We start from the raw sequence: 57,348 nt of genomic DNA, 5'->3' as shown, positions 1-57,348 counted from the left end.
CTCGCGCTTGGCGCTCTCCTCGATGTCGACGAGCAGCCGGCCGAGCACGTCGTCGAACAGGGCGATCTGATCGTCGGAATAGTGGATGGCGCCGTCGAGATAGAGATCCGTCACCCGCTGGAGCAACCGTGTCCGATCCGTCGCCGTGCCGCTCGCGAGCGTCTCGTCGAGTTCGTCGATCACACGGGTCGGCTCGGCCATGACTCGACGCGCCTCGCAGGGAACGTCCGGCCCGGACGGGCGCGGAAATGTCCTGTCGCGGACGGTCCATCGTGCACGCGACGGAGTGTTCGAACGCCCCCGGCGGGGCGGGTACACGCAACGGTAAGCGAAGCGCTTTGACTAACCGTTAACGGGGGCGACCCGTGGTGCGACAAAACACGGCAGTCGGTTCAAAAATCGGGCTGCGCGGTGCGGGACGCGCGAGCGATGCGTGGGGATCTACCGCCGCTCGTACGTTCCCGACGCATGGGAGGCATTCGGGCAGCACCAGTAAGTTGTTCGTCGGATAGTTCGACGCAGCGTGCGCGTATAAGTCCAGCCCGACTGGCGAAGAACCGTGAACCCCCACACGTCGAAACGGAAATCATGTCCAACGCCGCGCGCATTCTAAATCCCACCCTTCGTTCGAAGATCATGTCGGCCGCCGAAGCAGCCGCGCTCATTCCGCCGGGAGCCAATGTGGGGATGAGCGGCTTCACCGGCGCCGGATATCCGAAGGCCGTGCCGCTCGCGCTCGCCCAGCGCATCGAGGCTGCGCATGCCCGCGGCGAGCCGTTCCGGGTCGGCGTGTGGACCGGCGCATCGACGGCACCCGAGCTCGACGGTGCGCTCGCGAAGGTCAACGGCTGCGCGATGCGGCTGCCCTATCAGTCCGATCCGATCTGCCGCAAGCAGATCAACTCCGGCGAGATGGAATACACCGACATTCATCTCTCGCACGTCGCGCAGTACGCCTGGTTCGGCTTTCTCGGCAAGCTCGACGTGGCCGTGGTGGAAGTCGCCGCCGTGCTCGAGGACGGGCGGCTGGTTCCGGCGAACTCGATCGGCAACAACAAGACCTGGCTCGACCAGGCCGACAAGATCATCCTCGAGGTGAACTCCTGGGTTAATCTCGGCCTCGACGGGATGCACGACATTTATTACGGCACTCGTCGCCCGCCGGATCGTCGTCCGGTCCCGATCAACAATCCGGGTGATCGCATCGGCGACCGCTATTACAACGTCGACCTCAGCAAGGTCGTCGGGGTGATCGAGACCAACAGCGCCGACCGCAACACGCCGTTCACGCCGGCCGACGTGAACTCCAAGCGGATCGCTGGCCACATCCTCGAGTTCCTCGAGCACGAGGTGAAGCGGGGCCGCCTGCCGCGCGGCATGCTGCCGCTGCAGTCGGGCGTGGGCAACGTCGCCAACGCGGTGCTCAGCGGCTTGATCGACGGTCCGTTCGAGGACCTGACCTCCTACACCGAGGTTCTGCAGGACGGCATGCTCGACCTCATCAAGGCCGGCAAGATGCGGTTCGCCTCGGCCACCGCCGTCTCGCTCAGCCCGGAGGCCGCGCTGGAGTTCAACCAGAACGCCGCCGAGTTCAAGAAGAGCGTGATCCTGCGCCCGCAGGAGATCAGCAACCATCCGGAGGTGATCCGTCGTCTCGGCATCATCGCGATGAACGGCCTGATCGAGGCGGACATCTACGGCAACGTGAATTCGACCCACATCGCCGGCACCTCGATCATGAACGGCATCGGCGGGTCGGGCGACTTCGCCCGCAACGCCTTCCTGTCGATCTTCATGACGCCGTCGACGGCGAAGAACGGCGCGATCTCCTGCATCGTCCCGATGGTCACCCACGTCGACCACACCGAGCACGACGTCCACGTGATCGTCACCGAGCAGGGCCTCGCCGACCTGCGTGGCCTGTCGCCGAAGCAGCGCGCCAAGGTCGTCATCGAGAACTGCGCGCATCCGGACTACAAGCCGGCCCTGCACGAGTACTTCAGCCGGGCGCTCGAGAGCTCGCCGGGCCGCCACACGCCCCATCTGCTGAACGAGGCGTTCAGCTTCCTTCCCGAGTGGCGGGCCAACCAGATGAAGAGCGCCGCGGAGTAACGCAGGCTCTTCGCTCCGACGGTCGTCCTCCGACCCGTGATGCCCGGCCTCGTGCCGGGCATTCGCGTTCTTGCCGGCGAGCCGGCCTCAGTCGTGCAGCGACGACAGGAACTGCTTGAGCTCCGGCGTCTGCGGGGCTCCGAAGATCGCCTCGGGTGTGCCTGATTCGTGCACCCGGCCCTGATGCATGAAGATGACGCGGTCGGCGACCTTCCGGGCGAAGCCCATCTCGTGCGTCACCATGAGGAGCGTCATGCCCTCCTCGGCGAGCGACTCCACCACCCTGAGAACCTCGCCGACCAGCTCGGGATCGAGCGCGCTGGTGATCTCGTCGCACAGCATCACGGCCGGATCCATGGCGAGTGCCCGGGCGATGGCGACGCGCTGCTGCTGGCCGCCGGAGAGCTGATCCGGCATCGCGTCGAACTTTTCCGCGAGCCCGACGCGCTCCAGGAGCTGGCGGGCGCGCGCCTCGTTCTCCTCCGCCTTGCGCTTCTTCACCAGGCGTGGCGCCAGCATCACGTTGCGGCCGACGGAGAGATGCGGGAACAGGTTGAAGCTCTGGAAGATCATGCCGACGCGCTGGCGCAGCTCGCGCATGGCCAGGGCGCTCTCGTGCAGCAGCGGCTTGCCGTCGACCACCAGCGAGCCCTGCTGGAACACCTCGAGCCCGTTGATGCAGCGGAGCAGGGTGCTCTTTCCCGAGCCGCTCTTGCCGATGACCGCGACCACTTCGCCCCGCATCACGTCGAGGTCGATGCCCTTGAGCACCTCGAGCTCGCCGAACGACTTCCGGAGCGCGGTGATGCGCACCACCGGCGCGCCGATCTCGGTATGAGGGGCGACCAGCACGGCATTCGTTGCGGACGGGTCAGCGCTGGCCGACATGGAGCTTCCTTTCCAAGACGCCGGCGTAGAGGCTGATCGGGAAGCAGATCGTGAAATAGATCAGCGCCACGCAGCCGTAGACGAGCAGCGGTTCGTAGGTGACGTTGGCGATCATGCCGCCGGCCTTGGTCAGCTCGACGAAGCCGATGACGGAGGCGAGTGCCGTGCCCTTGACGACCTGGACCAGGAAACCGACGGTCGGCGGCACGGCGATCTTCAGGGCCTGCGGCAGGACGACGTGGGAGAGCTGCTGGCCGAAGCTCAGCGCCAGGCTCGCCGAAGCCTCCCACTGGCCGCGCGGGACGGCATCGACGCAGCCGCGCCAGATCTCGGTGAGATAGGCCGAGGTGTAGAGGGTGAGCGCCAGGCAGGCCGCGACCCAGGGCGAGGTGTCGATGCCGAACAGCGCGATCCCGAAATAGAGGAGGAAGAGCTGCATCAGCAGCGGCGTGCCCTGGAACACCTGCACGTAGCCGGCGATCAGGCTTTCGGCGATGCGGTTCCGGCCGAGGCGGACGACCAGCAGGACGAGCCCGACGGCACCACCGCCGACGAAGGCGACGAGCGACAGGACGATGGTCCAACGCGCCGCGAGCAGCAGGTTGCGCAGGATGTCCCACAGGGTGAAGTCGACCATCGTGCGCCTCTCACCGGCCGAAGACGAAGCGGGGGCCGGCCCAGTAGAGCAGGCGGCGCACCAGCACGGCGAGCACCAGGTAGACCAGCGTCGCCAGGATATAGGCCTCGAAGGCGCGGAAGTTGCGGCTCTGGATGAGATTGGCCGCGTGGCTGAGCTCCTCCATCGAGATCTGCCCGCACACGGCCGAGCCGAGCATCACGATGATGATCTGGCTCACCAGGGCCGGCCAGACCCGCTTCAAGGCCGGCGGCAGCACGATGTGGGTGAACACCTGGAGCCGCGACAGAGCGAGGCTCTCCGCCGCCTCGATCTGGCCGCGCGGCGTGGAGATGATTCCGGCCCTGATGATCTCGGTCGCATAGGCGCCGAGATTGATCGTCATGGCCAGGATCGAGGCGGTGAGCGGGGTGAGCTTGATTCCGGCCGCCGGGAGGCCGAAGAACACGAAGAAGAGCTGCACGATGAACGGCGTGTTGCGGATCAGCTCGACATAGACGCCGGCCGCGGCGCGCAGCGGCCACGGCCCGTTGGCCCGGGTCCAGGCGCAAGCGATGCCGATCGCCGAGCCGAGCAGGGTGGCGACGGCGGTCAGCCCCAGGGTCCACGCCGCGCCTTCCAGCAGGAGCGGCCACTGGATCAGGACGGGCCAGAAATCGAGGGCGACGCGCATGAACCGGATCCGGATGGCGGAGAGTGCACGGGGTCAGGCCGGCCGCGCGACGCCCCGGCCGGGACGCCGGGGCGGGCGATACGAGACCGTCCGGCTCACAGCGGCAGGTCGCCCATTCCGCGCTTGAGCCACTTCTGCGACAGCTTTTCGATCGTGCCGTCCGCCTTGGCGGCCAGGATGATCTCGTTGACCTTGGCGCGGAGCGCGTCCTCGCCCTTGCCGATGCCGACGAAGCACGGACTGTCGCGCAGCAGGAGCTTGTATTCGACGCCGAGGCTCGGGTTCTTCTGGCTCAGGATGCCGATGTTGGAGACGCTGGTGGCGATCACCTGGGTCTGGCCGGCCGCGAAGGCGGCCGTGGTGGCGGCCTGGTCCTCGAACCGCTTCACGATCGTCGTGGGGGGCGCCATCGTGGCCAACATCTCGTCCTCCATGGCGCCGCGGGCGACCGCCACCGTCTTGCCGGCGAGATCGTCGAACGTTTTGATCTCGGTCGTCTTGAGGGCGAAGACGCCCTGGTAGAATGGCGCGTAGGCGTGGCTGAAGTCGATGATCTTGGCCCGCTCCTCGTTGCGCCCGAGGGTCGCGACGATCAGGTCGATCTTCTTGGTCTGCAGGTAGGGGATGCGGTTGGCGCTCACGACGGGCACGAACTCCGCCTTCACGCCGAGCTTGGTGGCGATCAGGTTCGCGATGTCGATGTCGAGGCCGATCGGCTTCAGGTCGGGCCCGACGAAGCCGTAGGGCGGATAGTCGGTCGGAACGCCGATCTTGACGGTCTTGGATTTCATGACGTCGTCGAGCGCGGTCTGCGCCTGAGCGGTTCCGAACGCGATGGACGACAGGGACAGGCCGAGGAGGGCGAGGACAAATCGTTTCGACAACATGGCGAGGAGGGTCCTTGGATGGAGAGAGGGGCGGGCCTGAAGGCGCGCCGGGGTCAGGCGAACAGGAAAGCAATACCTGGGCCACCTCGCGGGAAAGTAGCCGTTCCCCCGGACGTGCAGCGGCGCTGCATCGGCCCGGTCACTCGGGGGCGGGTCGCGGGTCGGTTCTGAACCGTCCCGCGGACTCCGGCGTGGGGCGCGGAAGCGGCACGGGCGCGGGCGCGCCAGCGCGGTGGTGCCGAACCTCCGTTTTGCGGCCGGTGGACCAGTACCGAGTGGAGGCCGGAAGATCATTTTGGGGGTCGGAAAAAATAATTTCATATCAAGCGGTTGGAGCGAAATTCAAAACTCCGGAGCCCGGCCGCGCTTAAGTCCAAATTATCTAAGAATCCACGGCGTTCTGTACTGTTAAGGCGGAAGCAATGGCAGGAGAAAAAGATGGACCCGTCGCGTTAAGAGACCCCAAACTAATCCGATGACGCTGCCGATCCTCCAATTGCCCAAGCTGATAGCCGAGCGGCGTAGCTCGGCCATCTTTGGTTTGGTCATTATCGCCATGCTGTGGATCGGCGTTGCCTGGAAGTATTACGAGGGTGTTCGCTCCGATGAACGTGAAGCGGAGCGCAACAATCAGAATTTCGCGATGGTGTTCGAGGAAAATGTGCTGCGCTCGATCGGCGAGATCGACAAGGCGCTGCTCTACCTCCGGCGCAGCATCGAGACGCGCAAGGACTCGACGGACTTACACACCATCGTCGCGACCACGGACGTCCTCAGCGAAATCATCGTCCAGGTGGCGATCATCGACGCGAACGGGATCATGCGCGCGTCGAACGCCGGTCCGCAGCCGGCGCCGCCGACCGATCTCAGCGATCGCGAGCACTACCGCGTCCACGTCGACAACCCCGACGACGTCCTGTTCATCTCGAAGCCGCTGGTCGGCCGCATCAGCGGCAAGTGGTCGGTGCAGTTCACCCGACGCTTCCTCAACACCGACGGCACCTTCGCGGGCGTCGTGGTCGCGTCCCTCGATCCGGCCCACCTGACCCAGTTCTACGACAAGATCGACCTCGGCCCGTCGGCCTCGATCTCGCTGATCGGCAGCGACGGGTTCGTGCGCTCCAGCGGCGGCCGGGCCGGGGGCCTCGGGCTCGGCACCGATCTGCGGTCGACGCCGCTCCACGACTACATCCGGGCCGGCACCAACGCGACCGTCGACCTCGACGAGTCGGGGGGCGACGAAAGCCGGCTCGTCACCATCCGGAAGGTGAGGGGGCATCCGCTCTGGGTCGGCGTCAGCGTCGACAAGGCGGGCATCTACAAGAACTCGATGTCGACCCTCGAGCTGCACGTCACGGTCGGCCTCGCGCTCACCATCCTGATCCTCGCCGCCGTCAATCGGATCCTGCGATCCGAAGCGCGGGCCGTGCAGAAGAGCGAGCAGCTCACGCTGACGCTCGAGCACATGAGCCAGGGCATCATGCTGGTCACCAAGGATCACGAGATCCCGGTGATCAATCGACGTTGTGCCGAGTTGCTGGATCTCCCGCCGGAGCTGGCGGAACATCCGCCGAAGCTGGACCAGCTCGCCGAGCGGACGACCCGGCACGGCAAGCTGCGCGACATCGTCATGCCGGGCCCACGCGGCGCGGTCGAGGCGGCGCAGGCCGGGGGACAGCGTCGGGTGACGGTGTGCGAGCGAATCCTGCCCGACGGCACCGTGCTGGAGGTGCGCACCGCCTATCTGCCGGACGGCAGCTTCGTGCACACGCTCACCGACATCACCCAGCGCTGGCAGGCCGAGGCGCGGGTCGCGAAGCTCGCGGCCGAGGATCCGCTCACCGGCTTGCCGAACCGGCGGGTGTTCCACTCCGCGCTGGAGCAGGTCGGCCGACGGGAAGCGGCCGACGACGCTGCGCAGGCGCGCCAATACGCCCTGCTGTTCCTCGACATCGACCGCTTCAAGGTGATCAACGACACGCTCGGCCACCGCATCGGCGACCGTCTGCTGCAGGAGTCGGCTCGCCGTCTGCGCGCCGCCATCCGCGACACCGACGTGCTCGCTCGTCTCGGTGGCGACGAGTTCGCCATCGTCGTGTCGCCGGTCGAATCCCGCGATGCCCTCGAGGCGATGGCCGACCGCCTGGTCGACACCATCGCGCAGCCCTGCGACATCGAAGGCCACCACATCTGCTCCAGTGTCAGCATCGGCATCGCGGTCGGGCCGCAGGACGGTCGCGATGCGGACGACCTGCTGATGGCGGCGGACCTGGCGCTCTACGCCGTGAAGGCGGAGTGCCGCGGCACCCACAAGTTCTTCCACCCCTCCATGAACAAGGAGGTCAACGACCGGCGGCATGTCGAGATGGATCTGCGCGAAGCCATCGCGCGCGATCGCCTCGAGCTGCACTATCAGCCGATCGTCGACCTGCGCACCCAGTCCATCACGGGCTTCGAGGCGCTGACCCGCTGGCGGCATCCCGAGAACGGGATGGTGCCGCCCAACGTCTTCATTCCGGTGGCCGAGGACTCCGGACTGATCCTGCCTCTCGGCGAGTGGGCGCTCGCCGAGGCGTGCCGCCAGGCGGCGCGCTGGCCCCAGGATCTCAAGATCGCCGTCAACCTGTCGCCCGTCCAGCTCTCGGCGCCGAATCTCGTCGACATGATCGAGCGGACCCTCGCCTCGACCGGCCTCACGCCCGCCCGGCTCGAGCTCGAGATCACCGAGCGGGTGTTCCTCGACGACAGCGAGAAGACCCTGCGCATCCTGCGTCGCCTGAAGCAGGTCGGCGTCTGCATCGCCATGGACGACTTCGGCACCGGCTATTCGTCGCTCAGCTACCTGCGCAGCTTCCCGTTCGACAAGATCAAGGTCGACCGCGCCTTCGTGCTGGATCTCGACGACGGTTCCGAGCATGTCGCGATCGTCCAGGCCGTGGTGCACATGGCCCGCGCGCTCGGCATGCGAACGACCGCCGAGGGGGTCGAGACCCCGCGCCAGCAGGAGCTGCTGGCGGCGCTCGGCTGCGACGAGGCGCAAGGTTATCTGTTCAGCCGCGCCGTTCCGATCGGCGAGGTCGTCGAGCTCATCGCGAGCTGGCCCAAGCGGCGTATCGTCGCCGCCTGACCCGTCTGCCCCGGCGCCGCGCCGGGTGCGGAGCCATGCCCTTCTCAGCCCGCCGTTCTGCCCATCACGGCCTTCGGGCGCGACGGCGCGACCGCAGGCGCTGCGACGGTCGGCAGCACGGCCGCGCAGGTCGGCTCTGGAGCCTTCGCGGGCGGAGCCGCTGCCGTCGGCGTGGCCTGCGTCTCCTTGGCCCGCCGCAGACGGCCCTCGTGCCAGAGCAGGAACAGGCCGGAGGCGATGACGATGGCCGAGCCGGCGAGCAGCGCGACGGTCGGCTGGTCGCCCCACACGAAGAAGCCGATCACGATCGCCCAGACCAGCGTCATGTAGTAGAACGGCGACACCGCGGTGGTGGGGGCGAGATGGAGCGCCTTGGTCCAGCAATACTGCTGCACGGCGTTGCACACGCCGGTGCCGACCAGCATCAGCGCGTCGATCCCGGTCGGCATGCGGAAGCCGAACAGCAGCAGGAACGAGTGGAAGAACGACATCGTCAGCATCTGCCACATCAGCAGCGTGTTGGCCGATTCGGTCTTGGTCATGCCGCGCACCGCGACCGTGACGCTGCCGTACATCACGGCGTTGCCGAGCGCGAACAATGCGCCGAGCTGAAGCGAATCCGCGCCCGGCTCGGTGACGATCAGGACACCGGCGAAGCCGAGCAGGAGGGCGCCCCAGCGCGCCCAGCCGGCCCGCTCGCCGAGCCACAGCACCGAGATCAGGGCCGCGAACAGCGGCGCCGAGAAGCCGATGGCGATGGCGCCGGCGATCGGCATCATGCTCACCGCGAGCACGGTCAGGGTCTGCGAGATCGCCTGCGAGAAGCCCCGGGCGATATGCTGGCCGGGCTTCTTGGTGGCGAACACCGAGACGCCCGTGAACGGCAGCACGAACAGCGAGCAGACCAGCAGCGAGGAGATCGAGCGGAACGCCATCACCTCGCCGACCGGATACAGTGAGACCTGCCATTTCGCGAACGCGCTCGACAGGGCGAACATGACGGTCGCGCCGATCATGAACAGGATGCCGAGCGGAATGTTCTCGATCCGGGTCGATGCGGACGAGGCGGCCGGGGCTGGCGCGATCTGCGACGGCGCGGTCGACGGAGCGGATCCGGTCATGGCGTTGTTCTCCGTGCGGGGCGAGGCCGCGGACACGCCCCGCGGTCGGCGCGTGCCGACGCGGGGCCGTCGTCGTACCCGCCCGCGATGACGCGTTCGCGTCAGTCCGGTAGCTCTTCTGTCGCGCGGCAGCGGCAGCTCGTCGGTTCGCACATCTCCTGATCGGAGGGCAGGAACCACGGCTTCACGCTGAACCCCCGCCGCAGCGAGTACATGTAGAAGACCGGCATCCGGGCCGGGAACAGGCAACGCAGCTTGCTGCCGTTGAACGTCACGAAGACGGCGCCCGGAAACGCGATCTCGACGGAGCGCTTTTCCACCATGTTCATCCGGAAATAGGCGCGCGCGCCGTCGGCGGCGGTGCCTTCGCCCCGGTACCACTTGCTGGCACTCGCCGCGAGGCTGTCCAGCACCTCGTTCGGGGGCGCCGCCGTGTCGGCCGTCGCGACCGCCGCTTCCCCTGCCTCGGCGACGAGTCCCGACAGACGGCAGGTGTCGAATCCGCGCCGTTCGGCCTCCTCGGCGATGAAGCCGAAATAGGAGTCGATGCTCTCCTCGGGATGGCCGTTGTGACGCGCATGCGTGTCGGTGAGGATCAGCGTCACGGCGGCGCCCGCCGCATGCGTCTCGCGCACGCGAGCGACCATGCTGCCGATGAAGTCGAGGCACTCGACGTCCTCGGGTCCGATCCGGCAGCGCGGGCCTTTGCCCCAGTACATGACGAAGCGGAGCGGCTCGGCGTGCGCCACCGCGGCGGCGACGATCTGCAGAAGCAGATGAGGATTTTCAGGCTGCTCGCGCTTGAACGCCCAGGTGTTGAAGGCGCGGAGAACCTTCTCGGCCGACTTCTCGGGTGACGGACGGCTCGGGCCGCGCTTCGGCCTCGCCGGTTCGCTCGTCATGGGAGGTCGGCCGGCCAGGGCAGGGCGCTCGTATGCGGCTGGCCCACCGCTCGTGCGGGCACGATCCGGCGGGCCGGCCACCGAGATGTCGGCGGCAGCGAAGACTGTGCAGCGGGACATATCCCTCTCCGTTTTCTTGTGATTGTTAATATTCGTTAAGACATGAATATCGTCAATTTGAATTAAACTTTCAGAAAAATGCACCGAATGTTAACCTTAACTCGCCTCGAAAGCGCCGCGTTCGACGGTATCTGAATAGGGCCAAGGCCAGATCTCGACTTTTTTCGGGCTCCGCTCCGCTCGGCTCGGCCGGCTCGACCGGCGTGCAGCCGTGTCCTCACTCACTTGGTGCGGCGGTTGCTTCGGACAGGTGGAGGCGCGCCGACGGCTCTCGGCAGCTTGGTTCGAGCGGCTCCGATCGCGGTGCTTGCAACACGGTCATCCGGCGGCACAGAGCCATGCCGGCACGCGTTTTCGGTCTGCGTTTCGGGAAAGGCTCTGCTCTTGACGATGGCCCCGCCACGGTGGTTTTGTAACCAGACAGTTACTTACCCGACCGGCCGCTCCCACTGCTCCAGCCCGACCGTATCGTCGTCCGGTTCATGATCACGACGCGTGCAAGTGGCCACCGCATTCTCGGCACGGTCCGCCTGGCGGACGCACGCCGGGCGGGGTGGCGCGACAGACAGGCCGCGTCCAGTGTCACCGGAGGCGGCTTCATCCCTCGGCGTCCGGTCGGTCCGTCGTCACCGCTTCTAGGAGACTGAAAGATGGCACACGATCGTATGACGGTCCTCGCGGCCATGATGGATCAGGGGGTGATCCCCGTGTTCTATCATCCGGACGTCGAGGTCTGTAAGAACGTCATCCAGGCCTGCGCCGACGGCGGCGCCAAGTGCATCGAGTTCACCAATCGCGGCGACTTCGCCTCGCAGGTCTTTCTCGACGTGGCGCGCCATTTCGCCCAGGTCGATAAGAGCGTGATCATGGGCGTCGGCTCGGTCGTCGACGCGCCGACGGCGGGCATCTACATCGCCAACGGCGCCAAGTTCGTGGTCGGGCCGCTGCTCAATCCCGATGTCGCCAAGGTCTGCAACCGGCGGAAGATCCCCTACAGCCCGGGCTGCGGGACGATGTCGGAGATCGGCTTCGCCGAGGAGCTCGGCTGCGAGATCGTCAAGATCTTCCCCGGCGGTCTCGTGGGTGGCCCGGAGTTCGTGAAGTCGGTGATGGCGCCGTGCCCGTGGACCCGCATCATGCCGACCGGCGGCGTCGACGCGAGCGAGGAGTCCCTGCGAAAGTGGTTCGGCGCCGGCGTCGTCTGCGTCGGCATCGGCTCCAACCTCGTCACCAAGACCCTGCTCGACGCCAAGGACTACAAGGGCATCGAGACCAAGGTGCGCGACACCATCGCGCTGATCCGATCCATCCGGGGCAAGTGAACAACCGGGACCGATGACATGACCGACATCCTGAAGATCCGCCCGGCGAGCGAGACGAAGTGGGACTGCGCCTCGTTCGGTGAGGTGATGCTGCGCTTCGATCCGGGCTTCGGCCGGGTGCGCAACGCGCGCAGCTTCCAGGTGTGGGAGGGCGGCGGCGAGTACAACGTCGCCCGCGCCATGCGCAAGTGCTGGGGCAAGCGCTCGACCGTGGTCACGGCGCTGCCGCAGAACGACCTCGGCTGGCTGGTCGAGGACTTCATCATGCAGGGCGGGGTCGACACCGGCCACATCGTCTGGCGCGACTTCGACGGGATCGGTCGCAACACCCGCGTCGGCCTCAACTTCACCGAGAAGGGATTCGGCGTCCGCGCCGCGCTCGGCTGCTCCGACCGCGGTCATTCCGCCGCCTCGCAGATCCGTCCCGGCGAGATCAATTGGGAGAAGCTCTTCGGCGAGGAGGGCGTGCGCTGGTTCCACACCGGCGGGATTTTCGCCGCGCTCGCGCCGAACACCTCGGAAGCCGTGATCGAGGCGGTCGAGATCGCGCGGAAATACGGCACGATCGTCTCCTACGACCTCAACTACCGCGCCTCGCTGTGGAAGAGCCAGGGCGGCAAGGAGGGGGCACAGAAGATCAACCGCGCGATCGCCAAGTATGTCGACGTGATGCTCGGCAACGAGGAGGACTTCACCGCCTGCCTCGGCTTCGAGGTGGAGGGGCTCGACGAGCACATCTCGGCGATCGATCCGGTCAACTTCAAGAAGATGATCGAGACGGCGGTCAAGCAGTTCCCCAACTTCAAGGTGGCGGCGACGACCCTGCGCAACGCCAAGACGGCGACCTTCAACGACTGGGGGGCGATCATCTGGGCCGGCGGCCGGTTCTACGAGGCGCCGATGCGCGAAAACCTGGAGATCTACGACCGGGTCGGCGGCGGCGACGGTTTCGCCTCCGGCCTCGCCTACGGCTTCCTCGAGGGCAAGGGCCCGCAGGCCGCGGTCGAGTACGGCGCCGCCCACGGCGCGCTCGCGATGACCACCCCGGGCGACACCTCGATGGTCAACGTCAAGGAGGTCGAGGCGATCATGAAGGGCAAGGGCGCCCGGGTGATCCGCTGACGCCGCGGCGGGGCGCGCTCGCGCGACCTCGCAGGGGCCTCCCCACGGTCATGGCCGGGCTTGTCCCGGCCATCCACGTCTGCTCGTGTTGCATGGGCCGAAGACGTGGATGGCCGGCACGAGGCCGACCATGACGAGTCACAAGTACAGGCCAAGAGGGCGAACGCACATGAAGATCGACCTTGCTCTGTCGCCGAACGACCTTCTGCCGGCGATCCGCCGCATGTGGGACCTGTCGGCCGTCAAGATCATGTCCATCGACCGCAGCATGGACCGCTCCGCCGGTGCGCCGGTGCACACCGTGGCGGGCGAGTACAAGCCGCGCGGCTGGACCGACTGGACGCAAGGCTTCGAGTTCGGCAGCGCCATCCTGCAGTTCGATGCGACCGGCGACGAGAGCTTCCTGGCGCTCGGCCTCGACCGCACCTGCTCGGACATGCCCGTCCACGTGACGCATTTCGGGGTGCACGATCACGGCTTCAACCAGGTCTCGACCTACGGCAACCTGCGCCGCCTGGTCGACGAGGGGCGCATCCCCGAGGACCCGTGGCAGCTCGAATATTTCGATCTGGCGCTCAAATGCTCCGGCGCCGTGCAGGCGAACCGCTGGACCGAGCTGGGCGACGGCTACGGCTACATCCAGTCGTTCAACGGGCCGCACTCGTTGTTCATCGACACCATGCGCACGCTGCGCGTGCTGGCGCTCGCCCATCAGCTCGGCCACGTGATGAAGGGCGAGGGCGACCAGGTCATCCCGCTGCTCGGCCGGCTGATCGCCCATGCCCGCACCACGGCGCAATACGGCGTGTTCTACGGCGAGGGCCGCGACATCTACGACGTGCGCGGCCGCACCGCCCACGAGGCGATCTTCAACACCGCGAGCCGCGCGTTCCGCTGCGTCGGCACCCAGCAGGGCTATTCGGGCTTCTCCACCTGGATGCGCGGCCTCTCCTGGGCGATCACGGGCTATGCCGAGCTGCTGGAATTCATGGAGACGGTCGAGGAGGAGGAGGTCGAGGCGTTCGGCGGCAAGTCCGAGGTGATCGCCATGATGGAGACGGCGGCGGCCGCGACCTGCGACTTCTACATCGCCTACACGGCGACCGACGGCATCCCCTACTGGGACACGGGCGCGCCCGGCCTCGGCCTGCTCGGCGACATCTACGACAAGGAGTCCGAGCCCGAGAACGACATCGAGCCGGTCGACTCCTCGGCCGCCGCCATCGCGGCGCAGGGGCTGCTGCGCTTCGGCGCCTGGCGCGAGGCCACCGGCCGCAACGATGCGGCGCGCTATCGCCAGGCCGGCCTCACGGTGCTGCGCACGCTGTTGTCCGACCGCTATCTCAGCGTCGATCCGAACCACCAGGGCCTGGTGCTGCACAGCCAGTATCACCGCCCCAACGGCTGGGACTACGTGCCGCCCGGCCGCAGCAATCCGTGCGGCGAGGCGACCATGTGGGGCGACTATCACATGCGCGAGCTCGCCCTCTACGTTCAGCGCCTCGCCGAGAACGGGCCGTATCTGACGTTCTTCGGGTGATGGTCGGATGAACTAACTCCCCCCTCACCCTGAGGAGCCCGCGCAGCGGGCGTCTCGAAGGGTGGGGGCGGCCCATGGTTCGAGACGCGCTCTGCGAGCGCTCCTCACCACGAGGCCGAGGGAGTCGGAGCAAGAACGCCGGTCGACGGCGAGGAGATACGTCATGAATCGAAAGAGCGGGCGGCGCGTCGCGCTGGTCACGGGCGGACGCCGCGGCATCGGGCTCGCCGTCGCCGAGGGATTGGCACGCGACGGCTACGACGTCGCCATCACGGGGACGCGGGACGACGAGGTGGCGCAGGCCGCCGTGAAGAGTCTCGAGGCGCACGGCGTCTCGGCCGCCTACGTCGCCGGCAACGTGCAGGACGTTCCCGACCACGCGCGCGTGCTCGACGCGGTCGAGGCTGTGCTCGGTCCGATCGACGTGTTCGTCTCCAACGCCGGCGTGGCCCCGCCGCAGCGGCTCGACGTGCTCGCCACCACGGTCGACAACTTCGACTACGTGATGGGCGTCAACCTGCGCGGCGCCTTCTTCCTCGCCCAGGCGGTGGCCAACCGCATGCTGGCGAAGCCCAGCGAGACGCCCCGTGCACTGATCGTCGTCTCGTCCTGCTCGGCCGAGATGGTGTCCAACAATCGGCTGGAATACTGCATCTCCAAGGCCGGTCTCGCCATGGTGGTCGAGGGGCTGTCCGCCCGCCTCGCGGGCGACGGCATCGCCGTGTTCGAGGTCCGGCCCGGCATCATCAAGACCGACATGACGGCTGGAGTGGTGTCTAAGTACGACGCACTGATCGACCAGGGTCTGGTGCCGGCGAAGCGTTGGGGAAAGCCCGAGGACATCGCGGCCGCCGTGACGGCGCTGGCGAACCCGGCCGTCGTCTTCTCGACCGGCACTGTCGTCAACGTCGACGGTGGCCTCACCATCACCCGACTTTAGCGTCCAGCAGGTTCAGGCGGCTCTGCCGGCGAGATCTACGCCCCCGGACGTGTTCTGTGAGGCGGAACTGCCACACCACCCGTCGATTTTGACAAATCAGCTACGTATCTTCATCGAACGTAAACGTCCGGACTGCCGCCCGCTGCCGACTCACATTATCAGACCCCGATCCACGACCGGGCCGGGGCCGCCTTCCCATGACGTTGACCGTGATCGAGACGCTGCAGAAGGCTCGCGACCGCATGCAGGCCGGCACCCATTCGGGCGTCTTCGACGCCGTCCGTTCGCTGGCCGGCGAGGCGAGCAGCCTCACCCGCGACTGCGCCTATTTCGCGCTTCTCGACACGGCGGCGGCCAAGCACGGGGCCGGCTCGTTGATCACGCTCAAGCGCGCGGACGGCGCCGCCCTGGCGCTGTTCGACGCCACCATCGCGCGCCTCCTCTCCGAGATGCACTGACGCCCCGAGCGCCGACGACGGCGCTGTCGGTCGTTCAGCTCAGCTCGCGTCTTCCACGAACACCTTTTCGCGGCCTGCCCGGATCGCCGGGAGCAGCAGGATCAGGATCACGACGGCGGTCAGCGCCAGGAACACGGCGCTGATCGGGCGGGTGACGAACACGCTCGGGCTGCCGTGCGAGATCAGCAGCGCACGGCGCAGGTTCTCCTCGATCAGCGGCCCCAGGATGAAGCCGAGCAGAAGCGGTGCCGGCTCGCATTCCAGACGCGTGAGAACGTAGCCGACGAGGCCGAAGACGCTCGCCACGATGACGTCCAGCGCGTCGTTCCGGATCGAGTAGACGCCGATGCAGCAGATCAGCAGGATCGATGGATAGAGCAGACGGTAGGGCACCGTCAGCAGCTTCGCCCAGAAGCCGACCAGCGGCAGGTTGAGAACGACGAGCAGCAGGTTGCCGATCCACATGCTGGCGACCAGGCCCCAGAACAGCTCCGGCTTCTCGGCGATCAGCTGCGGGCCGGCGTAGAGGCCGTGCATCATCAGCGCGCCGACCATCAGGGCCATCACGGGGCTCGCGGGCAGGCCCAGCGTGAGCAGCGGAATGAAGGCCGTCTGCGAGGCCGAATTGTTGGCCGCCTCGGGCGAGGCGACGCCCTCGATGGCGCCGCGGCCGAAGCGATCCGGATCTGCGGCGATGCGCTTCTCCAGCGCATAGGCCGAGAACGAGGCGAGCACCGGCCCGCCACCCGGCAGGATGCCGAGTGCGGCACCCAGGAAGGTGCCGCGCAGCGCCGGCTTCACGATGTCCTTGAGGTCGTGCGGTGACGGCCACAGGCCCTTGTAGTCCTTCACGTACTCGCGGGCCTCGGCGCCCCGGCCGAGATTCGAGATGGTCTCGCCGATGCCGAAGATGCCCATGGCGATGACGGCGAAGTCGATGCCGTCGCCGAACTGCGGCACCCCGAAGGTGAAGCGCGGCAGGCTGGAATTGACGTCGATGCCCATGGTGCCGAGCAGGATGCCGACCAGGATCATGCCGATCGCCTTGACGACCGAGCCGTGCGCCAGGATGACGGCCGCGACCAGGCCGAACACCATCAGCGAGAAGTAGTCGGCGGGGCCGAAGTCGAGCGCGAACTCGGCGAGCGCGGGCGCCGCGAAGGCGATGATGAAGGTGGCGATCGTGCCGGCCATGAAGGAGGACAAGGCGGCGGTGGCGAGCGCGAGGCCGGCCTTGCCTTGGCGCGCCATCTGATAGCCGTCGAGCGTCGTCACCACAGAAGACGATTCGCCCGGCAGGTTGACCAGGATCGCGGTGGTCGAGCCGCCATAGGCGGCGCCGTAATAGATGCCGGCCAGCATGATGATGGCGGACTGCGGCTGCAGCGTGAAGGTGACGGGCAGCAGGATCGAGATGGTCGCCACCGGGCCGAGGCCCGGCAGCACGCCGATCGCGGTGCCGAGCAGCACGCCCAGGAAGGCGTACATCAGGTTGATCGGCTCCAGCGCGACCGTGAAGCCGAGGCCGAGATTGCTCAGAACGTCCATCGGAGAGTCCTCACCACTGCGGGAAGGGGCGAAGCGGCAGGCTCAGGCCCAGCCAGAACAACGCTCCGATGAAGGTCACGAGAACGGCCGCCAACAAGCCGACCTCGACCGGCCGGAAGTCGTGGTCGGCGAGCCGGGCGAACACCACGACCAGCACGCCCGAGATCACGAAGCCCGCCTTCTCGACCAGCAGGCCGAACAGGAAGGTGCCGGCCAGCACGAACAGCAGCGGCCGGAGCGCCATCCCTTCGATGGGATTGCCGGGAACGAAGAGCGAGCGCCCGATCAGGATCGCGCCGAGCAGGACCAGGCCAGAGCTCACCAGCAGCGGATAGTAGCCGGGCCCGATCCGCGACGGCGTTCCCAGCGGATAGTTCCAGCCATACGCGATGGCGAAGAGGCCGAGCGACACGAAGATCAGACCGGTGACGAAATCAGTGGACAGGCGAATGCGCACGAGGGCCCCCTTCGCAGTCGAACAGCAAGTCACGCTCGCGCGGGATCAAGCGCGACGCGGACGCCATTGGAGCTGTGCGGCCGGACGGTGCCGCCCGGCCGCATCGGATCGGCGGCTCAGTCCGGCACGGCGCCGGACTCCTTCACGACCACGGCCCAGCGTGCCGTTTCCTTGTCGATATAGGCCTTGAACGCCTCGGGCGATTCACTGGCCACGGCGGTGACGCCGCCCTCCAGCATGCGCTGCTTGACCGACGGATCGGCCACCGCCTTGGCGATCGCCTGGAACAGCTTGTCGACGATCGGGCGCGGCGTGCCGGTCGGCACCAGGAAGCCCTGCCACGAGGTCGCGACGATGTCCGGATAGCCGAGCTCGACCACGGTCGGCACGTCGGGCAGGGCCGGGCTCCGCTCCTTGCTGGTGATCGCCAGCACCTTGACCCGGCCGGACTTGATGTGCGGCATCGCCGACGGCAGCGTGACCGACATCAGCTCCACATGCCCGCCCAGGATGTCGGCCACGGCGGGGCCGGCCCCGCCCTTGTAGGGGACGTGATTCATGTCGAGCCCGGCGGCCTTGCGGAACAGCTCCATCTCGAGCCGGTCGACGCTGCCGCTGCCCGGAGAGGCGAAGTTCACCTTGCCGGGGCGCGCCTTCACGTACTCGATCAGCTCCTTGACGGTGTTGGGCGGGAACTTCGGATTGGCGATGTACACGCTCGGCGTTTCCGAGGCGACCGACACCGGGATGAAAGCCTTGTCGGGCTTCACGGACATGTCCGGGAACAGGGTCGGATTGATCGACACGGTTCCGACGTTGCCGAAGAAGATCGTGTAGCCGTCCGGCGCGGCGCGCCCCGCCACGTCCATGCCGACATTGCCGGCCGCGCCGGCGCGGTTCTCGATGATCACCTGCTGGCCGAGCGCCTGCGACATCGTCGGCTGCAGCAGCCGCATCGCGAAGTCGGAGGCGCCGCCGGGCGCGAACGGTACGATCGAGCGCACCGGCTGGCTCGGGTACTTGGACGGGTCCTCGGCCGCGAAGGCGCCGGTCACCGGGCAGAACGCGACCGCGCAGGCGGTCCCGAGCAGCCCCAGGGCTTGTCGACGATTCATCCTGGTTGTTCCTCCAAATGCGTCTCTTGCGGAGCTTGGTAGGGCGTGGACGGGGCGTCGTCCCGTCGGACGGAGGTCAGGCCGCTGCGAGCGCGGCGGGGTCGAGCGGGAGCGCGACCGACTTCTTCAGCTTGGCCGAAAGATCGAGCGCCTTGGTCAGCATCAGGTTCCGGTGCGCCTCGGCCGCCGTGGCCGCGACGGTCGGAATGCCGAGCGCCATGCGGTTGAGCCACGACATGGTCTCTTCCGCCATCGGCCCGCGCAGCTCGCCCATCGCCATGTCGCCGGGCGGGTAGCTGCCCATGAAGTCGACGAGCCGGCTGGCATCCGGATTGTAGCCCTCGGCCTGCGGCTTGGAGACGGCCAGCACGATGTCGCGATGGGTGTCGTCGATCGTGAGAACGCCGGTGGTGCCGGCGATGCCGACCTCCAGGCTGTAGACGGCGGCCGGCCAGGTCACCGGCATGGCCCAGGAGATGCTCAGGTGATAGACGGTGCCGTCCGAGAACATGATCATTCCGGCGGTCGCGTCGATGCCCTGGTAGAGCGGGCCCAGGACCTTGTCGACCGAGCGGGCATAGACCTCGGTGGGGGTCTTGCCGTCGAGGCACCACATGCAGATGTCGAGCGCGTGGGTGCCGGAGATCACCAGCGGCGAGATCGTCGCCGGATCGTCGGTGCGCTTGTAGTTGTCGATCGCGACCAGCCGGTTCATGAACGCCCGGGAGGTGACGAGCTCGACCTCTCCCAGAGCCCCCGTCCGGCACTTCTCCCGCGCGGCGAGCCAGCGGCGGCGGAAGCGCTGGGTGTAGCCGACCACAGCGTCGAGTCCGGCCTTCTCGATCTCGGCCAGAAGCTTGGCCGAGCCGGCGAGGTCGGTGGCGAGCGGCTTCTCGATCAGCATCGGCAGGCCGCGCTCGATCGCCGCCATCACCGGATCGATGTGGAGATGCTCGTCGGTGGCGACGATGACGCAGTTCACCTCCGGACGCGCCAGCAGCTCCCGGTGACTGTTGGTGACGAAGTCGGCGCCGATCGCCTCGGCGACCGACGCGGCGCGGTTCGGGTTGAGCTCGGCGATGCCGATCCATTCGACCGACGGATGACGGGTCGCCACCTCGCCGCGGAACAGGCCCACGCGACCGGCTCCGACGATCGCGAGCCCGAGCTTCTTCGGCGTCCGACCCTTCATATCAACCCCCGATTTTCTTGAGACGTTGATCGAGGTCATCACGCCGCCTATGCGGCGTCAACGGGCCGGCTAGACCCGCTTTGCAGAGCTTCCATGTCGTGATGCAGCACTCGACGTCGACGCGCGCCGACGGCGTCGCGCGAGGCGAAGTGCCGGCGAAGCGTGGATCGCGCTTGCTGCAGTGCGGGATCGCGGATCGTCGCGGCCGATCTCAGCCGGCCATCGTCGCCCGGATCACCAGCGTGACGCCGGAGGCGATCAGGACGACGTAGAGGATCCGCAGGAACTGATCACGCGTCAGCCGCAGCGTGATGTGGTGGCCGACCCAGGTGCCGAGCAGCATGCCGGGCACCAGCAGCAGCGCCAGCACCAGGAGCTTCCCGTCCGTGTACAGGCCCGCCAGGGCGAAGATGGTGGCGCGGGTCAGCGTGCTCAGTCCGATCAGCGCGCTCTGCGTGGCCCGGATCGCGTCCTTGTCGTCGAGACGGCGGCCGAGATAGATCGCGTAGATGAAGCCGCCGCTGCCGAACATGGCGCTGACGATCCCGCCGATGCCGCCGAAGGGCAGCACCCAGATGCGGGGCAGCCGTTTCGTCGCGGGCCGGGCGGAGAGGGCGTAGATCGCGTAGGCGACCACGAACACGCCGAGCGCCAGCATCATCGGCCGCGGCGGCACGATCAGCAGCAAGGCGGCGCCGACCAGGCTGCCGGCCACCATCAGCGGCACCAGCGTGAACAGCTCGTCCCGCGCGACCTTGTCGCCGATGCGGATGCCGTTGACGATCGCGGCCGCACAGTCGAGCAGGGCCAGCATGGGGACGATGGCGGCCACCGGCATGGAGTGGGCCAGCACCGGGGCGGCGATCAGCGCGGTTCCGAAGCCTGCGATCCCGAAGATCACATAGGCGGCTGCCACGGTCGGCAGTGCGACCGCGATCTGATCCAGCGAGGGAAGCGCATCGAGACCCATCGCCTGTCGTCCGGTCTGGCTCTGCGGGATATCCGAGCTTTCGCACGGGCTGGCCGGTCGCGCAAACCGGCGGGGCCGGCCGCTCAGCCCCGCGCGTTTCTGGCCTAAACGTACATGTCACTGATTCTAAAGACGAAAGCAGTATGACTGCGGTGCCTCCGGCAAAACCCCGGATCTCTGTCCACCGCTGTTCCGGACTGCCCGAGCGGCTATTGACGCGGCCCGGAGCGGTCCCTATCGTCCGCGCGCCGTCGCCCCCTGGGTGAGCGCCGAGCATCGTTTCCCCGAGTCGGACCGTTCCATGCCGCTGAACGATCTCGTTGCGCCGCAAGCGGTCATTCCGGCGCTCAAGGTCAACAACAAGAAGCAGGCCCTGCAGGAGCTCGCCGAGCGTGCTGCCGAACTCACCGGCCGCACCGAGCGCGAGATCCTCGAGGTGCTGATGCAGCGCGAGCGGCTGGGCTCGACCGCGATCGGCAACGGCATCGCCATCCCGCACGGCAAGCTGCCGAGGCTGGAGAAGCTGTTCGGGCTGTTCGCTCGGCTCGACCGGCCGATCGACTTCGAGGCGCTCGACGGGCAGCCGGTCGATCTCGTCTTTCTGCTGCTCGCGCCGGAGAGCGCCGGGGCCGATCACCTCAAGGCGCTGGCCCGGGTCGCCCGCATGCTGCGCGAGCCGGAGATCACGCGCATGTTGCGTGATTCGCAGGACCGCGAGGCGCTCTACGCCGTGTTGGCGATGCCGCCGCCCGTCGCCTGACCGACGACCTCCGCCGGTCGCGTTCCAGAGCACGTCTTTCGGCGACACTGGCGCCACACCGACACACTGCCCTCACAACGACACTGCCCCCATAACGACAATGCCCGGCGCGAGGCCGGGCACGGTCCAAGGATTTGTCGTGACGTCCTTGCGGCCGAGGCCGGACGCCGGCGTCAGTGGACGCTCACGGCCTCGAGCTCGTGGCTCCAGGCATTGGCGACCGCGGCCTCGCGACTGTCCGTGATCATGATCGGCGTGCCGTCCGCGGCGTGCAGCGCGAACAGACGTACTCCCGGCGCCACCTGAGGCGCCTGCGGGAACAGCCCGGGCAGGTCCTCGGAGCGGATCGCCTTGACGTAGGCGATGCGACCGTCACCGAGATGCGCCAGCGCCTCTTCCGAGATGGCGGGGGTGCGGAGAGTGGTGTCGTTGTTCATGGCCCTCGACTCCTTATTGTCCTGTGTCTGCCGAGTCCTGTGCGTGACCGTCAGTCCTGTTGCCTGATGGCGATCGATCTCACCACGCGCGCCGGCTCGGGGCGCGCCAGATCGATCGACAGCAGGCCGTTGCTGAGGTCGGCCCCCAATACCTCCATCCCGTCGGCCAGCAGGAATGTCCGCTGGAACTGGCGTGCGGCGATGCCGCGATGCAGATACTGGCGTGTCTTGTCCTCCTGCTGCCGGCCCCGGATCAGGAGCTGGCTTTCCTCGACCGTGACGTCGAGCTGCTCTCGGGTGAAGCCGGCCACGGCCAGCGTGATCCGAAGCCGCTCGGGTTGTCCGTCGCCGCCGGCGATCCGCTCGATATTGTAGGGCGGATATCCGTCGGCGCCCTTGGTGACCCGGTCGAGGGCCCGCTCGATCTCGTCGAAACCGAGCAGGAAGGGGCTGGAGAGCGAAGACACACGCGACATGATCTCAAAGTCCTGTTCAGCGACTTTGCGTTGGAGGCCCTTTCGGCGCCCCCGTCCGGCTCCGGCAGCGCTAGGGCCTGCCGGCGTCGGACACCACAGAATATGGTCAGAACTTTTAAGGGTTCAAGAACGGGCCTGCTGCAACCGCGAAGGACCGGCCCGGGACCGGGCGCCTGGCACCGAGCGAGGTGGAAAAGCGCCGCGTCGCCCGCATTCCAGCCGTTCCCGCTCTCCCCTGCCGCCCAGGCGGCCGAAGGAGTAGACCGGACCCCACAATTCAAGGGAGAGCGGCATGCGGATCGCGGTGATGGGTTCGGGTGGGCTCGGCGGCTTTTTCGGCGCGCGGCTGGCCAAGGGCGGGGCGGATGTCGTGTTCGTGGCGCGGGGCGCGCATCTCGCCGCCCTCCGGTCGACCGGCCTGTCCATCGAGAGCCCGGAAGAGTCCTTCACGCTCCCCGCCGTCCGGGCGACCGACGACCCGGCGACGATCGGGCCGGTCGACCTCGTCCTGTTCACCGTCAAGTTGTGGGACACCGAGGCGGCCGCCCGGGCGATCGCCCCGATCGTCGGGCCCGGCACCGCCGTTGTGTCGCTCCAGAACGGTGTCCAGAAGGACGACATGCTCCGCCCGATCCTCGGCGGAGCGGCCTTGATGGGCGGGATCGCCCAGGTCTCGACGACCATCGCGCGGCCCGGGGTGATCGCCCAGACCGGGACCATGCAGCGTCTCGTCGTCGGCGAGTTCGACGGCTCCCTGTCCGAGCGGGCCGAGCGCGTGTTGGCCGCCTGCCTGGCCGGCGGCATCAAGGCCGAGGTCTCGACCGACATCACGCGGGAAATCTGGGAGAAATTCGTCTTCCTGGTCGGCCTGTCGGCGCTCACCTGCGCGACCCGCGCCACCATCGGGCCGGTGCGCGAGAACCCGCACACCCGCGCCATGCTGCGCGGTGTGATGGACGAGGTGGTGGCGGTCGGCCGGGCGCACGGCGTGGCGGTGCCGCATGATTTCGCGGCGGGCCGGCTCGCCTTCATCGACACGCTGCCGGGCGGTCTGGTCGCCTCCATGTTCAACGACCTCGCCGCCGGCCGCCGGCTGGAACTGCCCTGGCTGTCGGGGGGTGTCGTCGACCTGGGCGCAGCGGTCGGGGTCCCGACGCCTCTCAATCGGGCGATCCGCGACGTTCTGGTCCTCCATGCGGAGGGTCGCCCGGCCTGAAGCCTGCCCACGGCACGCCACTTCTGCGTGTGGTAGTTTGTTGCCGTCCGATTTCTGCTTCAATCCTGTGGTCCGGGTCGGTCATCGGCTCGTTCTTTTCGGGGAGGTGGACATCTTGCGTGCTCGCTTTGCGACCTTTGCCGCGCTGCTCGCCCTCGGGGCGATGGCCGGGACGCCGGCTCCGGCCCAGACCGGGCGGTTCGCCCCGGTCGAGACCCTCAAGATCGACGACCAGCCGGGCTACGTGCCCGGGACTGACGAGGAGCAGCTGCCGCCCGGGCTGCAGCGCCAGATGGTGTTCTTCCGCACCACCGAGGCGCCCGGCACCATCATCGTCCACACCTCCGAGCGCTTCCTCTACGTGGTGCAGGGGAACAATCGGGCGATCCGCTACGGCATCGGGGTCGGCCGCGACGGCTTCCAGTGGCAGGGCCTCAAGACCATCGTCCGCAAGGCCGAGTGGCCGGACTGGACGCCGCCCCCCGAGATGATCGAGCGCCAGCCCTATCTGCCGCGCTTCATGGCCGGCGGCCCCGGCAATCCGATGGGTGCGCGGGCGCTCTATATCGGCGGGACCGTCTATCGCATCCACGGCACCAACCAGCCGCAGACCATCGGGCACGCCGTGTCGTCCGGCTGCTTCCGGCTGGTCAATTCGGACATCGAGGACCTTTACGCGCGCATCCCGGTCGGGACGCGCGTCGTCGTGCGCCAGGCGCCGGAGCTCTGAGGATCATGACCGTGCTGACCAAGACCGCCGCCGCGGCGGCCACCCTCGCGCTCGCGCTCTCGACCGCCGCCGGCGCCGACGCCCAGACCCTCAAGACCGTGAAGGATCGCGGGACGCTCGTGTGCGGCGTCAGCGAGGGACTGCCGGGCTTCTCGGCCAAGGACGACAAGGGCGCCTGGAAGGGCTTCGACGTCGACTTCTGCCGGGCGCTCGCCGCGGCGATCTTCGACGATGCGGGCAAGGTGAGCTTCGTGCCGCTGGACGCGGACAAGCGCTTCGCGGCTCTGCAGGCGGGCGAGGTCGACGTGCTGTCGCGCAACTCGACCTGGACGCTGGCCCGCGAGGCGGCGCTCAAGATCGTGTTCCCGGCCGTGACCTATTACGACGGCCAGGGCTTCATGATGCGCAAGAGCCCGACCGTGCAGTCGCCGCTCGACTTCAAGAACGTCAAGGTCTGCGTGCGAGAGGGCACCACCAACCTTCGCAATGCCGCCGACTACTTCCGGGCCAACGACATCCAGGCGACGCTGGTGCCGATCGGCAGCGCGCGCGATGCCGTGCAGGCCTATGCCGAGGGACGCTGCGAGGTCCTGACCAGCGACGTGTCGCAGCTCCACGCCGAGCGGGCCGGCCTTCAGAAGCCCGGCGATCACGTGATCCTGCCCGACGTCATCTCCAAGGAGCCGCTCGGTCCGGCGGTACGTCAGGGCGACGATCAGTGGGCGCTGCTGGTCAAGTGGGTGCACTTCGCCATGCTGAGCGCCGAGGAGCTCGGGGTGACCGCTGAGACGCTCGATCGGGCGCAGAAATCCGAGAAGCCGGACATTCGTCGGCTGGTCGGGACCGACGGCGACCTCGGGGCGCAGCTCGGCGTCGGCAAGGACTGGGTGGTGCGGATCGTGCGGAATGTCGGCACCTATGGCGACGTGTTCGAGCGCAATGTCGGCGTCGCGACCCCGCTCGGCATTCCGCGTGGCCTCAACCATCTGTGGACCACCGGCGGCATCCAGTACGCGCCGCCGCTGCAGTAGGCGGACCCGCCGCGGGCCGGCACGCGCCGGCTCGCCCTGCTATCGCCGCGATCGGGGGCCAGGGAGGGGGCGGGGATGGGCCCCGGCTCCTTCGGGGGCCGCGGCTGCACGCGGGATGACGGGTCGATGGTTCCAAACGACACGGCGCTGTCGCGCCGAGCACTCTTGCGCGGACTGGGAGCGGGCGGCACGGCCCTCGCGCTCGGCGGCTGCGCCGGCCTGGGCACGGAGGCCCCGGCCTTCGACGCCTCGGCGCTGTCGACCCAGCGGAGCCTGATGGTGGCGACCAACCGGCGTGCCGTCCAGGGCGCCCAGGCCGAGCCGTGGTTCGGCACCGAGCGGGGGCAGACCACCATCGCCCGCGCGCGCCTGCTTCCGCCGGACAGCGGCCGCTTCTCGCTCGCGTCGGTCGGCTTGTCCGACTGGAAGCTCGCCGGCATCGACCGGGTCGCGCAGGTCGACGATCTGTTCCGCGGCATGCCGACCGGCCGGGATCTCCTCCTCTACGTCCACGGCTACAACACGACCTTCGAGACCGCCGCGCTGGACGCCGTTCGGCTGTCCGACGGCGTCCGGTTCCGTGGCGAGACCATGCTGTTCTCCTGGCCGTCGCGGGCCAAGCTCCTCGACTACGGCTACGACCGGGAAAGTGCGATGTGGTCGCGCGACTCGCTCGACCGCGTGCTCGACCAGCTCATCGTCAGTCCGACGGTCGGCCGCATCAACATCGTCGCCCACAGCATCGGCACGATGCTGACGCTCGAGGCCCTGCGGCAGGTCTATGCGCGACGCGGCGACGATCTCGTCAGCCGGATCGGCGCCATCGTGTTCGCCTCGCCGGACATCGACATGGACGTGTTCATCTCCTCGGTCGGCCGCATCGGTGGGCTCGGATCGAAGATCACCGTCGTGACTGCGACCAACGACCGCGCGCTCGCGGTGTCGCGGCTGATCGCCGGCGGCGTCACCAGGGTCGGCGCCGCCGAGAAGGCACAGCTCGAAGCTCTCGGCATCCGGGTGATCGACGCGTCCGACAGCGGCTTCGGCGTCATCAATCACGACCTCTTCCTCTCCAACGAGGGGATCCGCGGCGTCATCCGGCGGGCGATCGAGACCGGCACCTATGCGGGCGCGCCGATCCACTCAGGTCCGACCGGCGGCTACGCCGACCCGCCCCGTCCGGCCGCCGCGGCGTCATTGCAGCCGTTCTGATCACGACGAAACTCGAAGCAATTCTAAACAACGATCTGATCACGTCGGTGCTCCACCCGCGGAGCACCGTCCACCGGTACGACGCTGACGAGACCGGCCGAATTCTACCCGAGACTCGTCTGTCGACCGTCCTCGTGCCGCTCCGAGAGGTGCACTCTCGCACCATTGTGCGCCGACGTGCATCGCGGCTCGTCCGGCCGGTCGGAACGGCGTCCGCCATATCGGATTGACCCCTCGGCGAGACCATCCGCCACATCCCCGAGACACGAGCGGACGAGGAGAACGATCTTGTTCCTGCACCAACGCAAGCTGCAATACAACGCCCGTCCGGATGCGCCCGATCCCATCTTCGCCAAGATGCTGCAGGAGCCCTTGGGCGGCCAGTGGGGCGAGATCAGCGTCATGATGACGTATCTGTTCCAGGGCTGGAACTGCCGCGGCCCGGCGAAATACCGCGATATGATCATCGACATCGCGACCGAGGAGATCGGCCATGTCGAGATGCTCGCGACGATGATCGCGCGTCTGCTGGAGACCTCGCCGGTCGAGGCGCAGGAGGACATGGCGAAGAACTCGCTGGTCGGTGCCGTGATGGGCGGCGCCCGGATCGAGGACGCCATCGTGGCCGGCATGAACCCGCAGCACGTCATCGTCTCGGGCTCGGGCTCGCGGCCGACCGACTCGATCGGCAATCCCTGGACCTCCGCCTACACGATCGCCAGCGGCAACCTGCTCGCCGACTTCCGCTTCAACGTCACGGCGGAGAGCCAGGGGCGCCTGCAGGTCTGTCGGCTCTACAACATGACCGAGGACAAGGGCGTGCGCGACATGCTCTCGTTCCTGATCGCCCGTGACACGATGCACCAGAACCAGTGGCTCGCCGCCATCGCGGATCTCGAGGCGGAAGGGTTCGACGAGACGCCAGTCCCGGCGAAGTTCCCCCAGGAGCTCGAGAAGGGCGACGTCGCCTACCAGTTCATCAACGCGTCGGACTCGGGCGAGAGCAGCAAGGGCCGCTGGGCCAAGGGCGCGTCGGTGGACGGCAAGGGCCAGTTCTCTGTCACCAAGATCAAGCCGTTGACCGACGACGAAGGCATGCTCGGTCAGGTCGATCCGCGCACCTATGGGACGCCTGCCGCGCCGGTGCCGGCTGCCGCGGCGGAATGACGGCCGGAGGCCGACAGACCGACTGGGGCGATCCCGGTTCTCGACACCCCCGCGGTTTCCGCGGGGGTTGCCCGACGCGCAACCGGGGGGCGCGTTGTCGAGCTTGTGGCGGCTCGTTATGGTTCCGGTTCCGGCCGTGATCCGCGATCCCGCGGCGGGCCGTCCGCACGGGACTGCGCATGCCACGACCGACACGGGCCGCGAACCCTCGCACGCTGCTCGCGCTGCTGCTCGCCGCTACGGCGGCGTTCTGGTTGTTCGCCACTGGTGCGCAGGCGCGCGACGTGGAGCCGCGGACCGCGCTTGTGGTCGGCAACTCCACCTATGGATTCGCGCCGCTCTCCAATCCGGTGAACGATGCGACCGACGTCGCCGCGGCGCTGCGGGGCGGCGGTTTCGAGGTCACGCTGGTCACTAATGCGGACCAGGCCGCCCTCAAGGCGGCGGTCCAGCGCTTCGGCGAGGCGCTCAAGGCCCGTGGCGGCGTGGGGCTGTTCTTCTTCGCCGGACACGGCGTGCAGGTCGGCGGAGAGAACTACATGGTTCCGGTCAGCCGGCGCGCGCCGTCGGCGGAGGAGCTGCGGTCGGCCTCGGTCTCGGCCTCCGACGTGGTCGACGTGATGGCGGCGGCCGGCAATGCTCTCAACATCGTGGTGCTGGATGCCTGCCGCGACAACCCGGTGCCCGGCACCGGAACCAAGGGCCTCTCCCGCGTCGACAGCGGGGCGCGGCTGTTCGTCTCCTTCTCCACCTCGCCGGGCATGGTGGCGCTCGACGGCCAGGGCCGGAACAGCCCTTACAGCAAGTATCTCGTCCAGGCCCTGCAGGCGTCGGGCCTGAGCCTGGAAGACACCTTCAAGCGGACCCTCAAGGGCGTCTATCAGGAGACCGGCGGGCAGCAGATCCCGTGGCTGTCGTCCTCGTTCTTCGGTGACTTCGTCTTCCGGGAGACGGTGCTCGCAGCCGATGCGCCGGCCCTCCGGCCGGCGCCGCCCTCTGCGCCGCCACTGCCTTCCGCATCGCCACTGCCGTCCGATCCCCGCGTCGGTCCGCGCGAACCACGGCCGGTCCAGGCCGTGGCCGCCCCGCGGCTCGCCGGCGTCTACCGGGCCGAGGGGCGCAATCCCGACGGCACCCGCTATCAGGGCATGGTGGCGATGCAGCCGGCCGGCGACCGCATGCGGTTCACCTGGTGGATCGGCAAGGACATCTATCGCGGGACCGGCGAGTTCGCCGGCCGCATGCTGGTGGTCAACTGGGGCGACAAGCACCCGGTCATCTATCCGTTCGGCAGCGGGCCCGTGCTGAACGGGGAATGGGCCGACGGGACCGCCACCGAGCGGCTCTCGCCCTACAGCCTCGCGGCACCCGGCCGGGTCGCGCCGCCGCAGGGGCGCTATCGCGTCGCCGGCCGCAACGCCGACGGCAGCCGCTATGCCGGCACGCTCACCATGCGGCGGGAGGGCGAGCGCTTCGCCCTGAGCTGGCGGGTGGGGTCGAGCAGCTACCAGGGCACAGGAACGCTCGACGGCAACGTGCTGACGGTCGATTGGGGCGCCGGAACCCCGGTCGTCTACGCCCTCGGGGCCGATGGCACCCTGAAAGGCCTGTGGGATGCCGGCCGCGGCGAGGAGACCCTGACGCCGGAGTGAGCGGGTCCGGGCGGCAGCATCCCGGCCTTGCGGGACGGGACGCCCGCTCGTCCGGCGATTGTGCTATCGACCGCCGGAAGGCGTGTGTGGAGACCCCCGTGTTCGCGAACCCCGACGTCAATCGGCTGGCCGTCCATTCCGGCCTGCGCCAGCTCGCCTGGGGGCTCGCCGGCGTGTTCTTCTTCGCCGTTCTGCTGCGCGCCGGCCTCTCGCCAGCGGCGGCGTTCCTGGCCGTCGCCGCGACGCTGGCGCTTCGCCTCGCCACCCGGCCGATCGCCTTCGCGCTGATCCGCTCGGTCGGAGTGCGCCCCACCATGCTGGTCGGCAGCGTCCTCTATGCGGCGCAGTTTCCGGTGCTGGCCATGGTCGACGCCGGCCACCTGTGGACGATCGGCGCCTATGTGCTCGCGGTGGCGCTCGCCGACGTGACCTACTGGACCTGCTATCACGCCGTGTTCGCGGCGGCCGGCGATGTCGGCGAGCGCGGCGCCCAGGTCGGTGTGCGGACCGTGGTGATGGTCGCGGCCGACGCGGTGGCGCCGGTCGCCGGCGGTCTGCTGCTCACCTGGCACCCGGCCATCGCCTTCGCGGCGGCCTCGGTTCTCGCCCTCGTCGCCATCGTGCCGTTCTGGTCGGTGCCGGTTCCGGCCGTGGACCTCGCCGGCGACCACGGCTACGCGCCGTTCCGCGAGGGCGTCCGCCTGTTCGCGACCGACGCCTTCGTGATGTGCGGCTTCGTCCTGACCTGGGGCCTGATCATGTTCGAGGCGCTCGATCGCCGCTTCGACGCGTTCGGCTGGCTGTTGGGCGCGGCGGCGCTCGCCGGGGCTTTCGGCGGGCTCGTGCTCGGCCGGCTGATCGACGCCGGGCACGCCGCGCGGGCGGTCCGGCTGAACCTCGTCGCCATGTCGGCCGTCGTGCTGCTGCGCGTCACCCTGTCGGGGACCCCGACCGGCGTCGTCGTCGCGGCGCTCCTGTCGACGGCGCTGATGGGCCTCTATGTCCCGACGCTGATGACCGCCGTCTACAATGCGGCGAAGACCTCGCCCTGCGCCGTGCGCTTTCACTATCTGGCGGAAGCCGGGTGGGACGCCGGGGGCATCCTGGTCTGTGTGCTCACGGCCGGAGCGCTGGCCCTCGGGATCTCGGCCCGGCTGATCATGCTGGCGGCGCTGCCGGTGCTGGCACTGCAGGCCTGGTGGCTGCACCAGCGTTACGATGCTCAGCAGCGCGACGCAGCCGAGGCTGCCGTCGCCCCGCCGGATGCCGCACTGGCCGGACAGACGGACTGAGTTGCCGTGGTGGTCAGGTCGCGCGGCCCGAATAGTGCCGCAGCGGCTCGTGGTGCTGCGAGCGATGCCACCCGACGATCAGCAGCCGGGCCGCTGCGATGATCCCGGCGGCCAGCACGAGCCCGGCCGCGATCATTCCGGCCTGCGACCAACCGGCCGCCGACACGTGGTCCGGGTGCTTGGCGACGGCGAAAGCGACGTGGGTGAGTCTGGCGATCAGGAACAGGCCGCCGATGCTGCCGAGGAAGACGGCGAGGCCGGCCAGTGTTCCGGGTGTCCGATCCGCGCTCATGGCGTCCTCCGGGATCGACGGGCCGCACGCGACGGGCGGTCCCTTGTGACAACCGGGATCGTAGGCTCCGGGTTCGGCCCCGACCATCCGGAGTTTCATGGAGGTGGCGCCGCGAAACAGAGGGGTATGCGCGAACCGGTCGCCTGGGCCATGATAGGGCGTGGCCCGTGTCCATCACGGCGCCGGGAGGACACACGATGCATGCGCCGGGATTTCTGGACGGGCACGACCGGCTGGTCGCCTTCGACGCGGAGACCACCGGCAAGCGCACCCCGGAGGTCGCCTTCATCCGCAAGCAGCCGCTCGGCTGGCGGGCGCCCGGCATCATGATCGAGGTCGGCTTCGTCGAGCTGCTGCGCGACGGTGCGGGCTGGCGCAAGGGCGAGACGTGGCGGACCCTGGTCAATCCCGATGCGCCGATCGACCCGGCCGCCATCAAGGTGCACGGCATCAAGCCGGCCGTCCTGAAGAACGCTCCGCGGTTTCCGGCGATCCTGCCGCAGCTGCGTGACTTCATCGGCGAGGCGCCGATCGTCGCCCACGCCTCCGAGAACGAGAAGAGCTTTCTCGATTACGAGTTCGCCCGGGCGAAGGCGATCGCCTGGGGCGAGAGCGCCTACGCGGCGGGGCGCTACGTGTGCACCCAGCGGCTCTACGCGCAGATCTTCCCCGGCGCCTCGACCTCGCTGACCGCCATGTGCGACCGCCTGGCGCTCGACGCCAGTGCCCGCGACGACCGCCACGGGGCGCTCCTGGACGCCGACATGACGGCCGACGCCCTGATCCTGCTCGAGCAGATCCTCAAGGGGGGCGGCAGCGCCGCGCCGCGGAGCTGGACCTTCGGTGGATAGGGGAGGCGCCGCCGCCCTGTGACGACGTCACAGACGGCCTCGCGCCGTCGGCCTATCGTGCCCGCCATCGAGTCGCCGGACCTCGTTGGCGGCGGACCGGCCCGAGGAACGAGATGACCGACGCCACGACCGCGATTGCGCCTGCGACAGCCGCCACCTCCACGGCGAGCCGGCTCGCCAACTTCCCGATCAGCTTCTTCGCCACCGTGATGGGCACGGCCGGCCTCTCGCTGGCGACGCACCGGCTGGAGCTGCTGCTCGGAGCCGGCCACCTCGCGAGCCTGACATTGGGTGCAGCCGCCGCGCTGTTGTTCGTCGCGGTCGCGGCCGTCTATCTGGCCAAGATCGCGCGTCACTGGGATGCGGTGGTCGCGGAATGGCACCAGCCGGTCCGGCTGAGCTTCTTTCCGACGGTCAGCATCTCGTTGCTGCTGCTCGCGCTGGTGGCGCTGCCGGTGGACCGCACGGCGGCCGGCATTCTCTGGACGCTCGGGGCGGTTCTGCATTTCGGCTTCAGTCTGTCGATCCTGTCGGTGTGGATCGGACATCGCCCGTTCGAGCCGCCACACCTCAATCCGGCATGGTTCATCCCGGCGGTCGGGAACATCATCGTTCCGCTCGCCGGCGTGCCGCTCGGCCATGTCGAGGTCTGCTGGTTCTTCTTCTCGTTCGGCGTGCTGTTCTGGATCGTGCTGATGGCGCTGGTGTTCAACCGGCTGATCTTTCACGATCCGATGACCGAGCGACTGCTGCCGACCCTGATGATCCTGGTGGCTCCGCCCTCGATCGGATTCCTGGCCTACTTCAAGCTCGACGGCGGGATCATCGACGCCCTCGCACGCTTCTTCTTCTATGCCGCGCTCGGGTTGTTCCTGCTGGTCGCCACCCAGGTCGGTCGCATGATGAAGATCAGCTTCGCGCTGTCCTGGTGGGCCTACTCGTTTCCGCTCGCGGCGCTCACGACGGCGTCCGCCGTCTTCGCCGAGGCGGTCGGCGGGTCGGTTCTGGTCGGCATCTTCGTCACCCTCTATGCCCTGCTGGCCACCGTGATCGCGATGCTGGTCGTGGCGACGGTCCGGGCGGTCGCCGGCGGCGAGATCTGCCGGCCGGAGCATTGACCGGCGTCGCTCCGCGTCCCGCTGCATGTCGCCGCCGGCTCGACCACCAGCGCCGCTGCGTGACCGGACCGTCGCGCCTCGACTTCGGACGCGGACCTAGTCGTCGTCCCGCGCCGGAGCGAGCCACGCGTCCGGCGGCGCCGTGCCCCCGGCGCCGAGCGAGCGCTGCACCATCACGACGTCGGTCCAGTGGCCGAACTTGTAGCCGACCGAGGGCAGGTAGCCGACCTGGCGAAACCCGCATTGCTCGTGCAGCCGGAGCGACGGCGCGTTGGCGGAATCGACATAGGCGATGATCTGACGATAACCCGCCGCCGCGCAGGCGTCGATCAGGGCCGGCAGCAGGACCTTGCCGACGCCCGAATGCAGATGGTCCGGGTGCACGTAGATCGAGTGCTTGACGGTGTAGCGATAGGCCGGCCGCTTGCGGAACAGCACCGCATAGGCGTAGCCCACCACGACCCCGCCGCGCTCCGCCACCAGATGCGGGAGCCGGTGCCGGCGCATGTTGCGCCGCCGGCGCTTCAGATCGTCCGGCAGCAGCACGCCGTCCTCGCCCAGATAGGACGGATCGAGGCCGCGCCGCACGTGGTGCCGGTAGATCGCCAGCATCGTCTCGATGTCGGCGTCGATCGAGGGACGGATCAGCGTCTGGTCGGACATCACGGTCATGAATTCTCCCGTCGCGCGCGTGAGGGACGGCCGCCGGCCGGCGTCGTCACTCGCGGACCACATAGGTGTGGAAGCGGATCGCGCCCGCGGCATCGACCTCGCGATAGATGCCCTGGATCTCCGCCTCGAAGCCCGGGAACAGGTTGGCGCTGCGCTCGAACGCCTCGAGATAGGCGATCATCGGACGCGCCCGGTCGTCCAGCCGCTCGCCCGGCACGATGGTGGCGATGCCGGGCGGATAGACGACGAACAGCGTCGTCGCGATCCGACCGTGGATCTCGCCGATCGGCAGGTAATCGACATTGTTGCGCACCAGGTTGCGGGCTGCCTCTGACGGCGTCATGGCCGGGCTGGGCAGGTGCTCCGCCGTGAACTGCGCCTTCTGCAACGCGCTGACATTGGCGGCGCGGAAGAACGCGTGCATCTCGGTGCAGAGATCGCGCAGGCGGACGCCGCGATAGCGGTGCGGACGCGCCGCCACGAACTCGGGCATCACGCCGTCGAGCAGCGCGTTGTCGTCGTGCAGCCGCTTGAAGGCGACGAGCGCGCTGACCAGCGTTCCGGCCTTGCTGGCCTCGACCCCCGGCGTGAGCAGGAACAGCAGCGAGTTGAGGTCGTTCTTCTCCGGCACGACGCGGTTCTCGCGCAGATACTGGGCGACGATCGGGGCCGGGATGCCGTGCGCCAGGTATTCGCCCGTCGCCCGGTCGAAGCCGGGGGTCAGCAGCGTCAGCTTGTTCGGATCGGTGATGGCGAAGCCCGGCGCCACGCGGGCGAAGCCGTGCCAAGCGGCGCCGGGCGCCAGCTCCCAGAACTGGGCGTGGCCGGCGAGCGCATCGGTCGCGAGGCTTTCCCACGCCACCTCGTGCACGCCGCCCGGGGAGGCGGCATCGGGCAGCCGCACCCGGTCCGGCACGAACGGATCGAAGAACCAGCGGCGCGCCGGGTCGGCCTCCTTGCGCTCGAATTCCGCCCGCACCGCCCGCAGCTTCTTTCGCAGCTCGATGCCCAGCCGGATGGTGTCGTCCCATAAAACCTCGCCGGACCGGCCTTTCATCATCTGGGCGCAGACGTCGATCGACGCGAACAGCGGATAGAACGGCGACGTGGTGGCGTGCTGCAGGACGCTCTCGTTGAACCGCCGATGCTCGACCCGCCGCCGCTGGCCGCGGATGTGCCGGTCCTTCATGTGGATCTGCGAGCCTTGCGAGAAGCTCGCGAGCTGCTTGTGGGTCGACTGCGTGGCGATGATGCCGGGGGCCTTGTCGCCCAGCTCCTGCAGGCCCATGGCGAAGCGGCCGGCATAGATCGGGTGGAACTTCATGAAGCCGGCCCAGGCCTCGTCGAACAGGATGTAGTCGCAGAGCGGGCCGAGGCGGGACAGGATGAACTGGGCGTCGTAGATGGTGCCGTCATAGGTACATTGCTCGATCACGGCCACGCGGAAGGGCCGCTCGCGCCGCCACGCCTGCGTGTCCGTCACCAGCGGATTCGTCCGGATCGCCTCCCGGATCGCGCCTTCCTCGAGGGCGTCCGGGTGGATCGGCCCGATCAGTCCGTGCGCGTTCCGGTCGGTCGGCAGGAAGATCGGAATGCCGCCGCCGAGCAGCAGGGCGCCGTGATGCGCGGCCTTGTGGTTGTTGCGATCGAACAGCACGAGATCGCCGTCGGCGACCAGCGCCCCGAGCACGATCTTGTTGGACGCCGACGTCCCGTTGAGGACGAAGTAGGTCCGCTCGGCGCCGAAGATCGCGGCGGCTTCCTTCTGGGCCTGGAGGGCCGGGCCTTCGTGGGTGAGCAGGTCGCCGAGCTCGAGCACCGAATTGTCGAGGTCGTCGCGGAACACGGCCTCGCCGAGATGCTCCTTGAAGATGCGGCCGATCGGGCTGCGGCTGTAGAAGATGCCGCCGTTGTGGCCCGGGCAGGTCCACAGCTGGTTGCCCTCCTCGGCGTAGTCCACCATGGCGCCGAAGAAGGGTGTCTTCAGCGTCTCGGCGTATTGGGTCAGGCGGCTGACCAGGTTGCGGGCGATGAACTCCGGCGTCTCCTCGGCCAGAAAGACGTAGCCGTCGATGAAGTCGAGCACCTCGACCGGCACGTCCTCGAAGCGCTTTCGGCGCACCAGCAGCACGATCGGCGTCTCCAGGCCGCGGCGCCGCATCAGGTTGATCAGCGACGCCGTCTTGCCTTCGAGCCCCTTCTTGCCCCAATCGACCACCAGGCAGCCGATGGCGGCGTCGGTCTTCACGGCCATCTCCGCGTCCTCGATCCGGCGGGCCCGGACGACCTGGAAGCCGAGCCGCTCGATGGCGCCGACGATCTGCTGGATGCGCAGCCCTTCGAGATCCTCGGAATCGAAGCTCGGGGCCGAAAACAAGAAGGTGAAGCGCTGGGAGAAGTTCATGGTGCTGCCGATCCGGAGGATGGGGGCCGCACCGTCCCGGCCCTCTACGACAGCCGTGTGACAGTCGGGGAGGGGGCTTCAAACAGGGGCCGGCGCCCCCCGGCGATCCGGCCGATTCCCCGGAATGGTACCGTTCTGGTAGCCTCGGCGAATCGGCCCGCGGCCGTTCCGGGGGGCGTCACGGGAGCCTGACCGTTGAGACTGCTGATCCGCCTGGTGCAGCGGGTGCTCGTCCTGGGGCTGGGCGTGCTCAGCGTCTGGCTGATCGTCTTCGTCGTCTTCGACACCGCCGACCAGCGGCTGCCCTGGACCCTCGCCGTGGCCGTCACCTACGGCCTGGCCGCCTATGTGATCCTGCCGCGGGCCGTGCGCACGGGGCTGAAGATCCTCCAGCGCAAGAGCATCCCGAGCTTCACCGTGACGGCCGACGGGCTGCCCGGCGACCCGGTCAATCTCGTCCTGGTCGGCACCCTGGCGCAGCTCCGCGCCGCCTTCGGGTCCGCCGGCTGGGCCGAGGCCGACCGGCTCGGGCTGGAGAGCTCCTGGCGGATGGCGCGGTCCTTCGTGCTGAACCGCCCGTATCCGACGGCCCCGTTCAGCACGCTCCATCTGTTCGGCCGCGGCCAGGACATCGGCTTCCAGAAGGCGATCGGCGACAGTCCGCGCAAGCGCCACCACGTGCGGTTCTGGGCGCTCAGCCTCGACCGCGCCGAGCTGCCGATGGCGACGGCCGATTTCTGGCTCAACACGGACCGGCCGCCCGAGGCCGACCGGGTGCTCTGGGTGGGGGCGGGGACCAAGGACACCGGCCTGTCGCTGACCCGGCTGACCTTCCAGATCACCCATGCGACCGACGACGACACCAACACCGAGCGGGACTTCATCGTCGCCGAGCTGACGCGGTGCGGTGCCGTCGACGAGGTGAGCTCGGTCCGATCCGGCGAGGCGCTGCCCATTCGGCGCGTCAACCACTACGAGGCCGACGGCGATGTGGCGGTCGCCCGGCTGACGACAGGCGCCGCGGCCATATCGGCCGCCCCGGCGTGATCAGCGGGCCCCGGAGGCGCTGATCGTGCCGGCCTGGAACTCGCGCAGCACCGCATTGCCGCGCGTCACCGCCGAGCCGAGCGCCGCCGCCGGGGTCTTGTCGCCGGCCAGCGCCTTCTCCATCTCGTCCTCGATGATGTCGCGGATCACCACATAGGAGCCGAGGCGCAGGCCCTTGCGGCCCGGCGCCGGCGGATCGAAGCCGATCTGACGGATCGGGATGTCGGCACCCGGATTGCGCTTGTAGAAGCCGTCCTTGCGGCCGAGCTCGTAGGCGGCGCGGCTGACCGGCAGGTATCCGGTCGTCTGGTGCCAGCGCGCCTGGACGGCCGGCCGCGACAGATAGGCGAAGAACTTCGCCACGCCCGCATATTCCTGGTCCGGCCGGCCGCGCAGCACCCACAGGCTGCCGCCGCCGAGGATCGGCGGACGCGGCGCCCCGCGCACGTCCGGCCAGTACGGCAGCGCGCCGACGCCGACCCGGAAGCTGGCGTTGTTGAACATCTCGGCGCGGGACGCCGACGAGCCGAGAAAGATCGCGCAGTCGCGGCCGAGGAACTTGGTCTCGGCCCGGGTGGCGCGGCCGGCATAGACGTAGATGCCGGCCTTCTGCCATCCGACCAGCGCCTCCAGGTGGCGAACCATCAGCGGATTGTCGATGGCGAGCTCGGCGTCGAAGCCGTCGAACCCGTTGCCGCGGGTGGCGACCGGCAGGTTGTGGATGGCCGAGAAGCTCTCGACATTGATCCAGGACGGCCAGTCGGTGGTGAATCCGCAGGTCTGCCCGGACGCCCGCAGCTTGCGGCCGGCCGCCTCGAGCTCCGGCCAGGTCGTCGGCGGCTTCTCCGGATCGAGCCCGGACGCCTGGAACTTGTCCTTGTTGTAGTAGAGGATCGGCACCGACGAGTTGAACGGGAACGACAGCATCTTGCCGTCCGCGTCGGTGTAGTAGGCGGCGACGGTCGGGATGTAGGTGCCGGGATCGAACGGCGCGCGCTCCTGCTTCATCAGCTCGTGCACCGGCACGATGGACTCGCGGGTCGCCATCATGGTCGCGGTGCCGACCTCGGCGATCTGCACGATCGGCGGGTGCTCGCCGATCCGGGTCGCGAACAGCGCCGCGATCATGGTCTGGGTGTAGAGGCCTTTGAACACCGGCACGATCTTGTAGTCGGGCTGCGACGCGTTGAAGCCGTTGACGATGTCCTCCAGGGGATAGGCGAGCTCGCCCGGCATGCCGTGCCAGAACTGGATGTCGAGGGCGGCGGCCGGCCGGCCCGCCAGCGCCACCGCCGCCAGGAGCAGGGCGGCGATCCGGGTCCATGTCGCTCTCAGTCCCACCGTGCTCTCCCCCTTGCCGGTCCGGCGACGACGGCCGGCCTCCGTGCCGGTCCCGGGCCGGCCGTGCCCGACGATCCTACAGGAGAGTGGGAGGCGAACGGAACTCTTCCCCACGGGCGCTCGTCGGCCGGCCGCGAGGGAGCCCGGCCGGGCCGGATCCCGCCCAGATGCTCAACATCCCGTCGCGCAAAAATCCTCCGCCCTTGCTACTCTCGCAGGCGGCTTTTAAATCCGCGTCGGATTTCCACGTGCCGATGCTTCAGTAGGATCTTGGTCCCATGTCATTCGATCGCATGTCATTCGACGACCCGCCTTCCGACGGTCGATTCCGGCCGAACCGTCGCCGTGTCCTGGTCGGCGCCGCCGCGGCCGGCGCCGTGCTGGTCGCCCCCGCCGTCGTCCGGGCCCAGGCCAAGGCGCTGAAGATCGCCGTCGTGCTGCCGCGCTCGGGGCTGTTCGCCGCCGCCGGCCAGGCCTGCCATCGCGGCGCCGTGGTGGCGCCGAAGGTGCTGTCCGATCTCGGCTACGCGGTCGAGCTCGTGCATGTCGACTCGGAGTCCAATGTCGACGTGGCGCGGACCCAGGCCGAGCGGGCGATCTCGGAGGGTGCGCAGTGCATCGTCGGCGCCTTCGAATCCGGTGCGACGCTGGCGATCGCCCAGATCTGCGAGCAGCGCAAGGTGCCGCTGATCGTCAATATCGGCGCGGTGCCGCAGCTCACCGAGCAGGGCTACGGCTATCTGGTGCGCAACTTCCATACCAACGTGATGGTGGTCAGCAGCGGTCTGCGGCTGCTGAAGGACCTGATGTCCGCTACCGGCGTGCAGTTCAAGAGCGCCGTGTTCGTGCACGCCAACGACACCTTCGGCACCGCGCAGCGCGCCGCCATGGACCGGCTGTTCCCGGCCGCCCAGATGCCGTTCCCGCTGCTCGACTCGATCGCCTTCGATCCGAAGGCCCAGGATCTCGCCGTCGAGGTGACCAAGATCCGCGCGCTGACGCCGGAGCTGGTGCTCGTCACCACCCGCTCCTCCGACGCCATCAAGCTGGTGCGCGACATGGTGCGCCAGCGTTTCGAGCCCAAGGCGATCATCTCGCCCGGCTCACCTGGTCTCTACGACGAGGAGTTCTACCAGGCGCTCGGGCCGCTGGCCGATTTCCACATCACCAATCTGCCCTGGGCCAATGCCAAGTCGCCGATCACCCGAGCGCTCGCCGCTGCCTTCAAGACCGCGCATCCGGCCAACCGGTTCGAGGTCGACTGCTTCAACGCCGGCTTCACGTTCGAGGCGATCATGATCGCAGCGAACGCGTTCAAGCGCGCCGGCACGGCCGACGGGCCGACGCTGATGCAGGCCGTCAAGGCGACCGACATCGCCGATCACGTGATGACGGGCGGTCCGATCCGGTTCGACGAGAAGGGCCAGAACAACAACATCCAGGCCGCCGTGGTGCAGAACCGCAACCGCACCCCGACCGTCGTGCTGCCGCCCGAGTTCGCCGTCGCCGCGCCGGTGGTGCCGATGCCGTCCTGGCAAGGGCGCTCGTGAGGTCGGCGGTGACCCGGGCGATGTAGGTCGAGCCGCCGTCGGTGACCGAGACGGTCTGGGGCAAATCGGTGTAGCGGCTCGCGCGGCTCGCTTGCTCGACCTCGGTCGAGGGCGCTGGAACGTCGTTCGTGAAAGCGGAAGGAGCGCGTGCCGCGACGTCGTCACTGCGCCGGTGATCGGGGCGGGGCGCCCGATGCGTTCCTGCTGCCGAGAATCCGACGGTCGGCGATCCCGCGGGCGCGGCGTCTACCCTGAGTAAGCAGGCTCCGCGTCGTCGCGCCGCGGTTCGGAGGCGAGTCGGCGCCCAGCAATAAATGCGCGAACGCGGGTCGGTCTCGGTGACAAGAGGTGCGGTATTAAGATAGCTTCGATGACCTCGTCGGCATGATCTGGTTCGGGCAGGAGCCCACAGCGAGCGCTGCGGGCGGATGACGGTGGGGTGGTTCAAGTGCACGCCGAAGTGTCTTCGAAGGCCGGCAGGCTGAAGGTCGTCGCATGCATTCTCGGTGCGGCACTGATTGTTTCCGGTTGTAACGAGAGAAACCAATACGCGGCGCCGCCGCCCGCCAAGGTGACTATCGCCATGCCGACCGTCATGCCGGTGACGCTCCATGCCGAGTTCACCGGCAACACCGCGCCGGTCTCCTCGGTCGATCTCGAGGCGCGCGTGCAGGGCTTTCTCGAGTCCATCGGGTACCGGGACGGCGAGGCGGTGCGGAAGGGCCGGGTCCTGTTCCAGATCGAGAAGGACCAGTATCAGGCCCAGGTGGATCTGCAGAAGGCGCAGCTCGACAGCGCCAAGGCCAAGCAGGCGAACGCCCAGCGGGAGTTCGACCGGCAGTCCACCCTCGGGCAGCGCGAGGTCACCAGCCAGCGCAGCGTGGACGACGCCCGCACCAATCTGGACACGGCGAACGCCCTGGTCGCGGCGAGCGAGGCCAACCTGAAGCTCGCCGAGACGTCGCTCGCCTATGCCACCGTGCAGGCGCCGTCGGACGGCGTGGTGACGCGGCATCTGGCCGATGTGGGCGCCCTGGTCGGATCGTCCGGCCCCACCAAGCTCGCGACCATCCTCCAGGTCGACCCGATCTACGTCTACTTCAATCTCTCCGAGCAGCAGCAGATCGACCTGCGCGATTCGCTCGCCCGGCAGGGCAAGACGCTGCGGTCCCTGCGCGAGGAGGAGCAGACTCTGCCCATCACGGTCGCCCTGTCGGCCGACACGGCCTTCCAGTACGCCGGCAGGATCGACTACATCGCCCCACAGCTCGACGCCGCGACCGGGACGCTGCAGATGCGTGCCGTGCTGGAGAACAAGGCTGTGAATCTCGTGCCCGGGCTGTTCGTTCGCGTGCGGGTGCCGATCGGTAAGATCGACGAGGCCCTGCTGGTCGACGACACCGCCGTGATGTCGAACCAGACCGGCAGCTACGTGATGGTGGTCGGGAACAACAACGTGGTCGAGCAGCGGCCGGTGACCACCGGACCGGTCGAGGGCCAGCTGCGCGTCGTCACCAAGGGACTCGCGGCGGGCGACAAGGTGGTCATCGGCGCGGTCCAGCGCGCCGTCGCCGGCAACACCGTGACCCCGGTTGTGGGGGCCATGGCGGCGGCGCCCGATGCGGCGAAGCCCGCCACCGCGGCGTCCGGATCCGCGACCAGCCTCGACAAGACCAAGCCCTGACCCACCGGTCGCCACGAGGCTGTGCCATGTTCTCGCGCTTCTTCATCGAACGGCCGGTGCTGTCCAACACGCTGGCGTTTCTGATCGTCCTGGTCGGCGCGCTGGCCCAGATGTCGCTGCCGGTTTCGCAGTATCCCGACGTGGTGCCGCCCACCGTCTCGGTGACGGCGACCTATCCGGGCGCCAGCGCCCGCACCGTGATGGACACGGTGGCGCTTCCCATCGAGCAGCAGGTCAACGGCGTCGAGGGCATGATCTACATGCAGTCGACCAGCGCCAGCGACGGCAGCTACAGCCTGGTCGTCACCTTCGACATCGGCACCGATCCCGACATGGCCCAGGTGCTGGTGCAGAACCGTGTCTCGCTGGCCACCGCCCAGCTGCCGAGTGCGGTCTCCACCCAGGGACTGAACGTCAAGAAGAAGTCGACGGCGATCCTGCAGTTCGTGAACCTGTACTCGGCGGACGGCCGCTACGACAACCTGTTCCTGGCCAATTACGCGAAGATCAGCATCGAGAACGAGCTGGCCCGCCTGCCCGGGGTCGGCGACGTCTCGGTGCTGGGCTCGGGCTCCTACGCCATGCGCATCTGGCTCGATCCGGAGCGGATGCAGGCCTACGGCCTCACCCCGAGCGACGTCACCTCCGCCATCCAGCAGCAGAGCACCGAGGTGACGGCCGGTCTCGTCGGCGCGCCGCCGACCCCGTCCCAGGTGAACTTCCAGTACGTGCTCAACGTCACCGGGCGCTTCGACGACGCCAAGGACTTTCAGGACATCGTCGTCAAGGTGATCCAGTCGGGCGGCGGCAGGATCGTCCGCATCCGCGACATCGGCCGGGTCGAGCTCGGGGCCGCCTCCTATGGCCACACCGCAACCCTCGACGGCAAGCCGTCGGCCGCGATCGCCATCTCGCAGCTCTCCGGCGCCAATGCACTGACGGTCGCCGAGAGCGTCGGCGCCAAGATGAAGGAGCTGGCGAAGTCGTTCCCGCCCGGCCTCGACTACAAGGTCTCCTTCGACAGCACCAAGTTCGTCACCGCCTCGATCGACGAGGTCTACGAGACGCTGCTCATCGCGGCCGCGCTGGTGCTGGCCGTCATCCTGGTCTTCCTCCAGGACTGGCGCGCCATGCTGGTGCCGGCGACCACGGTTCCGGTCACCATCATCGGTGCCTTCGCCGCCATGGCGTTGCTGGGCTACACGATCAACACGACGAGCCTGTTCGCCCTGGTGCTCGCCATCGGCATCGTCGTCGACGATGCGATCGTCATCGTGGAAGGCGTGGCCCGCCACATGGAGGACGGGCTGTCGAGCCGCGAGGCGGCCGTCAAGGCGATGTCGGAGCTGTTCGGCCCGATCATCGGCATCACGCTGGTCTTGATGGCGGTGTTCCTGCCGGCCGCCACCCTGCCGGGGCTGACCGGCAAGATGTATCAGCAGTTCGCCCTCGTGATCGCCGCCACGGCCGTCATCTCGGCCGTCAACGCGGCGACGTTGAAGCCGACGCAATGCGCGCTGTGGCTGCGCAAGTCGGTGCCGCCCGAGCAGCGCAACGTCTTCTTCCGGGCGTTCAACGCGGTCTACGGGCGCTGCGAGACCGTCTATGCGGCGCTGGTGCGCCGTCTGGTGGCGTTCGCCGTCCCGACCACGGTGGCGGGGCTCGCCTTGATCGGCCTGTCCTTCTACGGCATCTCGTCGGTGCCCACCGGCTTCCTGCCGAGCGAGGACCAGGGCTATCTCATCATCGCCGTCAACCTGCCGGACGCCGCCTCGGCGGCGCGCACCGAGCGGGCCGTGGCGCAGGCCGTGGAGGTGGTCCGGAAGACGCCGGGCGTCGAGAGCGCGATCGGGGTGTCGGGAATCTCGCCGCTGGACAACAATGCGACGCTCTACAACACCGGCATGCTCTACGTGGTGCTGGAGGACTGGAGCAAGCGCACGTCCCGGGAGCTGAGCATCGAGAGCATCGCGGCGCGGCTGCGCACGGCGCTGGAGGGGATCGACACGGCGACGGCGCAGATCCTGATGCCGCCGCCGATCCAGGGCGTCGGCAACAGCAGCGGCTTCACCATGATGGTGGAGATGAAGGACGGCAGCTCCGACTTCGTCGCGCTCCAGAACGCCGCCGAGCAGCTCGCCGCCAACGCCGCGACCCAGACGGGCGTCGCCCACGTCGCCTCGACGTTCAAGAGCAAGGTGAAGCAGCTCCGGCTGGTGGTCGACCGGGTCAAGGCCGAGACGCTGGGGCTCTCGGTCGGACAGGTGTTCTCGGCGCTCGAGTCCTATTTCGGCTCCACCTACGTCAACCAGTTCACCAAGTTCAACAACGTCTTCCAGGTCTATGTGCAGGCCGAGGCCGCCTTCCGACTGCAGCCGGACGACGTGCTGAAGCTGAAGGTCAAGGGCGCGGGCGGCCAGATGGTGCCGCTCGGTACGGTGGCGCGCTTCATCGACGAGGTGGGGCCGCCCTTGATCACCCTCTACAACCTGTATCCCGCCGCGACCGTGGTCGGCAGCCCGGCGGCCGGATTCAGCTCCGGCGAGTCGATGACGCTGATGAGCCAGATCGCCGCGGCATCGCTGCCGCCGTCGATGGGCACGGCGTGGACCGGCATGTCCTATCAGGAAGCCGTGGTCGGCAACCAAATCTACTATGTGTTCGCCGTGGCGCTGCTGCTGGTCTATTTCGTCCTGGCCGGGCAATACGAAAGCTGGCTACAGCCGCTGGCCGTCATTCTCGCGGTGCCGCTGACGCTGCTCGGTACCGTGGCGGCGCTGCAGATCTCGGGTTTGCCGAATGATCTCTACACCCAGATCGGCATCGTCCTGCTCATCGCACTCGCCGCCAAGAACGCCATCCTGATCGTGGAGTATGCTCGCGAAAAATGCGCCGGCGGCCTGGAGCCGGCGGCGGCCGCCGTCGAGGCGGCGCGGCTCCGCTTCCGCCCGATCCTGATGACGTCGTTCGCCTTCATCTTCGGCATGCTGCCGCTGGTGTTCGCCTCGGGGGCCGGCGCCGGCGCCCGCGTGTCGCTCGGCGTCGCCGTGGTGAGCGGCATGCTCGCCTCCACGGTCCTCGCAGTGCTGTTCGTGCCGCCGTTCTTCACGGTGCTGCACCGGCTCGACACGCGCCGCGTCGCGCGAGCCGCCGTGCCGTCCGAGAACCGCTCGGTCGCCTGACGCGGTCGCAGACCCGAAGGCCGCGTCGTCAGGCGGCCTTTCGGATTCCCCAGGCGGGGAACGGGTCGGGCAGCGTCGCCCAGGTGTCCGGCGAGAAGGTCTCGGTCTCGACGAGGCAGCGGTCGAGCATCGCCGAAATCCGGGTGCGGTTCATGGTGCCGAGCGTGCCGATGAACACCAGCTCCTGGCGGCGGTCGCCGAAGACCGGGTCCATCTTGTCCCGCATCCGGGCCTGCGTCTCGTCGTCCGCCGGCCAGTGCTTGCGCGGCACTGCCGCCCACCAGAGTCCCAGGCCGCGGGTCGCGACCATCGCGCCGGCGAGGCTGAACTCGCCGGCCCAGTCGGGCCGGGTGGCGAGCCAGAAATGACCCTTGGCGCGGATCACGCCCGGCAGCGGTGTCTGCAGGAACTCGTCGAACCGCTCCGGAACGAGCGGCCGGCGGGCGCGCCAGACGAAGCTGGTGATGCCGTATTCGGCGTCCTCGGGGACGTGCTCGGCATGGCCGTAGAGCTCCTTGAACCACAGCGGGTGCTGGTGGGCGCGAGTGAAGTCGAACAGGCCGGTGTCGAAGATCGCCGCGGGCGCGACGCGCCCGTGGTCCGCCTCGATCAACCGCGCGTCGGGGTTCAGGGCCCGGACGATGTTTTGCGCGGCCTCGCGCTGCGCCGGCGTCGCGTCGGACACCTTGTTCAGCAGCACCATGTCGGCGAACTCGATCTGCTCGACCAGCAGGTTCACCAGCGTGCGCTCGTCGTCCTCGCCGGCGGTCTCGCCGCGGTCGGACAGGAAGTCGGTCGAGGAATAGTCCTTGAGCAGATGGACCGTGTCGACCACCGTGACCATGGTGTCGAGCCGGGCGACGTCGGAGAGGCTCTCGCCCGTCTCGTCCCGGAACTCGAAGGTCGCCGCCACGGGCAGCGGCTCGGAGACGCCGGTGCTCTCGATCAGCAGGTGGTCGAAGCGCCCCTCCGCCGAGAGCCGCCGGACCTCGCGCAGAAGATCGTCGCGCAGCGTGCAGCAGATGCAGCCGTTGGTCAGCTCGACGAGCTTCTCCTCGGCCCGGCTCAGCGAGGTCCCCTCGCGGACCAGGTCGGCGTCGATGTTCACCTCGGACATGTCGTTGACGATGACCGCCACCCGGCGGCCCTCGCGATTGTTGAGCACGTGATTGAGCAGCGTCGTCTTTCCGGCCCCGAGAAAGCCGGACAGGACGGTGACGGGCAGGCGGGTGTCGGTCATGGGAACCTGACGTAACGTTATATTATAGCATTTTGTAGCGCAGATGGCTCCCGGAGACAAGCGCCCGCTGTGTCCGCCGAGGGCGACGATCTCGGGTCAACGACCGGGGTCGGACTGGCGACGCGGGGCGGAGGCGGTCGCCGTCATCCAGCGGCCATCTGTTCGGCCATGTCTCCTACGACACGGAAACCCGGCGCGAAGCGCCACGGGGCCGGCCGGACGCTACAGTCCGGAGAAGACCTGAATCTCGGCGGCATCGTCGTGATGACATGCGAATCCGGTCTCCCGGTCGCGCAGCAGAGCGGGAACGAATCCGCGGGCCGAGGAGGTCTCGTGTCCCGGGCGCGGCGCGGCGGCGAGGCGTCATGCCTCCAGTTCCGGCGGAAACGGCGTCGGCTCCCACAGCGTCTCGATTTTCAAATTCTTGACGGTGATCGCCTCCCATTCGTGCAGCAGGGCCGCCAGGCCCGACCGGTCGTCGGCCTCGAGCCGGGCGCACAGCTCGCGGATGCGCTGGTACTTTGCTCGCCCCTCTTCGTCGTAAGCCGGATCGTCTCTAAATCGATCCACATTCTCATCGCGGAGGGCGCGCGCGGCGTCGAGATTACCGAGCGCGACTTCAATGACGATTTTGACATGAGGCCAGTCGAAGAGCTTATGGCGGAAATAGTGCCTGGAGACGAACGCGAGATAATCGTCCAACGAGACGATCCTCCGCAGCACCGGCAAGGCATGCGTCTCGATGGCCTCGGTCATTGCAAGGGCCAAGTCGGCGTCTGTCACTTTCCAGGACCCGGGTGTTTCCGATCGCTCGTTGAGGAGCAGCTCGCCCCAGTCGAGCGGAAGGAAACGTCGTGCTTCGAATAGATGGCAAACGGCCCATCGCGGCCTGAACTTGTTCGGATCGAGTTGACGATCGATCAGCACGACGCGCGCAAGATGATGGACGGGCTTCACGTAGATCCACCGCCCTGCGAGGCCGAGATCCGCATGGCGATCGAGTAGTGGCCGTACGAGCGTCCTCACCTGAGCGATCGTCGTCATCGCCGTGGTCGCACCTCTGTCACGATGATGCTCGGGGTTCCATGATAATAGAATTGGACGTTGCCGCAAAGGAGGTCTCGTGTCCCGGGCGCGGCGCGCCGGCACGGCCCTCACGCTTCCAGCTCCAGCGGAAACGGCGTCGGCTCCCACAGCCTCTCGATCTTCAAATTCCTGACGGTGATCGCCTCCCATTCGTGCAGCAGAGCCGCGAGGCCCGGCCGGTCGTCGGCCTCGAGCCGGGCGCACAGCTCGCGGACACGCCGATATTGCGCACGGCTTTCATCGTCGTGTGCGGGATTGTCACCCCATCTGTCGATATAGGCATCGCGGAGCGCACGCGCGGCGTCGAGATTGCCGAGTGCGACGTCGACGATGATCTTGACGTCCGGCCAGTCGAACAAGTGGTGGCGGAAATAGTGTCCGGAGACGAACGTGAGATAGTCGTCCAACGAGACGATCCCCCGCAGCACCGGCAAGGCATGCGTCTCGATGGCCTCGGTCATTGCAAGGGCCAAGTCGGCGTCTGTCACTTTCCAGGACCCGGGTGTTTCCGATCGCTCGTTGAGGAGCAGCTCGCCCCAGTCGAGCGGAAGGAAACGTCGTGCTTCGAATAGATGGCAAACGGCCCATCGCGGCCTGAACTTGTTCGGATCGAGTTGACGATCGATCAGCACGACGCGCGCAAGATGATGGACGGGCTTCACGTAGATCCACCGCCCTGCGAGGCCGAGATCCGCATGGCGATCGAGTAGTGGCCGTACGAGCGTCCTCACCTGAGCGATCGTCGTCATCGCCGTGGTCGCACCTCTGTCACGATGATGCTCGGGGTTCCATGATAATAGAATTGGACGTTGCCGCAAAGGAGGTCTCGTGTCCCGGGCGCGGCGCGCCGGCACGGCCCTCACGCTTCCAGCTCCAGCGGAAACGGCGTCGGCTCCCACAGCCTCTCGATCTTCAAATTCCTGACGGTGATCGCCTCCCATTCGTGCAGCAGGGCCGCGAGGCCCGGCCGGTCGTCGGCGTCGAGGCGGGCGCACAGCTGGCGGACGCGCCGATATCGCGCACGGCTCTCATCGTCGTGTGCGGGATTGTCACGCCATCTGTCGATATTGGCATCGCGAAGCGCACGTGCTGCGGCGAGGTCACCGCGTGCGACATCGACGATGATCTTGACGTCCGGCCAGTCGAAAAGCTTGTGGCGAAACGTGTGCCCGGACACGAATGCAAAATAGTCTTCGATCGACGTCACCGATCGGAGCCTCGGGAGCGCCTGCTCATCGATTGCTTCGATCAGAGCGTCCTGGATATGCGGCTGAGACATCAGCCAAAGTCCGGGACGGTGAGAGCGTCTGTTCACAACGAACTCACTCCAGTCGAGTGAGAACGTGCGACGAGCTTGAAACAAATGAATCACAGCCCATTGAGGTTCGATCTCGTCGGCGTAAGCCGTCCTGCCGATCAGGACAGCACGTGCAATATGCCGAATGGGCTTCAAAAAGATCCAACGAGCGACGAGCGCGAGATCCGCATGTCGCTGGAGCAGCGGATTGACGATCTTTTTTGTCTGCGCTGCGGTCGTCATCTACGCGGCTTGACCTGGGTGACAATGATCTTCTCGGTTCCCGGGTAATAGTACTGTACCGAACTCGCCAATTCGATCATGCGGGCTTTGCTGAGTCCACCCCGACCCGTCTTGATATCGTAGATGCAGACAGTCCCAGTGCCTGGGTTCTCATAGACATCGATCCGCTTCGTCCCCCGTACGCCGTAATCCTCGATCTCCGATTTGAGCAAGGACAACTCTGCCCTGAAGTTTGGGTCTCGTGGCGCACTCGGCGGACTGGTATCGGGCCCGTTGATCTCTCGCTTGATCCGCAGGTGAACGGCCGTCCCATATTGCGCCGCGCTCGGATAGGCGCCACGGTCGATTGCCTCGGCCGACTGGTCCGTGATGCTCTGAACCTCCGAATGCCTTGGGCAAGCGTCGTCGACTTCGTCTCTGGTCAGCTTTCCCACCCAGATCGCCGTGCTGTCCCTGTCTTCTCCCGGGGCAAAGGCGCCGGCACGAAATCCGATAACCGCGGTCTCGGACGTCGAATTGCGAGTCGACATCCACGTGTACAGCACCAACGCCGCTTCGACCGCTGCGGCGGCCGGATGGGGGACCGGGACGTAATACGCAGGTTGAACGAAGGCCTGCGCCTCCGGACCGTCGCTGGTCCAGGCAGTCCGGCTTTCGACCTGGCCGGTGCCGTCGAGGATGCTCTGGGTCGCACCGGAGGTCTGGAACGTCGTCGCGGTCCCGTCGGCCGCGATGACGGTATGGCGCTCGTCCCAAAGAGACCCGTCGCGCGGGGACGCAAACTCCGATCGGATCGCACTGCCGTCGCGGTTGAAGACCGCCTGCGCGGCGAGCGAGCCGTCCTCCCGATACAGGTCGACGTGGGATTCCCACGGCTGCTGCCCGGTGTCGTCGCGAACGACCTGGAGTGCACTCCGGCCGGGGCCGCTGCTCGGCTCTCCGTCCTCCGGACGCGACCCGTCGTCACGTTCGCCACTCGTCCACTGCCCCCCATCGGGACGGCCGGCCGGGACACGCGGCTGGTCCGGATTGAACCCGGCCTTCTGTTCGGCGGCGATGTGCTCGACGAGGGCGAGTTGAACCCGCCGGAACGCCAAGTTCGATTTGATCCTGAGCCACTCGGCGCGTCGACGCGGGCCAGGGGGCAGCAGTTCCGCCAACCCCAACAATACCTTCTCGGCGGCGACCAGTGACTTGTACCGGAGGATCTGGTCGGTGAGGTCGCGAGGGGTGGTCATGATCCGTGCCTCGGTTGATCATGACAATATTCCTAAGCGTGAAGCCCTAGCTCGTCAAGGAATATATTCCTTCAGAATTGACGCGGACCCTCCCTGCTGCATTCGCGCCTGCCCCCATCCACCGCCATGACAGCAACGCCGGATGACAGTCAGCGTTCGCGGCGATAGCCTAGTTCCATGCCGGCGGGGCCCTGGACGGACGAGGAAAACGAGCTGATCGTCGCGGATTATTTCGCGATGCTGGCCGAGGAGATCGCCGGGCGCGGCTACAACAAGGCCGAGCGCAATCGCGGCCTGCAGGCCCGGATCGGCCGCTCCCGCACCTCTATCGAATACAAGCACCAGAACATCAGCGCGGTGCTCAAGGGGCTCGGGGAAGCGTGGATCCCGGGCTACAAGCCCGCCTTCAAATTTCCAGATGTCGCTGGTCGAAGGGATCGTGCGGTGGCTGGCGCGCCATCCGGGATGGCTCCACCGGCTGCCCGACGGCGCGGCGTCCGGACTGCGCGAGCCGGCCCCGCTCTGGATCGGGCCGACCCCGACGCTCCGCGATCGGCCCCCGCCGGAGGAGCTGGAGCAGATCCTCCACATCGCCCGCAAGTTCGACGTGGCCGGCCGCGACGAGCGCAACGCCGCGCTCGGCAAGGCCGGCGAGGAGCGCGTGCTCGACCACGAGCGGGCCAGCCTGGCCACGCTCGGGCGCCACGATCTGGCGCGTCGGGTCCGCTGGGTGTCACAGGAAGACGGCGACGGAGCGGGCTACGACATCGCCAGCTTCGCGCCGGACGGACGTCCGCGCCTGATCGAGGTGAAGACGACGAACGGATGGGAGCGCACGCCGTTCCACATCACCCGCAACGAGCTGGCCGTGGCCGAGGAGCGGCGCACCGAATGGTGCCTTCTCCGGCTCTGGAACTTCTCGCGCGATCCGCGGGCGTTCGAGCTGCGCCCGCCGCTCGACGCCCATGTGAGCCTGACCGCCACCTCGTTCGAGGCCGGGTTCGACGCGGTTCCGCGCTGACATCCAGGTCAGGCGAACACTGGCCGGGTTCATCTCGGGAGCGACCAACCCCTCACCCCCGTCCGGCCGGCCCCCCGAGGCCCATCGGGGCGGGGGTGGCGGCGACGATGGCGGAGAACAGGGCGTCGAACTCGCCGTCGCGGCCGCGCCAGGGGTCGGCGTTGGCCGCGAAGGCGGCGTCGACGGCGGCGCGGGCGGCCGGGGCGAGGCGCGCCTCGAGCAGCGGCAGGAGGCGGCTCTCCTCCAGCTCGATATGGGCCCATTCGAAGGACAGGTAGCGCCCGACCACCGCGGCGAAGCGCGCGAAGCCGGGATCGCCGACGGCCTGCCAGTGGATCAGCGCCATGCCGAGCTCCTGGATGTGCGCCTCGCCCGCCTGGTGCTGCGCCTCCAACTCGTCGAGGATCGGCTCGACCTCCGGGCAGGCGGCCCGCACCAGCGGGAACAGCACCTCGTCCTCCTTCGGATGATGGCTCTCCTCCGGCACCCGGACGATGTAGTCGACCAGCATGGCGAACAGCCGGAAGTCCGGCGCGAAGCGGCCGGCCCGCACGCCCGCCACCGTGAACTCCATCGCCCGCAGCACCGCGGCGAGCGCCCGGTGCTCGTCGCGGATGATGTCGATCGCCTTCATGCCTCCCCCCTCGCGACGAGCGCCGCCGTGGTCCCGCCGCGCGGCCCTCCGCCAGTGGCGCCGAGCCAGCCGTCGAGCCGCTGCGGGTCGTCGATCAGCGTGCGGCTGTCGCCGGAATAGACGGCGCGGCCGCGCTCCAGCACCAGGGCGCGGTCGGTGAGCGGCAGGATCTGATGGGCGTGCTGCTCGACCAGGATCACGGCGAGGTCGCCGGTCTCGGTCATCCGGCGGATGATGCGGAACAGCTCCTGGACGATCAGCGGCGCCAGCACCCTCCATCGGCTCGTCGAGCAGGAGCAGGACCGGATCGAGCATCAGGGCACGGGCGATCGCCAGCATCTGCTGCTCGCCGCCGGAGAGCTGCCCGCCCATGTTGGCGCGCCGCTCCTTCAGCCGCGGGAACATGGTCCAGATGCGCTCAAGCGTCCAGCGGCCGCCGACCGCGACGGCGGTGAGGTTCTCCTCGACGGTGAGCGAGGGGAAGATCTCGCGCTCCTGCGGCACCCAGCCGAGACCGGCCAGCGCCCGGCGGTGGGTCGGCATCGCCGCAAGATCGCGGCCGGCGAAGCGCATCGCGCCGCCGTGCACCGTCGTCAGTCCCATCAGGGTGGCGAGCAGCGTCGTCTTGCCCATGCCGTTGCGGCCGAGCAGCGCCATCGCCTGGCCGCGGGCGAGCGTGAAGGAGACGTCCTCCAGCACGACGGCGTCGCCGTGGCCGGCGACCAGGCCTTCGACCTCCAGCAGCCTGTCAGGCATGGTGGGTCGCCTCGCCCAGATAGACCTCGCGGACGAGCGGATGGGTCGCCACCACGTCGGGCGTGTCCTCCAGCAGCACGGCGCCGGAGACCAGCACCGAGATGCGCTCGGCGAAGCGGAACACCAGGTCCATGTCGTGCTCGATCAGCAGGATCGTCATGTCGCGCGGCAGCTCCGCCAGCGTCTCGAACAGGGCGCGGCTCTCGCGGGTGGGCACGCCGGCGGCCGGCTCGTCGAGCAGCAGCACGCGCGGCCGCACGGCGAGCGCCAGCGCGATCTCGATCAGCCGCTGGCGGCCGTAGGCGAGATCGCGGGTGCGGCGATGGGCGACGTCGGCGAGACGCAGCGTCTCGATCAGCCGGGCCGCCTCGTCCAGCACCTCGCCCTGGGCGCCGACCGGTGACCAGACGCGCCAGCCGACGCCGCGCCGCTCGCCGACCGCGAGCGCGACGCTCTCCAGCACGGTGAGATCGGCGAACAGCCGGTTGATCTGGAACGTCCGCGCGAGGCCGCGGCGGACGCGCCGGTGCTGGCCGAGGCCGGTCACGTCCTCGCCGGCCAGGAACACGGCGCCGGCCGTCGGCGCCAGCACGCCGGTGAGCAGATTGACCAGCGTGGTCTTGCCGGCGCCGTTCGGCCCGATCAGCGCATGCCGGGCGCCGGGCGCCAGCGTCAGCGAGACGTCGTCGGTCGCCGTGAAGCCGCCGAAGGTCTTCACCAGGTTGCGGGTGTGGAGGGCCGGCGCGGTCATGGCTCGGTCTTCTTGCGCGCGAGAAGGCGCTCGAACGGGTCGATCGCGCCCATGATGCCGTTGCGGGCGAACAGCACGATGCCGATCAGCACCAGGCCGATCCACATCTGCCAGTATTCGGGGTCGATGCCGGCGAGCACGTGGTGGAGCGTGACGAACACGATCGTCCCGATCAGCGCGCCGTAGAGCCGCCCGGCGCCGCCCAGCACCAGGATCAGCAGAATCTCGGCCGAACGCTCGAAGCCGAGCACGTCGATGGAGACGAACTGGGTCGTCTGGGTGAGCAGCGCTCCGGCGATGCCGGCATAGGTGGCGCCGAGCACCCAGGCGGCGGCGAGCCGTGCGTCGACCGAGACGCCGAGCGCCGGCATGCGGGCCGGGTTCATGTGGAGCGCACGCAGCGAGAGGCCGAACGGGCTGTGCACGATCCGTCGGGCGATCAGGAACAGCACGAGCAGGACGACGACCGCGTAGACATAGGCGGTCTTGCCCCACAGGTCGAAGCTCCACAGGCCGAGGATCGGTGTCATCTCGATGCCCTGCAGCCCGTCGACGCCGCCCGTGAGGTCGGTCGCCTTGTTGGCGGCCTCGAACAGCATCATGCCGATGCCGATCGTCACCATCAGCCGGGTCAGGCCGGTGCCGCGCAGCACGGTCGGCGCCGTGACGAGACCCGCGAGCGCCGCGACCGCGGCGGCGAACAGAAGCCCGAGCAGCGGATCGCCGATGCCGAGCTTCGCCGCCAGGAGCCCGGCCGCATAGGCGCCGACGCCGAAGAAGGCGGCGTGGCCGAGCGTGACGATGCCGGCATAGCCGAGCACCAAGTCGAGCGACAGCGCGAAGATCGCCATGATGGCGATCTGGGTGAGCAGCGCCAAATCCTCCGGGAGCAGGAACCAGGCGGCGACCGGCAGCAGCCAGACGGCGAGCTCCGGCCAGCGCGGCCGCGCCGCGCGGCGCAGCGGCGCGAGATCGACCGTCGCTGGCGCGGGTGTCGCGGCGGCTGCGTCGGGCCCTGGCGACAGGCTGTCCGGCGATCGGCTGTCCATCGGCGGCCTCATCGCGTCCCGAACAGGCCCTGCGGCCGAACGATCAGCATCACCACCATCACGGTGTAGATGATGAAGGCGCCGACCTGCGGCACCCAATATTTTCCGGCGACGTCGCAGACGCCGATCAGGACCGCGGCGAGGAGCGAGCCGCCGATGCTGCCGCTGCCGCCGACCGCGACGACGATCAGGAAGTAGACCAGGTAGCGCAGCGGGAAGCTCGGATCGAGGCCGAGCAGCTCGACCCCGACGGCGCCGCCGAGACCGGCGAGGCCGGAGCCGATCGCGAACGTGATCACGAAGACGCGGTCGACGTCGATGCCCATGCCGCGCGCGACGGCGGGCTTGTCGACCGCGGCACGCAGCCGCGCGCCGAACCGGGTGACGCCGATTGTTCGGTGCAGGCCGAAGGCGACGAGAAGGCCGAGGACGACCAGGAAGGCGCGATAGAGGCCGATATCCACGCCGGCGATCGTCACCTGACCCTGCAGCCAGGAGGGCAGGCGGATCGGCTGCTGCTGTGGCCCGAACCCCCAGCGCGCCGCCGCCATCGCCACGAACACGACGCCGATGGTGAACAGCACTTGGTCGAGCTGGGTCGCGCCGTAGAGACGGCGGAACAGCGTGCGCTCCAGCACGGCGCCGGCCGCCGCGGCGGCGAGCGCGGCGAGCGGCACGGCGAGCAGGAACGGCACGCCGTAGCGTCCCGTCGCCACCACGCAGACATAGCCGCCCAGCATGGCGAAGACACCGTGGGCGAGGTTGACGAAGTTCATGAGGCCGAGCGTGACCGACAGGCCGACGGCGATCAGGAACAACAGCATGCCCGAGGCTATTCCGTCGAACACGACGGTCATGGCGGTCTCCTGCCGGTCAGTACGGCGTCCGTGCCGCCCGGCGCTTCGCTCGCAGGGCGAGGCGCCGGGCCGTGTCGCATCCGCGCGCTCTACTGCTTGGCAGGATCCTTCACCTTCTCGAACTTGTCGAACTCGACATTGACCAGCTCGCCGTTCACCTTCTCGGTCTTGCGGATGTAGACGGTCTGGACGATGTCGCGGGTCGCCGCGTCGATCTCGATCGGGCCGCGCGGGCTCTCGAAGGAGAGGCCTTTGAGCGCCTCCATGACCTTGGTGCCGTCGAGGCTGCCGCCGGTCTTGGCGAGCGCGAGGTCGAGCGCCTGCATCCCGTCATAGGCGGCGACCGCGAAGTAGCTCGGCCGCAGCTTCTTGCCGGAGACGCGGTAGATGCCCTCGATGAACGCCTTGTTCTTCGCGGAGTCGTGTCCGTAGGAGTAATGGTGCGACGTGATCAGGCCGAGCGCGACGTCGCCGGTCGCCTCGAGATAGCTGTCGTCGGTCGCCTCGCCGGTGGCGATCAGCTTGATGCCGGCCTCCTCGAGGCCGCGCTCCTTGGCGGCCTTCAGGAAGGCGGGCGGCAGCACGCCGGACGGAAAGAAGAAGAACACGGCCTGCGGCTTCTCGTCCTTGATGCGCTGGACGTAGGCGGAGAAGTCCGGGTTGGAGAGCGGCGTGCGCACCTTGCCGACCACGGTGCCGCCGGCGGCCGTGAACGCCTTCTCGAAGGCGGTCTCTGAATCGGCGCCCGGGCCGTAATCGGAGACGACCGTGTAGACCTTGGTGATGCCGTTCTTCACGGCCCAGCGCGCCATCGGGTCCGACACCTGCTGGACCGTGAAGGACACGCGCGCCACGAAGGGCGACTGGGTGGGGATGGCCGAGGAGGAGGCGTTCATCACGATCGCCGGAATCTTCGCCTCCTTGGCGACGGCACCGACCGCGAAAGCGTTGGGGCTGAAGTCGAGCCCGGCGAAGAAGTTCACCTTGTCCTTCACCACCAGCTCCTGGGCCAGCCGCTTGGCGAGGTCGGGCTGCGCGCCGGGCGCGTCCTTCTTGATGATCTCGACGGGACGGCCGGCGAGCTTGCCGCCGTGCTCGGAGAGCCACAGCGCGATGCCGTCGTCGAACTGCCGGCCGTAATCGGCATAGGGGCCCGAATAGGAGGCGATCACGCCGATCTTGATCGGCGGCTCGGCGGCCGGTGCGACCGTGGTGGCGGCGATCGTGATCGCCGCAGCGACGGCGGCCGGCATGGTGCCGGCGATCAGGCTGAACTTCATCAAGGTCGAGACTCCCGTTCGAAGGCCCGCACCCGCGGGGGTGGCGACGTGGGGTGGTACCGCTCAGTGTCTCCCGAATGCGTCTTCCTCGCATCGGCGGCTGTCGCCGCTCTCTAGGTTCGGCTCGCGCCGTTTCACCCGATCCGACACAGATCGGCGAGACCTCCGTCGTGACGGCGGGCGCGCTCGGGATCGATCGCCGGGCGACCGATAAGCAATCGCCGTGCCGCCATGTGATCCTGCGGCCAGCCGACCGAATCCACCGCGGCGAGCCGGCCGTCGCGCAGATGCAGGAGCGAGAACCTGCCGGCCGCCGGATCGCCGCGCAGCACGATGTCGTCGTCGGGATGCGAAAGCCCCGCCATCTGGATCCGCGTGTCGTACTGATCCGACCAGAACCACGGGACGGCATCGTGCACGATCGGTCGGCCGACGAGTGCGGCGGCCGCCACGCGCGCCTGATCATGGGCGTTCTGCACGGATTCGAGAAGGGTCGGGGCGCCCGGCGTCGCGGCCCAGATATTGGGATGGCGCGCGCAGTCGCCGGCGGCGGCGATCGCGGGGTCGCTGGTGAGCCCGTGCGGGTCGACCAGACGCCGATCCGCCGGACCTGCTTCTGTCGAGCCATCACGACGACGTCCAGCCGCGGTT

General features: G+C 68.3%; 50 protein-coding genes and 2 pseudogenes (1 of these 52 only partly in view). 22 read left to right on the top strand and 30 right to left on the bottom strand.

Going from position 1 to position 57,348, the window contains the following annotated elements:
• On the bottom strand, positions 1–201 hold part of the coding region annotated (locus CH341_RS02205) for a DUF2336 domain-containing protein (RefSeq protein ID WP_111417396.1) (this coding region is incomplete at its 3' end). 667 nt of the annotated region lie to the left of the window's left edge; 201 of 868 annotated nt are visible.
• A gap of 387 nt (positions 202–588) precedes the next feature.
• Here CH341_RS02205 and scpC point away from each other — a divergent pair.
• Positions 589–2,112, top strand: a complete 1,524-nt coding sequence (scpC, locus tag CH341_RS02200; protein WP_111417395.1) for a succinyl-CoA:acetate CoA-transferase ScpC — start codon at positions 589–591, stop codon at positions 2,110–2,112.
• Between the two features lie 87 nt (positions 2,113–2,199).
• Here the strand turns inward: scpC and CH341_RS02195 are convergent, their stop codons facing one another.
• From CH341_RS02195 to CH341_RS02180, 4 genes are all read right to left on the bottom strand, one after another.
• Positions 2,200–3,000, bottom strand: coding sequence for an amino acid ABC transporter ATP-binding protein (locus tag CH341_RS02195; RefSeq protein ID WP_111417394.1), 801 nt, complete (start codon positions 2,998–3,000; stop codon positions 2,200–2,202).
• A complete protein-coding gene (locus CH341_RS02190; protein WP_111417393.1) occupies positions 2,984–3,637 on the bottom strand; it encodes an amino acid ABC transporter permease in 654 nt (217 codons plus the stop codon). The genes CH341_RS02195 and CH341_RS02190 overlap by 17 nt, the downstream gene beginning before the upstream one ends.
• A 10-nt stretch (positions 3,638–3,647) precedes the next feature.
• Positions 3,648–4,310, bottom strand: coding sequence for an amino acid ABC transporter permease (locus CH341_RS02185; protein ID WP_111417392.1), 663 nt, complete (start codon positions 4,308–4,310; stop codon positions 3,648–3,650).
• A gap of 95 nt (positions 4,311–4,405) precedes the next feature.
• The gene (locus tag CH341_RS02180) at positions 4,406–5,197 is read right to left on the bottom strand and encodes a transporter substrate-binding domain-containing protein (protein WP_111417391.1); all 792 of its coding nucleotides are present in this window, start codon (positions 5,195–5,197) and stop codon (positions 4,406–4,408) included.
• 556 nt (positions 5,198–5,753) lie between these two features.
• Between CH341_RS02180 and CH341_RS02175 the strand changes: the two genes are divergently transcribed.
• Positions 5,754–8,324, top strand: a complete 2,571-nt coding sequence (locus tag CH341_RS02175; RefSeq protein WP_245430827.1) for a bifunctional diguanylate cyclase/phosphodiesterase — start codon at positions 5,754–5,756, stop codon at positions 8,322–8,324.
• Between the two features lie 44 nt (positions 8,325–8,368).
• On the opposite strand, the gene CH341_RS02170 is transcribed toward CH341_RS02175, so the two are convergent.
• Positions 8,369–9,445, bottom strand: a complete 1,077-nt coding sequence (locus CH341_RS02170) for a DMT family transporter (RefSeq protein WP_111417398.1) — start codon at positions 9,443–9,445, stop codon at positions 8,369–8,371.
• A gap of 101 nt (positions 9,446–9,546) precedes the next feature.
• The gene (locus CH341_RS02165) at positions 9,547–10,551 is read right to left on the bottom strand and encodes a hypothetical protein (protein ID WP_146604345.1); all 1,005 of its coding nucleotides are present in this window, start codon (positions 10,549–10,551) and stop codon (positions 9,547–9,549) included.
• 566 nt (positions 10,552–11,117) lie between these two features.
• On the opposite strand from CH341_RS02165, the gene CH341_RS02160 reads away from it, so the two are divergent.
• From CH341_RS02160 to CH341_RS02140, 5 genes are all read left to right on the top strand, one after another.
• Positions 11,118–11,789, top strand: coding sequence for a bifunctional 4-hydroxy-2-oxoglutarate aldolase/2-dehydro-3-deoxy-phosphogluconate aldolase (locus CH341_RS02160; RefSeq protein WP_111417388.1), 672 nt, complete (start codon positions 11,118–11,120; stop codon positions 11,787–11,789).
• An 18-nt stretch (positions 11,790–11,807) separates the two neighbouring features.
• Positions 11,808–12,911, top strand: coding sequence for a sugar kinase (locus tag CH341_RS02155; RefSeq protein WP_111417387.1), 1,104 nt, complete (start codon positions 11,808–11,810; stop codon positions 12,909–12,911).
• A gap of 169 nt (positions 12,912–13,080) precedes the next feature.
• Positions 13,081–14,451, top strand: coding sequence for a glycosyl hydrolase (locus CH341_RS02150; protein ID WP_111417386.1), 1,371 nt, complete (start codon positions 13,081–13,083; stop codon positions 14,449–14,451).
• 163 nt (positions 14,452–14,614) lie between these two features.
• On the top strand, positions 14,615–15,391 hold the full coding sequence (locus tag CH341_RS02145; protein WP_111417385.1) for a 3-ketoacyl-ACP reductase: 777 nt from the start codon (positions 14,615–14,617) through the stop codon (positions 15,389–15,391).
• 197 nt (positions 15,392–15,588) lie between these two features.
• A complete protein-coding gene (locus CH341_RS02140; RefSeq protein WP_111417384.1) occupies positions 15,589–15,849 on the top strand; it encodes a hypothetical protein in 261 nt (86 codons plus the stop codon).
• A 39-nt stretch (positions 15,850–15,888) separates the two neighbouring features.
• On the opposite strand, the gene CH341_RS02135 is transcribed toward CH341_RS02140, so the two are convergent.
• The 5 genes from CH341_RS02135 to CH341_RS02115 all read right to left on the bottom strand — a co-directional run bounded on the left by CH341_RS02135 (position 15,889) and on the right by CH341_RS02115 (position 21,131).
• Complete coding sequence (locus CH341_RS02135) at positions 15,889–17,397, bottom strand: tripartite tricarboxylate transporter permease (protein ID WP_111417383.1); 1,509 nt, start codon at positions 17,395–17,397, stop codon at positions 15,889–15,891.
• A 10-nt stretch (positions 17,398–17,407) separates the two neighbouring features.
• Positions 17,408–17,854, bottom strand: coding sequence for a tripartite tricarboxylate transporter TctB family protein (locus CH341_RS02130; protein WP_170149428.1), 447 nt, complete (start codon positions 17,852–17,854; stop codon positions 17,408–17,410).
• Positions 17,855–17,970: 116 nt separating this feature from the next.
• Entirely contained in the window at positions 17,971–18,969 is a 999-nt protein-coding gene (locus tag CH341_RS02125) for a Bug family tripartite tricarboxylate transporter substrate binding protein (RefSeq protein WP_111417381.1), read from the bottom strand.
• A 76-nt stretch (positions 18,970–19,045) separates the two neighbouring features.
• Entirely contained in the window at positions 19,046–20,161 is a 1,116-nt protein-coding gene (locus tag CH341_RS02120) for a Gfo/Idh/MocA family protein (protein WP_111417380.1), read from the bottom strand.
• Positions 20,162–20,372: 211 nt separating this feature from the next.
• Positions 20,373–21,131, bottom strand: a complete 759-nt coding sequence (locus tag CH341_RS02115) for a sulfite exporter TauE/SafE family protein (protein WP_111417379.1) — start codon at positions 21,129–21,131, stop codon at positions 20,373–20,375.
• Between the two features lie 301 nt (positions 21,132–21,432).
• On the opposite strand from CH341_RS02115, the gene ptsN reads away from it, so the two are divergent.
• Positions 21,433–21,891, top strand: coding sequence for a PTS IIA-like nitrogen regulatory protein PtsN (ptsN, locus tag CH341_RS02110; protein ID WP_111417378.1), 459 nt, complete (start codon positions 21,433–21,435; stop codon positions 21,889–21,891).
• A gap of 173 nt (positions 21,892–22,064) precedes the next feature.
• Here the strand turns inward: ptsN and CH341_RS02105 are convergent, their stop codons facing one another.
• A complete protein-coding gene (locus CH341_RS02105; RefSeq protein ID WP_111417377.1) occupies positions 22,065–22,328 on the bottom strand; it encodes a BQ00720 family protein in 264 nt (87 codons plus the stop codon).
• 50 nt (positions 22,329–22,378) lie between these two features.
• The gene (locus tag CH341_RS02100) at positions 22,379–22,804 is read right to left on the bottom strand and encodes an Hsp20 family protein (protein WP_111417376.1); all 426 of its coding nucleotides are present in this window, start codon (positions 22,802–22,804) and stop codon (positions 22,379–22,381) included.
• 292 nt (positions 22,805–23,096) lie between these two features.
• Between CH341_RS02100 and CH341_RS02095 the strand changes: the two genes are divergently transcribed.
• From CH341_RS02095 to CH341_RS02065, 7 genes are all read left to right on the top strand, one after another.
• A complete protein-coding gene (locus CH341_RS02095; RefSeq protein WP_111417375.1) occupies positions 23,097–24,020 on the top strand; it encodes a ketopantoate reductase family protein in 924 nt (307 codons plus the stop codon).
• A gap of 163 nt (positions 24,021–24,183) precedes the next feature.
• Positions 24,184–24,750, top strand: coding sequence for a L,D-transpeptidase (locus CH341_RS02090; protein WP_111417397.1), 567 nt, complete (start codon positions 24,184–24,186; stop codon positions 24,748–24,750).
• Positions 24,751–24,755: 5 nt separating this feature from the next.
• Positions 24,756–25,781: an amino acid ABC transporter substrate-binding protein gene (locus CH341_RS02085; RefSeq protein WP_111417374.1), complete on the top strand. Its 1,026-nt coding sequence runs from the start codon at positions 24,756–24,758 to the stop codon at positions 25,779–25,781.
• Between the two features lie 126 nt (positions 25,782–25,907).
• A complete protein-coding gene (locus tag CH341_RS02080) occupies positions 25,908–26,993 on the top strand; it encodes an alpha/beta hydrolase (protein WP_111417373.1) in 1,086 nt (361 codons plus the stop codon).
• A gap of 288 nt (positions 26,994–27,281) precedes the next feature.
• Positions 27,282–28,160, top strand: coding sequence for a manganese catalase (locus tag CH341_RS02075; RefSeq protein ID WP_111417372.1), 879 nt, complete (start codon positions 27,282–27,284; stop codon positions 28,158–28,160).
• A 179-nt stretch (positions 28,161–28,339) separates the two neighbouring features.
• The gene (locus tag CH341_RS02070) at positions 28,340–29,812 is read left to right on the top strand and encodes a caspase family protein (RefSeq protein ID WP_111417371.1); all 1,473 of its coding nucleotides are present in this window, start codon (positions 28,340–28,342) and stop codon (positions 29,810–29,812) included.
• A 98-nt stretch (positions 29,813–29,910) separates the two neighbouring features.
• A complete protein-coding gene (locus tag CH341_RS02065) occupies positions 29,911–31,104 on the top strand; it encodes an MFS transporter (protein ID WP_111417370.1) in 1,194 nt (397 codons plus the stop codon).
• Positions 31,105–31,117: 13 nt separating this feature from the next.
• Here the strand turns inward: CH341_RS02065 and CH341_RS02060 are convergent, their stop codons facing one another.
• Positions 31,118–31,396, bottom strand: a complete 279-nt coding sequence (locus CH341_RS02060; RefSeq protein WP_111417369.1) for a hypothetical protein — start codon at positions 31,394–31,396, stop codon at positions 31,118–31,120.
• A 197-nt stretch (positions 31,397–31,593) separates the two neighbouring features.
• Between CH341_RS02060 and CH341_RS02055 the strand changes: the two genes are divergently transcribed.
• The gene (locus tag CH341_RS02055) at positions 31,594–32,247 is read left to right on the top strand and encodes a 3'-5' exonuclease (RefSeq protein WP_111417368.1); all 654 of its coding nucleotides are present in this window, start codon (positions 31,594–31,596) and stop codon (positions 32,245–32,247) included.
• Between the two features lie 113 nt (positions 32,248–32,360).
• Positions 32,361–33,365 (top strand): SLAC1 anion channel family protein, encoded by a 1,005-nt coding sequence (locus tag CH341_RS02050; protein ID WP_111417367.1) that lies wholly within the window; start codon positions 32,361–32,363, stop codon positions 33,363–33,365.
• A 96-nt stretch (positions 33,366–33,461) separates the two neighbouring features.
• Here the strand turns inward: CH341_RS02050 and CH341_RS02045 are convergent, their stop codons facing one another.
• Both CH341_RS02045 and CH341_RS02040 read right to left on the bottom strand, forming a co-directional pair.
• The gene (locus CH341_RS02045; protein ID WP_111417366.1) at positions 33,462–34,037 is read right to left on the bottom strand and encodes a GNAT family N-acetyltransferase; all 576 of its coding nucleotides are present in this window, start codon (positions 34,035–34,037) and stop codon (positions 33,462–33,464) included.
• Between the two features lie 46 nt (positions 34,038–34,083).
• A complete protein-coding gene (locus CH341_RS02040) occupies positions 34,084–36,441 on the bottom strand; it encodes an Orn/Lys/Arg family decarboxylase (RefSeq protein WP_111417365.1) in 2,358 nt (785 codons plus the stop codon).
• A 195-nt stretch (positions 36,442–36,636) separates the two neighbouring features.
• Between CH341_RS02040 and CH341_RS02035 the strand changes: the two genes are divergently transcribed.
• Positions 36,637–37,488: an LssY C-terminal domain-containing protein gene (locus CH341_RS02035; RefSeq protein ID WP_111417364.1), complete on the top strand. Its 852-nt coding sequence runs from the start codon at positions 36,637–36,639 to the stop codon at positions 37,486–37,488.
• Here CH341_RS02035 and ugpB read toward each other — a convergent pair whose 3' ends face one another.
• Positions 37,489–38,829 (bottom strand): sn-glycerol-3-phosphate ABC transporter substrate-binding protein UgpB, encoded by a 1,341-nt coding sequence (gene ugpB, locus CH341_RS02030; protein ID WP_111417363.1) that lies wholly within the window; start codon positions 38,827–38,829, stop codon positions 37,489–37,491.
• 278 nt (positions 38,830–39,107) lie between these two features.
• On the opposite strand from ugpB, the gene CH341_RS02025 reads away from it, so the two are divergent.
• The 3 genes from CH341_RS02025 to CH341_RS02015 all read left to right on the top strand — a co-directional run bounded on the left by CH341_RS02025 (position 39,108) and on the right by CH341_RS02015 (position 45,245).
• Positions 39,108–40,379, top strand: coding sequence for an ABC transporter substrate-binding protein (locus tag CH341_RS02025; protein ID WP_111417362.1), 1,272 nt, complete (start codon positions 39,108–39,110; stop codon positions 40,377–40,379).
• Between the two features lie 583 nt (positions 40,380–40,962).
• Positions 40,963–42,063, top strand: a complete 1,101-nt coding sequence (locus tag CH341_RS02020; RefSeq protein WP_245430826.1) for an efflux RND transporter periplasmic adaptor subunit — start codon at positions 40,963–40,965, stop codon at positions 42,061–42,063.
• A gap of 26 nt (positions 42,064–42,089) precedes the next feature.
• A complete protein-coding gene (locus CH341_RS02015) occupies positions 42,090–45,245 on the top strand; it encodes an efflux RND transporter permease subunit (RefSeq protein WP_111417360.1) in 3,156 nt (1,051 codons plus the stop codon).
• A 28-nt stretch (positions 45,246–45,273) separates the two neighbouring features.
• Here CH341_RS02015 and CH341_RS02010 read toward each other — a convergent pair whose 3' ends face one another.
• The 5 genes from CH341_RS02010 to CH341_RS01990 all read right to left on the bottom strand — a co-directional run bounded on the left by CH341_RS02010 (position 45,274) and on the right by CH341_RS01990 (position 50,349).
• Positions 45,274–46,485, bottom strand: coding sequence for a GTP-binding protein (locus CH341_RS02010; RefSeq protein ID WP_111417359.1), 1,212 nt, complete (start codon positions 46,483–46,485; stop codon positions 45,274–45,276).
• Positions 46,486–46,848: 363 nt separating this feature from the next.
• Positions 46,849–47,529: a hypothetical protein gene (locus tag CH341_RS33565; protein WP_146604344.1), complete on the bottom strand. Its 681-nt coding sequence runs from the start codon at positions 47,527–47,529 to the stop codon at positions 46,849–46,851.
• A gap of 110 nt (positions 47,530–47,639) precedes the next feature.
• Positions 47,640–48,320, bottom strand: coding sequence for a hypothetical protein (locus tag CH341_RS33560; protein WP_146604343.1), 681 nt, complete (start codon positions 48,318–48,320; stop codon positions 47,640–47,642).
• 110 nt (positions 48,321–48,430) lie between these two features.
• A complete protein-coding gene (locus CH341_RS33555; protein WP_146604342.1) occupies positions 48,431–49,111 on the bottom strand; it encodes a hypothetical protein in 681 nt (226 codons plus the stop codon).
• Positions 49,108–50,349, bottom strand: a complete 1,242-nt coding sequence (locus CH341_RS01990; protein WP_111417355.1) for a hypothetical protein — start codon at positions 50,347–50,349, stop codon at positions 49,108–49,110. Before CH341_RS01990 ends, CH341_RS33555 begins: the two co-directional genes overlap by 4 nt.
• Positions 50,350–50,767: 418 nt before the next feature.
• Here CH341_RS01990 and CH341_RS01985 point away from each other — a divergent pair, with 418 nt between their 5' ends.
• On the top strand, positions 50,768–51,370 hold the full coding sequence (locus tag CH341_RS01985; protein ID WP_245430825.1) for a protein NO VEIN domain-containing protein: 603 nt from the start codon (positions 50,768–50,770) through the stop codon (positions 51,368–51,370).
• A gap of 52 nt (positions 51,371–51,422) precedes the next feature.
• Here CH341_RS01985 and CH341_RS01980 read toward each other — a convergent pair.
• The 7 genes and pseudogenes from CH341_RS01980 to CH341_RS01950 all read right to left on the bottom strand — a co-directional run.
• Positions 51,423–51,986 (bottom strand): annotated as a pseudogene (locus tag CH341_RS01980) (hemerythrin domain-containing protein); the annotation flags it as partial.
• A gap of 14 nt (positions 51,987–52,000) precedes the next feature.
• Positions 52,001–52,760 (bottom strand): annotated as a pseudogene (locus CH341_RS01975) (ABC transporter ATP-binding protein).
• Positions 52,753–53,511: an ABC transporter ATP-binding protein gene (locus tag CH341_RS01970; RefSeq protein WP_111417353.1), complete on the bottom strand. Its 759-nt coding sequence runs from the start codon at positions 53,509–53,511 to the stop codon at positions 52,753–52,755. Before CH341_RS01970 ends, CH341_RS01975 begins: the two are co-directional and overlap by 8 nt.
• Positions 53,508–54,560: a branched-chain amino acid ABC transporter permease gene (locus tag CH341_RS01965; RefSeq protein ID WP_111417352.1), complete on the bottom strand. Its 1,053-nt coding sequence runs from the start codon at positions 54,558–54,560 to the stop codon at positions 53,508–53,510. Before CH341_RS01965 ends, CH341_RS01970 begins: the two co-directional genes overlap by 4 nt.
• 8 nt (positions 54,561–54,568) lie before the next feature.
• Entirely contained in the window at positions 54,569–55,417 is an 849-nt protein-coding gene (locus CH341_RS01960) for a branched-chain amino acid ABC transporter permease (protein ID WP_111417351.1), read from the bottom strand.
• An 89-nt stretch (positions 55,418–55,506) separates the two neighbouring features.
• Positions 55,507–56,697 carry an ABC transporter substrate-binding protein gene (locus CH341_RS01955; RefSeq protein WP_111417350.1) on the bottom strand — a complete coding sequence of 397 codons (1,191 nt, stop codon included), beginning with the start codon at positions 56,695–56,697 and terminating at the stop codon, positions 55,507–55,509.
• A gap of 134 nt (positions 56,698–56,831) precedes the next feature.
• Positions 56,832–57,348 (bottom strand): oxidoreductase C-terminal domain-containing protein (locus CH341_RS01950; RefSeq protein WP_281021327.1); only part of this gene is annotated, 517 nt, incomplete at its 5' end.

The sequence above is a fragment of the Rhodoplanes roseus genome (genome assembly GCF_003258865.1).
Classification (GTDB): Bacteria; Pseudomonadota; Alphaproteobacteria; order Rhizobiales; family Xanthobacteraceae; genus Rhodoplanes; species Rhodoplanes roseus.
Note: the sequence above shows the minus strand (reverse complement) of the source record. Positions and strands in the feature narration are given on the sequence as shown.

Coding starts and splice junctions, on each gene's coding strand:
- CH341_RS02155 (WP_111417387.1), top strand. CDS start 11,808: ATGACCGACATCCTGAAGATCCGCCCGGCGAGCGAGACGAAGTGGGAC.
- CH341_RS02135 (WP_111417383.1), bottom strand. CDS start 17,397: ATGGACGTTCTGAGCAATCTCGGCCTCGGCTTCACGGTCGCGCTGGAG.
- CH341_RS02095 (WP_111417375.1), top strand. CDS start 23,097: ATGCGGATCGCGGTGATGGGTTCGGGTGGGCTCGGCGGCTTTTTCGGC.
- CH341_RS02085 (WP_111417374.1), top strand. CDS start 24,756: ATGACCGTGCTGACCAAGACCGCCGCCGCGGCGGCCACCCTCGCGCTC.
- scpC (WP_111417395.1), top strand. CDS start 589: ATGTCCAACGCCGCGCGCATTCTAAATCCCACCCTTCGTTCGAAGATC.
- CH341_RS01990 (WP_111417355.1), bottom strand. CDS start 50,349: ATGACCACCCCTCGCGACCTCACCGACCAGATCCTCCGGTACAAGTCA.
- CH341_RS02055 (WP_111417368.1), top strand. CDS start 31,594: ATGCATGCGCCGGGATTTCTGGACGGGCACGACCGGCTGGTCGCCTTC.
- CH341_RS02100 (WP_111417376.1), bottom strand. CDS start 22,804: ATGTCGCGTGTGTCTTCGCTCTCCAGCCCCTTCCTGCTCGGTTTCGAC.
- CH341_RS01965 (WP_111417352.1), bottom strand. CDS start 54,560: ATGGACAGCCGATCGCCGGACAGCCTGTCGCCAGGGCCCGACGCAGCC.
- CH341_RS02105 (WP_111417377.1), bottom strand. CDS start 22,328: ATGAACAACGACACCACTCTCCGCACCCCCGCCATCTCGGAAGAGGCG.
- CH341_RS02140 (WP_111417384.1), top strand. CDS start 15,589: ATGACGTTGACCGTGATCGAGACGCTGCAGAAGGCTCGCGACCGCATG.
- CH341_RS02115 (WP_111417379.1), bottom strand. CDS start 21,131: ATGGGTCTCGATGCGCTTCCCTCGCTGGATCAGATCGCGGTCGCACTG.
- CH341_RS02170 (WP_111417398.1), bottom strand. CDS start 9,445: ATGACCGGATCCGCTCCGTCGACCGCGCCGTCGCAGATCGCGCCAGCC.
- CH341_RS02045 (WP_111417366.1), bottom strand. CDS start 34,037: ATGACCGTGATGTCCGACCAGACGCTGATCCGTCCCTCGATCGACGCC.
- CH341_RS01955 (WP_111417350.1), bottom strand. CDS start 56,697: ATGAAGTTCAGCCTGATCGCCGGCACCATGCCGGCCGCCGTCGCTGCG.
- CH341_RS33555 (WP_146604342.1), bottom strand. CDS start 49,111: ATGACGACCGCAGCGCAGACAAAAAAGATCGTCAATCCGCTGCTCCAG.
- CH341_RS02125 (WP_111417381.1), bottom strand. CDS start 18,969: ATGAATCGTCGACAAGCCCTGGGGCTGCTCGGGACCGCCTGCGCGGTC.
- CH341_RS33560 (WP_146604343.1), bottom strand. CDS start 48,320: ATGACGACGATCGCTCAGGTGAGGACGCTCGTACGGCCACTACTCGAT.
- CH341_RS02185 (WP_111417392.1), bottom strand. CDS start 4,310: ATGCGCGTCGCCCTCGATTTCTGGCCCGTCCTGATCCAGTGGCCGCTC.
- CH341_RS02015 (WP_111417360.1), top strand. CDS start 42,090: ATGTTCTCGCGCTTCTTCATCGAACGGCCGGTGCTGTCCAACACGCTG.
- CH341_RS02020 (WP_245430826.1), top strand. CDS start 40,963: ATGCCGACCGTCATGCCGGTGACGCTCCATGCCGAGTTCACCGGCAAC.
- CH341_RS02145 (WP_111417385.1), top strand. CDS start 14,615: ATGAATCGAAAGAGCGGGCGGCGCGTCGCGCTGGTCACGGGCGGACGC.
- CH341_RS02195 (WP_111417394.1), bottom strand. CDS start 3,000: ATGTCGGCCAGCGCTGACCCGTCCGCAACGAATGCCGTGCTGGTCGCC.
- CH341_RS02175 (WP_245430827.1), top strand. CDS start 5,754: ATGCTGTGGATCGGCGTTGCCTGGAAGTATTACGAGGGTGTTCGCTCC.
- CH341_RS02050 (WP_111417367.1), top strand. CDS start 32,361: ATGACCGACGCCACGACCGCGATTGCGCCTGCGACAGCCGCCACCTCC.
- CH341_RS02080 (WP_111417373.1), top strand. CDS start 25,908: ATGGTTCCAAACGACACGGCGCTGTCGCGCCGAGCACTCTTGCGCGGA.
- CH341_RS02060 (WP_111417369.1), bottom strand. CDS start 31,396: ATGAGCGCGGATCGGACACCCGGAACACTGGCCGGCCTCGCCGTCTTC.
- CH341_RS02070 (WP_111417371.1), top strand. CDS start 28,340: ATGCCACGACCGACACGGGCCGCGAACCCTCGCACGCTGCTCGCGCTG.
- CH341_RS02150 (WP_111417386.1), top strand. CDS start 13,081: ATGAAGATCGACCTTGCTCTGTCGCCGAACGACCTTCTGCCGGCGATC.
- CH341_RS33565 (WP_146604344.1), bottom strand. CDS start 47,529: ATGACGACGATCGCTCAGGTGAGGACGCTCGTACGGCCACTACTCGAT.
- CH341_RS02190 (WP_111417393.1), bottom strand. CDS start 3,637: ATGGTCGACTTCACCCTGTGGGACATCCTGCGCAACCTGCTGCTCGCG.
- CH341_RS02010 (WP_111417359.1), bottom strand. CDS start 46,485: ATGACCGACACCCGCCTGCCCGTCACCGTCCTGTCCGGCTTTCTCGGG.
- CH341_RS02120 (WP_111417380.1), bottom strand. CDS start 20,161: ATGAAGGGTCGGACGCCGAAGAAGCTCGGGCTCGCGATCGTCGGAGCC.
- CH341_RS02025 (WP_111417362.1), top strand. CDS start 39,108: ATGTCATTCGATCGCATGTCATTCGACGACCCGCCTTCCGACGGTCGA.
- CH341_RS01970 (WP_111417353.1), bottom strand. CDS start 53,511: ATGACCGCGCCGGCCCTCCACACCCGCAACCTGGTGAAGACCTTCGGC.
- CH341_RS02040 (WP_111417365.1), bottom strand. CDS start 36,441: ATGAACTTCTCCCAGCGCTTCACCTTCTTGTTTTCGGCCCCGAGCTTC.
- CH341_RS02090 (WP_111417397.1), top strand. CDS start 24,184: ATGGCCGGGACGCCGGCTCCGGCCCAGACCGGGCGGTTCGCCCCGGTC.
- CH341_RS01985 (WP_245430825.1), top strand. CDS start 50,768: ATGTCGCTGGTCGAAGGGATCGTGCGGTGGCTGGCGCGCCATCCGGGA.
- CH341_RS01960 (WP_111417351.1), bottom strand. CDS start 55,417: ATGACCGTCGTGTTCGACGGAATAGCCTCGGGCATGCTGTTGTTCCTG.
- CH341_RS02160 (WP_111417388.1), top strand. CDS start 11,118: ATGGCACACGATCGTATGACGGTCCTCGCGGCCATGATGGATCAGGGG.
- ptsN (WP_111417378.1), top strand. CDS start 21,433: ATGCCGCTGAACGATCTCGTTGCGCCGCAAGCGGTCATTCCGGCGCTC.
- CH341_RS02180 (WP_111417391.1), bottom strand. CDS start 5,197: ATGTTGTCGAAACGATTTGTCCTCGCCCTCCTCGGCCTGTCCCTGTCG.